The following is a 57,671-nucleotide window of genomic DNA, read 5'->3' as shown; positions in this document are numbered from 1 at the left end:
GTGCAGAGGTGAGCAGCGCCTGGGGCTCGGCGAATACCGCACCGTAGCGTTCGTTGAAACGCCGCGCGATCACCCGGGTCAGCTCGACGTGCGGCAGGTTGTCCTTTCCGACGGGGACGAGGTTGCCCTTGCAGAACAGAATGTCGGCAGCCTGGTGGACCGGGTAGGTCAGCATCAGTCCGCTCAGAGCGCGGCCCGATGCGACATGCTCTGCTTTGACCGTGGGATTGCGGTGGAGTTCGGCCTCGGTCACCAGGCTCAGGAACGGCACCAGGAGCTGGTTTAGGGCCGGGACCGACGAGTGCGTGAAAATGGTCGCCCGGTCGGGGTCAATGCCGGCAGCCAGATAGTCCAGCACGGCGCTGTAGACGTTCTCCCGGACCTGACCGATCGCGTCGCGGTCGGTGATGACTTGGTAGTCGGCGAGGATTATGAACGTGTCCACACCCAGACCGTGCAGCCGAGCCCGCTCGGAGATGGTCCCGAAGTAGTGACCCAAATGCAGAGGGCCGGTGGGGCGTTCGCCGGTGAGGATGCGGTACCGGTCCGGGTGCTCCGTGACTGCGGCACGCAACGTGTCGCTGCGCTCGACGGTGGCAGAGAAGGTATTCAACGTACAGCTCCTGGATGGTCAAGGGGCTGTACGAACCTCGTTCAGGTCAGATGACATGCGGGCTGCGTACAGCCCGCGGACATGGTTAGACGGGCTGCTGGAGCAGCCACCACCATGCCTGTCGAATATCGATCACCCGGCAACGATAGCAACCACGGCGCGACCCTGACACGTCACCAACCTCATGCCCCGCAACAACTAGGCCTCGCGGTGACTGGAACGCCGAGGCGAAGGAGTTGAGTCGCAGTTCGGGAGTTTTCCGGCCGCATCTTGCCCGCAAGGAAAGGAAGCAGAATGGCACCAGATCAGTTGTCGCAGCGATGGCTCGAGGCAAATCGCGCCAACTGGAACGAACGCGCGGCAGTTCACGCCGCGTGCGACGTTTCCGGATACCAGGCGCAGAAGTTCATCGACGACGTGTCCTTTCTGTGTGGCCGCTTGCACCGCCATTCTGAAACCACGTCCTCGACTCGGTCGCCGTTGTGATCTCCACACCGGCGGAGACGATGGCAGCGGGTTCATGAGGAATACGTGACGGCGGGCGCTGTCGCCTGTGTTGCATGGTCGGGCGGATCGGGCGATCGATCCGGTACCGTGTACCCTCGTGGTTGAGGTCAAGAGCCTTGTGCGGGCACTTGATGTTCTGCGTGCCGTGGTGGATTCACCGGTGCCGTTAACGGCCACAATGGTGGCGGACCAACTGCAGCGTGATCGCGTGCAGATTGCTCGGACCCTCCATAGCCTTGAAGCAGCAGAGTTTCTCGAGCGTGACGCCGACCGCCGATATACCCCCAGCGTCAGAATGTTCGGGATATCGGCCGGAATAGCGGCGGCCCGATTGCGAACCTTCGGGACCGAGGCAGTCGAGGAGACGGTTCGCGCTACCGGGGAGAGCGCGTTCATCGCCGAGGTACGCGGCGACAGTTCAGTTGCAGTGCTTGAAAGGTTGGTTTCGGGCGTGTCGTGGGTTGGCCGTTCCTTTCCCCTCTATTGCGACGATGCCGGGCAAGCGTTGCTCTGGGACTGCGCGCGCGATGAGATCGAGCTCATCTTCAGAGACACACAATTTGTGTCCTTCTCACCGACAACGCCGACCTCGACGGACGACTTCTACCGTCGGCTTCAGAATGCCCGCGAAGTCGGCTATTCGGTGGTTGATGGCGAGTCGCAGCTCGGGGTTTACGCGGTCGCTGCTCCAGTCAGAGATTTCACAGGCGCAGTCCGCTGTGCGTTGCACATTCAGGGACCATCCGACAGGCTCAGAGGCCACGAGGCAGCGCACGGACCGACAATTAAGTCGCTAGCCGATCGCCTGTCGGTCCGATTGGGTTGGAATCCAACAGAATCGACGTGATACGTTCCGCCGCTTTGCTCACTGACTCGGCCATGGAAGAGGTTCGGCCGGCAATCCGATAGCGCGGAATCGCAATGCTCACGGCGACTGTTGCGCCGAGCTGATCGCACACTGCCCGAGCGGAAAACTCGACCACATCGTGCTCAAACTCGCTGTCGGCGACGACTGCGTCTTGTAGGTTTGACTCCGCATTTCGTTCGTAAAGTTCCAGCGGATTGCGAACCGCGCCCGGGCCCCCGCCGACGAATAGCTCGTCCTTGAGCAAGAACGCGAGCTCGTCTCGTGAAAAACCTTGGGTAAGTGCACGACCGGGCCCGCTGCACCAGACCGGCGTGAGTGCGCCCGCCTGCACGGGGAAGTAGGCAAACCATTGGCTTGGTTCTGCCAGGACGGTGAGTACCTGGCTCCGCGAAAGAACGGACAACCACGCGGGTTCATGCCAGGTGCGAAGCAATCCGCGCAATATTGGTCGAACCTGTTTCAGCGCTTCGGCGTGGCCGGCGATGGCTCCCATGCCGAAAAGTGCAGGGCCCACGCGGTATCCACGAGAGTCCGGTTCGCGCTCCACTAGGCCGCCGGCGGCGAGAGCGTTGAGAATTCGTGAAACCTGGGCCTGATCAAGGTGCAGTCGTTCTGCAAGACGAATGTTCGTCACAGGTCCGCCGGAGTTGGTCTCGGCATCGGCGAGCGCCTGCAGCAGCAAGAGCCCCTTGTCGACCGTTGTCGCCATGCGAGAAGCATAGCGCGTTCGTAATACGCAACATATCTTGACAATGATGAACGCAGACAGCCACACTGTGTCCCACCAAGTGATCCACGGCACACGGAGGATTGATGACAACCGACCAACAGGCAGCCAGGGCGGACTCGACACACTTACCCGCCAGCCTTCGGCGGCTGGACGTCTTTGCAGTCCTGCTTTGCGCGCTAGTAGGTGTGGACACCCTTGGCGCCGTCAGTGCCTATGGGCCACAGGGTCTTTTGTGGATGGCACTAGTTGCATTGGTCTTCTTCGTGCCCTACGGACTGTTAACTGCGGAACTAGGCTCAGCGTTTCCACAGGAGGGCGGTCCATATGTCTGGACGAGGATGGCATTCGGAAGGTTCGCTGCCGGGATCAACCAGTTCTTCTACTGGATCTCAAACCCAGTCTGGATCGGCGGCACCCTGTGCATCGTCGCGGTCGTCACCTTCAATGAGTTCTTCTTTCCGCTGACGGGAATGTGGCGATGGCTGGCCGCCGCGGCTTTCGTCTGGGGATCGGCTTTCGTCATCAGTGCGAGTGTCCGTTTCGGACGGTGGATTTACCTGGTAGGCGCCGCGGCGCGCATCGTCTTGCTGACCCTGTTCATTGCATCTGTAGTCGTATACGCATGCAAGAACGGTATTCAGCCGATTCATGCCAGCGATTTCTCGTGGACTTATGCAGGTTTCGTCGCGGTCGTGCCGGTAATTGTCTTCAACTTCCTGGGGTTCGAGGTTCCCTCCAACGCCGCCGAGGAAATGGTCAATCCGCAGAAAGACGTACCGTTATCGGTGCTCCGTGGCGGCGTGACCGCCACCCTGCTGTACGGGATCCCGGTTGTGGGAATTCTCCTGGTGTTGCCCAAGAATCAGCTCGGCACGGTCACCGGTTTTGTCGACGCCTGCCGCGCTGTCTTCACCGTGTACGGGGGCAGGATCGCGCCCGACGGTACCGCGGAGCTGTGGGGATTTGGACGAGCGGCTGCACAGGTTGCCGCTGTCGGGCTGATCATCGGTCTGTTCACGAGCGGGACCGCGTGGGCAATGGGAGTCAGCCGCGCTCAGGCGGTGGCGTTCACCGACGGCGCAGGACCCGCGTGGCTTGGCACATTCTCGCGCAATGGCTCGCCCACACGAGTTAACCTCCTATCGGCCGCGATCTCGACCATCGTCATGGCCGCAGCCATGGTGTTCGCCAACGGCAATGCCGAGAAGTACTTTTCGGCGGCCATTGGCCTGGTCGTCTCGGCCACCGCGATCTCGTACATCCTCACGTTCTCGTCGTTCATGCGACTGCGCATCAAGTACCCCGACACCAGACGCCCATTCAGAGTGATAGGCGGCCGGACTGGCGGATGGGTCGTGACTATTCTGACCGTCGGGACGATGCTCTTCACCGTCGCGTCGCTCTTGTGGCCAGGCATCGGGGTGACCTGGTTTGACCCCAGCGTTGACTCAAATATGTTGCTCCCGAGCGGGTTTGATGGAGACAGAACGGGATACACGTTGAGTCAACTTATTCCAATGGGCGCTGTGTTGGCCGGGGCTATCTGCCTTTACATATTCGGTTCGGCCGGCCGACGATCGGCCGCGCCCAGTGCAAATACCCCCGAGTCGACGCGTCGTTGCTCGGAAGTTGTGGAAGAAGAGAAAAGCGTTGGTGCACAAGGTGCGTGATAGATTTGATGTCGTCGTTGTCGGCGGAGGAACAGCGGGCTGCGTCATGGCAGCGCGGCTGGCCGCTAGTGGCCGCACGGTGCTTGTGCTAGAGGCCGGTCCAGACTACGGGCACGCCACGTCGGAACACTGGCCACCCGACTTGCTCTCAGCAGCAACGATTCCCACCTCGCACGACTGGGGATACTCAGGAAAGGGCGCAGGCGGGCAGACACTGGAGTTCGAGCGATGCCGGGCGATCGGTGGATGCTCGACTCACAACGGCGCCACACAAAACGTGGGGTGGGGAGGCGACTATGACCGTTGGGCCGCAACTGGACTCGTAGGGTGGAGTTCGTCAGACTTGGCTCCGCTGTTTGAACGGGCGGGCAAGGCGATGAACCTGCGCGATTACCGTGACGAGCAGATTCAGCCGTTCCAGACCGCATTCGTCGCCGCAGCCGCAGACCATGGATTAGGAGTGCGCAACGATTTTGTCTCATTGCAGGGCGGTGCAGGAGTCGGATACGCACCGGTCAGCATCACAGATGATGGCACCAGGTACAACGCGGCATTCGCGTACCTCGATGGACTCCGTCACTCGGGAAAGCTGACGGTACGCGGAGACGTCGATGTTCTCAGCGTGTGCATTGACCACGGTCGTGCAGTTGGTGTCCTCATCCAGAACGATGGGTCGCGACCCACAGTCGTGGAGGCCGATCTGGTCGTGGTCAGCGCCGGAGCCTACGGTAGCCCAGAACTGCTCCTGAAATCCGGCATCGGGCCCGCCGACGACCTCGCCCGAATCGAGATCCCAGTGCAATGCGAGCTACCAGGGGTCGGCAATGGCCTGCAAGATCACCCATCGCTACAGCTCGAATTCGCCGGCACGGCCGAGTTGGGTCGCGCCCTAAGTCAATTCGAACAGAGCCAATGGTTGCCCGACGAACAGGCAATCGCCAAGCTGAAATCATCAGAAGCCGGTGACGCTCCATTTGACCTGCATATCTACCCATGGACCGAACGTGATCCTTCGGCCGCCCATGGCTGGCGCTGTGTGATACCGATCGGCGTGGTGAAGCCACACTCGCGCGGATATCTCAAGCTTCAGAAGGAAGGCAACACACTGCGCGCCAACGTCAACCACGGCTATTTCAGCGATCCCCGGGATATGAACGCTGTGCGCGACGGCCTGCACTGGGTTCACCAACTTCTCGAAGACCGGACATCGACTTTCGCGGCCTATCTGGGAGCGCGGCTCAACCCAATCTGCGGGTCCGAGACCGACTGGATCGCATCGAACCATCGGCACTACTGGCACCCGGTGGGCACCTGCATGATGGGCGACCCCGCAGCCGGTGGGGTCGTCGATCACCGAGGCGCGGTACATGGAATCGAAAACCTCTATGTCGCCGACGCATCCATCTTCCCGGACATTCCGCGAGGAACAACCGCCTTGCCGACGACCGTAGTCGGCGAACGTATCGCTAGCTTGCTGCTGGAGGAGAACTGATATGAGCACCGCTACGACAACGTCTGGAACCAAGATTGTCAATCCTTGCACCGGTGAGGTTTACGAATTCCAGCCAGACACAACTCGATCAGACATCGACGCTGCCTTTCGCGCGGCTGAGCAGGCTTGGCGCCGCTGGCGTCAAATCACCCCGGGAGAACGGCACGCAGTACTGCTCAAGTTCGCCGACGCCATCGAATCTCAGGCCGACCAACTGATCGATATCGAACAGCGCAATACCGGCAAGACGAGTGACCAAGTTCGAGACGAGCTTGCCGGTGCACTGGACGAAATGCGTTTCATGGCAGGCGCTCAACGTGCAATGCAGGGCCCGATCGCCGGCCGATACGTCGCCGGCACCAGCTCGCAGGCGACGCGGGAGCCGCTGGGCGTCTGCGCCCAGATTCTTCCGTGGAACTACCCGCTGGCGGCCGCGATCTCGAAGCTTGCACCGGCACTGGCCGTTGGCAATACCTCGGTTCTCAAGCCGGCGGCACCTACGCCGTGCAGTGTCCGTGAGTTGGTCGCGATCGCGAACGAAACTCTCCCTGAAGGCGTTGTCAACGCGGTGTTCGGTGGCCGTGAGACTGGCGAATACATGGTGGCGCATCGGGTGCCCGCGCTGATCTCGCTGACCGGCAGCGTGCGCGCTGGCTGGGAGATCACACGCGCCGCCGGCCTTAAGGTTCTGCACCTGGAGCTTGGTGGCAACTGTGCTGTCGTCGTCATGGACGACGTAGACATCGCCGCCGTCGCGCGGAACATCGCCGAAGCCTCGCTCTTTAACGCAGGCCAAGACTGCACCGCTGCAACGCGGTTGCTTGTCGCTGCCCCGGTACTCGACCAGTTTGTGTCACTGCTGGTGAAGGAGTTTGCGGCCGTGGAAGTGGGCCCGCTGGCGACCCCTGAGCACCTTGACAGAGTAATGGGGTTCTTTAGCCGTCTACCGGAACATGCACACATCGCGTGCGGTGGACACCGGGTGGCAAAGCCGGGTTTGTATGTCGAACCGACTGTGATCGCAGGAGTGACCCAGAGCGACGAGGTTGTCGAGGAGGAGATCTTCGGCCCGGTGGTCACCGTCCAAGGCTTTGAGGACGTCGATGAAGCTGTAACGCTGGCCAATGGCACGGAATACGGTTTGGCCGCCTCGATCTGGACGAATGACCACAACACTGCCGTAGCTCTCGCGAGCCGTATCGAGGCTGGCACCGTATGGATCAACACCCACGGCTCCTACGCCACCGAAATGCCCTTCGGCGGATTCAAGTCCTCAGGCTACGGAAAGGATCTATCGCCCGCGGCGCTCGAGAACTACTCGCGCCTTAAGCACATCATGTCCAGCGCGGGTTGAGCGCCGATCGCGCAGCAACAGCACAAGCAACACGTCGTTACACAAGGAATGTACTGAAATGACAAGCGTTCTTCCCGGTGCCGAAAACAGAACTGCGCCAGTGTCCGTCTTCGGGCCGGACTTTCCATTTGAGTTCGACAAATGGATCAGCCATCCTGACGGACTTGGAGTAGTACCTGAAGCAGCGCTCGGACAAGAAGTTGCGATCATCGGCGCGGGAATCGCGGGCATGGTGGCTGCCTATGAACTCATGAAACTCGGGCTACGTCCGGTCCTCTACGAGTCGTCGAGGATCGGAGGCCGACTGCGGTCGGAACGTTTCGACGGTGCACCCAGTGACGTCGTCGCCGAATTGGGAGGAATGCGCTTTCCTGCCTCGTCGTTCGCCTTCTTCCACTACAGCAGGATGTTGGGATTGAGTACCAGACCATTCCCCAACCCACTGACACCCTCGGCCGGTAGCACCGTGATCGACATCGAAGGCGCAACACATCACGCGCGCGAACTCGGCGAGCTACCACAGATTTTTCAAGAGGTTGCCCAAGCTTGGGCCGAGGCGCTCGAAGAAGTGAATTTCACCGCGGTGCAAGAAGCAATCCGGGCACGCGACGCGAAGGCAGTGAAGTCTCTCTGGGATGATCTCGTCGCTGAGTGGGACGATCGCACGTTCTACGACTTTGTCGCCAGCTCGAGGGCTTTCTCGAAGCTGTCGTTTCATCACCGCGAGCTGTTCGGTCAGGTGGGGTTCGGCACCGGAGGGTGGGACTCGGATTTTCCGAACTCGATGCTGGAGATTCTGCGGGTCGTGATGACGAACTGTGACGAGGACCAGCACCTGATTGTCGGTGGCGCTGAGCAGATTCCGCGCGGACTCTGGACCCATGCGCCAGATCGGCTGCGGCATTGGCCCGCCGGCACCACGCTCGCCAAACTGAACGGAGGAGTGCCACGCTCGAGAGTCAAACGTATTGCACGTGGTGCCGACGGAGACATCGAGGTCACCGACCAGTGGGGCGTAACACGGACTTATCCGGCGGCGCTGGCGACGTGCCAGTCTTGGTTGCTGACCACCGAAATCGATTGCGATGAAACGCTCTTCTCCCAGAAGGTGTGGACAGCGCTGGATCGCACGCGCTACATGCAGTCCTCCAAGACGTTTGTAATGGTCGATCGCCCGTTCTGGAAGGACATCGACCCGGTTACCGGTCGGCACGCGATGAGCATGACTTTGACCGACCGAATGACAAGAGGCACTTACTTTTTCGACAACGGCAACGACTCGCCAGGCGTTGTGTGCCTGACATACGCCTGGATGAGTGATGCCATGAAGATGCTTCCATACTCAGCGCAGGATCGGGCGCAGCTGGCGATCAACGCTCTGAAGAGCATCTACCCGAACGTCGATATCAACCAGCACATCGTTGGCGAGCCAATCTCAGTTTCTTGGGAGGCAGACCGCAACTTCCTCGGCGCGTTCAAAGGCGCCCTTCCTGGCCACTACCGATACAACCACCGGATGTACTCACACTTCTTGCAGGAAACCCACGAACCCGAGCACAAGGGCATCTTCTTGGCCGGCGACGACGTCTCGTGGACACCGGCGTGGGCGGAGGGCGCCGTGCAGACAGCGCTCAACGCTGTGTGGGGCATCATGACTCACTTCGGCGGCAGTTCCAGCATTGGTAACCCGGGACCCGGTGACGTGTTCGCCGAGCTCGGCCCGATGAGACTGCCCGAATGACGGGACGCCTGAGGCTGGCTGTGGTGCAGTGCCCGTCGATAGGCGCTGACGTCCAGGCCAACCTGGCTCGTCTCGTCGAGACTGTTCGAACGGCGGCCATTTGCGGCGCCGAACTTGTGGTGTTCCCGGAGATGTACGTCACCGGATACAACATCGGCGAACGGGACGTCAGGAGCCTCGCCGAGCCTGTCGACGGGCCGGCGATCGCGTTCATTCGGCAGGTGGCGCGCGACGCTTCGGTTCATGTTTGCGTTGGATACCCGGAATTAGGCGACGGAGGAAAGATCTACAACTCCGCCGTGATCTGCGATCCACGCGGGCAGGCGGTGTTGAACTATCGCAAGTCGCATCTTTTCGGTGCCGCCGAGAAGAAGGTGTTCAGCCCCGCAGACCGTCAGACTCCGTTGGTACGGGTGAACGGCATCACCGTCGGCGTGCTCATCTGCTACGACGTCGAGTTTCCGGAGAACACGCGAGCGGCGGCGCAGGCCGGGGCAGACATCGTCGTAGTACCGACCGCGAACATGGAACCGTTCAGATCAGTTTCGGAAATCATCGTTCCCGCAAGGTCTTATGAGAATCAGATGTATGTGGCTTACGCCAATTACTGCGGTGATCAGGACGGGCTGGCATACTGCGGGCGCAGTACCATTGCTGATCCGAACGGCGTCCGCTTGGCCAGCGCCGGCGACGGCCCAGATCTCCTGTTCGCGGAGATCGACCGGGAGGTCATCCGGGCGTCGCGGTCAAAGCACTGTTTTCTCGATGATTGTGCTGAGTCGACTGCGTCCGCTTTCTAGGACTTGTCCGGTCTTTGTGTCGTGGCTAGACGGAGAACGCAGTTCACGTCTCCAAGATGAGGGCTGAGGTAGGCCTCCGGCCAGTCCACCGCGGTGAGTCGCCGACACGTTGGTGACCAGGTTATTTGCATGAAAGGCCCGTGAACCAAGGCAATCGGGTCTCCCTCAGACGTTCTCAGCTCAGCGAGACAGCGGCGCTGTATTCGTCGCTGATGGTGGACCGCTCCTGATGGGCTGCGGCGTCGACCATTACTTGTCGAGGGCACCGATCCCACGCTCTTGACGACCCTTAGAGCGTTTCTCGCCTGCAACGGCCAACTGGAGATGGCGACAACAGAACTTGGGGTACACCGTCACACGATGCGCCACCGGAAGGGCCGCAGCACTGACGGATGCGACTGCGTTGGTCTGCCTAGGTTGAATCATCCTGATTTGGAATGCAATTCATCGACCGCAACAGCTACTCACCGCCATATCCCGGTCAACCGCCGGGTAAGATCAGGCCCGATGCCCACTGTCGAAGAGATCACCTCATTCATCGATGACGGTCCCCCACCCGGACAGTCACCGTGGGTCGTTGCCCCGGAGAGCAGTGCCATTGCCGTCGTCGATTCAGACGGTTCGTGGCCCGACGCATTCGCCGACATAGCCGACCGTATTTCTAGGGCGCTGGGTCCGCGCGCGCTCGACGTCCTCCACATTGGATCGACGTCGGTGCCTGGCCTTCCGGCGAAGCCGGTCATCGATATCGACCTGATCGTCGCGGATCCGGCGAGAGAGAACGACTGGCTGCCTGCATTGATACGCGTAGGGTTCATCCTCACGGTGCGGGAGCCATGGTGGTACGAACATCGCCTGGTCAAGTGCAGCGCCCCGGATGCCAACGTTCACGTCTTTGGGCCTGACGCACCGGAGCCGTGGAAGCACCGGATTTTTCGTGACCATCTTCGCCGGGACGAGCGGGACCGCGAGGTGTACGCCGCGATGAAGTTGACCGCGTCACAGAACGCGAATGAACGCGGCGAGACGGTCATGGAGTACAACCATCGCAAGCAGGCCGTGATACGCCAGATCTACGGGCGCGCTTTTCGTCAAGCTGGGCTCAGTGAGTAGCCGCTGTTGACAACGGGAACGTAGCTGTAATCGGCGTGCGCGACTTGGAGTCGGCATCGCAGCAATTGGCGTTCTGCAGAAGTGAGCTTGAGGGTGAACGGTTCTGCGGCATTAAAGCCTGGCGAATACTGCTGTCTACGGACTTTGCGGGATCCCGGTCGCAGAAACAGCACGCGGTTGAGTAGAGGCCCCTACAATTGGTGGTTCGATGCCGAATTATCGAGTGACCGAACATAACCGCTTTGATACTCTGCGCCGCCTACGGCCGGCGCGACGGCTTGTCTTTGCCCAAGGGCTGGCGGCTGTGGTGTTGGCCCTGGTGACGCTGCCGTGCTCCTATCCCAGTGCAGGTGATCCTCCGATCTGGGTACAGCTTGTGGGTCTGCTGTTCATGGTGGGATCGGCCGTCGCCAGTATTCACACGTGGCGCCTGGTCGTCGTGGGCGGGTTGCGCGAGCGTAGCCAGGCAGCGGGATGTCATCGGGAAACTCAACTGCGCCAGCATATTCGGGACGAGCGTCAACTCCGTCTGGCCGCGATCATCTGGCTGATGATGATCTTTATTCTTGTGCCGTTGCCATCATCATGGCGTTGGTTCTGGTTCCTTCTGACCGCACTCGGGGCGATTGCCGGCGCTGTGTCGCTTGCGCGCTTGATCCGATCGGAAATAGCCGACAGGTAGCCGGATCAGGAACGTGCTGACGCCGGCGAGGCTACCTCCGCCATCACATCGGCGTACCACTCGAACAGTCTAATTCGTTGTGGTAGCTCGACTTTGAGTAAACGCGCCCAGCAAGCAGCTACCGTCGAGCGCGCTGCCGCACCGATCCATGGCTGCGGAAGCAGCTCCGGCGGCAGTAGCGGATCGGGCTCGACCGCGCGAGTGAACTCCGCGGCGAGTTCGATCGCGATGGTTAAATAGTCGGTTGTCGACGCATTCCGCAACGCCCGCAGTGAATGTTCACCGAAGGTCAGCAGTCGTCGATGGCGTTCAGCGATCTCCTCCAGCGGCCAGAGGCGGTTGGCGAGCGCACGCGGCTCGTCTATGCCGCCAACGGACAGATCGATCGTCGTCAATGTGGTGATGTGATCGGCAATCGCCAATTCCGATGCTGCCGAGGCAATCCTGTCCTCCCATGGGTTCGGGGAGACGTACAACCCACCTTGTATCGGCGCGCCGCCAAGACGCACGATGGCGTCACGCATGGCATCGCGTGCCGCCCGGACCGGCTCTGGGACCGCGAACGCCACCAAGTGCCATCGTCCGTCCCATGGAGCGCCGCCACGGTCCTGCGCATACATGAATCGCACATAGTCGAGGTCGGGTGTGATGGCGCTGCGCACTTTGTTGGTTGCATGAAGAATGGCTTTGCGGCCACGGCCTTCCATGATGAACTGACCGTCGGCCACCAGCCGCTTGAGGCATAGACGTACCTGCTGGTCGGTCATCCCGAGTGCGTTGGCGACGTCGTATAGTGCGCCGGCGTCGATCGTCGCGTCGTCACGCAGCATGCTCTCCACGAGAGTGCGGGTGGGTACCGCGGTAGGTTCGTCGTCTCCGATGTCCAACGGTCAGCTCCTTGTGCCCACTGCACGACTGGCGGGGCTCACCAGTTTAGACACGGGCATCCTGCTCGACGATGACCAGCGGCGAGTTGGTGGCACGTCCGAGTTGACGGTCGAGGTCGGCGAAGAACCGCGGCGCGTCGATGACGGCGTCGGGTGGATGAACGCCGGGTCGACGGGCGGTGCCATCGATCATCTGTGACAAGCCAACAGACAGCGGAATAGCCGTCGCACGTGCCATGTCACCGAGCAGCCCGTCGGCGTCGCGGCCCGAACCCGACAGATCGAGCCGGGCCAGAACCATGTGTTCGCGCCCGCCGCGCGTGCCGGACACTGCGGCAAAAAACGGCGGCAAAGATCCCGGCCCCTTGGAGCGCAGGGACAGCGGAATAGATCGCAAGTAGCGCAAGAAGTTCGGCTTCGCGAATTGGGCTGCCGCCTCCTCGTGGGTTAGCGCGCCACTGTCGATGTCCCGACGCAGTACATCCAAATATGCCAGGGTCTGCGGCTTGAGCACCATCAGATTGACGGCGTCGCCACTGAGCCCGAGCGTGCGCCTCAAGGTGATCGGCTCGGGATGACCGATCGAATAGGCTGTGCCCTGTCGGTCGCCCGGCAGTCTCAATTCGATCGGGCGCAAAGGCCGCTGCGAGGTCATCTGTCCCGCGCGAATCGCGGAGATGTTGCCACTGCTCTGCAGCATCCAATGCACGGCGGCGGCAGACGGCCGCCCGTCGGGGCCTAACAGCACCTCGCCCCCTTGGTGTTCGCCGCCCGAGCCAGGGACGTCGACGGGCCACGCGGTGTAGGCATCTCGTACTGCATCAAGTTCGGCAGCCGCGGTCGCCGCGAGTAGGTTGCTGATGCCTGGACTCGCTCCCATGCCAATGATCGCGCAAACCCCTGCGGCACGCGCGGTTTCGTCGAGGTCAAGCATCTTGACCGTCGGTTCCCAGTCGTCGCAGATATCGATGTAGTCGGTTCCCGCAGCGATTGCCGCTTGCAATACGGGCACGCCGAATCGGTAGTACGGGCCGACGGTGTTCACGACAACATCCGCTGGCTCCAGCGCGTCGCGCAGCGCAGCGCTGTCTGTGACGTCCACCTCCATAGCGCTAACCATTACCGGCGTATGCGCGAGCTGCCGGCACAGCCGGTCAGCGGCGGCGCGGTCGCGGTCCGCGATGACGATCTCGTCTATGCCAGCCATGCGAGCGGCGATGCGAACGGCGACGGTGCCCATCGCTCCTGGCCCACCCAGTGCGAGGACCTTCATCGTGTCTCCTTTCCAGCCGGCAATTGTTCGACGTACTGCCGTAGGTTGTCGAGGTATCCAGGCGCATAGAGTTGCCGTGGCGCGAACAAGGCCACCGCATAGGACTTCAGACTGACGCTGTTGTTGTCCAGGTCGTCCTTGACGATGTTGTGCGACGCGTGCGGATAGGTCTGGACCGTGAGCAGATCCGGGCGTACCAACTGGCGATAGACGCGCTCCGTTTCCGCCACATCGACGTTCAGATCGCCCTCACCAAGTTCGAGCAACACGGGAACCTTGATATGCGGGAGCGTAGCACTGACGTCCGAAAGGTAGTTGCGCGCAACAAATCCCCACCGATCGGCAGACATCGGCGACGAGTCGATGTGGGCTGCCACGTACTGCTCGTAGCTAGCGTGGTCGCGCAGCAGCTGATTCGTCCGGTCCCGGCGCGCCAAAGCCTCGGTGAGGTCGGACTGAGACGCCTTTCTGACCCGCATATCCGCGCGCAGGTTGTACTCGCCCTGGCGCAGCCAGTTGATCGCAGCCCCAACCAGAATCACGAACTGCATATCCGGTCTCTGTACCGCGGCCTCGGGCAGCACCCAGCCACCCTGGCTGATGCCCCAACCGCCGATCCGATGCGGGTCGATGTCTGGACGGCTGCGCGCCCAGTCGATCGCAGCGGTGACCTCAGCGGTGCGATCCGCCATGCTCTGGGCCAACCAGTTGCCCGGAGCGCCGTCGATGCCGGGCTTGTTCCACGACAACGATGCGTAACCGGCTCGGGCTAGAGACTCCCATATGGGTCGATAGAACGAGTCGCGCGTGGCGTCGGCGGGGCCGTCGCCGTGTACGAATACCACCAACCCGAATGGGCCGCTTCCCGTCTTGGGTAGAGCCAGCAGGCCATCGAGGGGCTGTCCCGGTCCGGGAATCGTCACACGCTGTTCTCGGATCGCGAAGTTGTTGACGTAGAGCACCCATGAGCCCGCTGACACCAGTAGTGCGAGAACGCAGGCTAGTGCGATCAGTGTCAGGCGCACTCTGCCGCGGCGTTTCTCTGCGTGGCTAGAACTATCGAACATCAAACGATCGTATCGCGTGCGATAGAATCGCGCCAGCGGTCGTGATCGGAATGCTCGATCGTCAGGCGGGGCACAAATGGGAAGCCCTGACCGATCGGTGACATTCTGTAGCCGATTTCGTTTAGCAACCGTGGTCATTGCGAAACTGCTGGCCGAACGATGGCACGGAAATCTATGTAAAGTGGTGTGCAACAAATTATCTCGCGTTGTTGATCGTGTTTTGAGGCATCATTGCCGGGGCTAGGGCGAGGTGTTTGCGCAACGACGGGGCATCGCGCAGGCGTTAGCATCGTCGAATGCCCGCTGCCCGCTTCGCTACAGCACTTCGCCAAGCAGGTGTGCGCGACGTCCTTGACGATGACACGAGCCGCGCAGCCTATTCGTCGGATGCCTCCCTGTATCGGGTACGGCCGCTGGTTGTGATACGGCCGCGCGACGACGAGGAAGTCCGCATCGCGATGCAGGTATGCCGCGGCGAGGGGGTGCCCATCATCGCGCGTGGCGGTGGAACGTCGGTGGCGGGCAATGCGATCGGTACTGGGGCGATCATCGACTTCAGCCGCTACATGACGGGCATCCTCGCCGTCGACGCCGAACAGCGCACCGCCACAGTAGAACCCGGTGTGGTGCAGTCGAGTCTGCAGCAGGCCGCGGGGGCTGTCGGGCTTCGATTCGGTCCCGATCCGTCCACGATGACGCGCTGCACTATCGGGGGGATGATCGGGAACAATGCCTGCGGTTCCCGGACGCTGGGCTACGGTCGCACCTCGGACAACGTCGTCGGTCTGCGCGGATACTTCGGCAACGGCGAACCGATGGAGCTGACCGTCGAATCGGTGAGCGGGTCGGACTCCCCGACCGCATTCGCACTGAGGAAGGTTGCCTCGGCCTACCTGGCCACCATCCGGACCGAGTTCGGCTCTTTCGGCCGCCAGGTATCGGGCTATGCACTCGAGCACCTGGCCCCGGAGCGCGGCTTCGATGTTCGCCGCATGCTCGTCGGCTCGGAAGGCTCGCTGGCCGTCGTCACCGAGGCGACCGTGCAGCTGGTGCGCAATCCTGCCCACGCCATCCTGGTAGTTCTCGGGTTCCCGAACATGGCCTCGGCGGGTGACGCCACGCCGCATCTGTTGGGTTTTGGGCCGACCGCGTGTGAGGGCATTGATTCCCGCATCGTCGACGTCGTTCGGCAGCGCCGCGGCGAGAGTGCAGTGCCCGCTCTGCCGGGTGGTCGGGCGTGGCTGTTCGTGGAGATCGCCGGCGACGATCCCGACGAGGTGGCCGACCGTGCGCGACGCCTGGCCGGCGACAGCGGCGCGGAGGACACGTTGCTCGTCGTCGACGAGGCTGCAAAGTCGGCGTTGTGGCGTATCCGTGCCGACGGCGCGGGACTGTCAGGGCACAGCGCCAGGGGGCTGCCGGCGCACGCCGGCTGGGAGGACGCCGCCGTTCCTCCACAGCGGCTGGGCGCCTACTTGCGCGACTTCGAGTCCCTCATGGACGACTTCGGGGTGGACGGGTTGCCCTACGGGCACTTTGGTGACGGATGCATCCACATCCGGATCGACTGGCCACTCGATAAACCCGGCGGGCGACGCGTTTTTCGGGACTTCTTGACCGAGGCGGCCAGCCTGGTCGGGCGCTACGGCGGGTCGCTGTCGGGCGAGCACGGCGACGGCCGCGCGCGCAGCGAACTGCTGCCGCAAATGTACTCCGCGGAGGCGCTTGCCGCTTTCGCTGCCGTCAAGCACGCGTGCGACCCCGACGACATGCTCAATCCGGGCATTGTGGTGGACCCCCGTCCTGTCGACACTGACGTGCGGGTGGCCGAGGCGCCGACTCTGCGGCGCAATCTCGGCTTCGCTTACCGACACGATGGTGGTGACTTCAGCCAAGCCGTGCACCGGTGCACTGGCGTCGGCAAATGCCGCGCCGACAACAGCGCGGCCGGGGGCGTCATGTGCCCGTCGTATCTGGCTACCCGCGAGGAGCGCGACTCCACTCGTGGACGCGCGCGGGTGCTCCAAGAGATGATCAACGGTTCCGCGGTCACCGGTGGTTGGCGTTCACCGGAGGTGCACGAGGCGCTGGAGCTGTGCTTGTCGTGCAAGGGCTGCACTTCGGACTGCCCCACGGGCATCGACATGCCGGCATTCAAATCCGAAGTGCTGCACCAAACTTATCGCGGCAGGCTACGGCCGTTGAGCCACTACAGCCTCGGCTGGTTGCCGCGTTGGGCGCGGATAGCCAGTGCCGCACCGCGATTGGTCAATGCGGTGATGGGCCTGCCGGGTGTTCGTCGGGTCGCGCTCGCCGGTGCCGGCGTCGACCGCCGACGCACCATGCCGCGATTCGCGCATCAGACCTTTCGGGACTGGTTTGAACACGTGCACGCGCCCAACGCCGGTGACGGTGATCCGGTGGTGCTGTTCGTCGATTCGTTTACCAACTACTTCACGCCGGAAATCGGCCAGGCAACGGTGAAAGTCTTGGTAGCGGCTGGATTCCGGCCGGAATTGTCGGAGCCTTCCACGTGCTGCGCGCTGACCTGGATCACCACGGGGCAGCTCGACGCGGCCAAGAGGATCGTCGGACGCACCATCGAGTCCCTAACCGCGGCAGCTGAACTCGGCACACCCATCGTCGGCATAGAGCCATCGTGCACCGCGGTCCTGCGCTCGGATGCCGTTGAACTGATCGGCTCGCGGGCCGAGGCGGTCGCCGGCTCGACCAAGACGTTGGCCGAGATGCTCACCGAACGCAACTGGACGCCGCCGCCCCTGGACGGCACCGTCGTTGTGGCGCAACCACACTGCCATCACCACGCCGTCATGACATGGAATGCTGACGAGTCGTTACTGGCTGCCGCCAACGCCAACGTGCAGAGACTCAGCGGCTGCTGCGGCCTGGCCGGCAACTTCGGGGTTGAGAAGGGCCATTACGACGTCTCTGTCGCCGTCGCCGAACAGCAGCTGCTGCCGGCGCTACGCAGCGCAGGGCCGGATACCGTCGCACTCGCCGACGGCTACTCGTGCCGCACACAACTGGCAGACCTAGCCGACGTCGAGGGCCAACACCTGGCGCAATTGCTCGCCGCGCACCTGCCCAACGACTGATAAACACCCACAGGCGCAACGTCTTCGGCCGCTATAAGCCGTGCTCGGGCCCACTGGTGGCACCGTGGCCCGGTGCGGCCTCGCGCGCCGACCGCCGATCGGCCGCCCTCTCACGATATAGAGATACTGATTGATTCCGCTTGCATTATTTCGCTTGTCGTAATTGATTCGCGTTGCAACGATGGGCGGAGATCTGAAATCGCCCGTCGGCCCAGACATTAGGAGTCCTGCTCATATGGCCATCGTTCAGCCATGCCAGCTGCGCGCGGACTTCGCCAGGCGGCTGTCGGACATGTACGCAGAAGAAGTTCCTGCCTACCGCACCTTGCTGTCGGTGTCGCAGGAGGTCAACCACGACGTTCTGGTCGAATGCGGCGCCGATGCTGAACGGCTCGGCGCGATCGACCGGGTCAGCGCAGAGCGGCACGGCGCCATCCGGCTGGGCAGCCCACGCGAAATGGCCCATGCGGCACGGATCTTCGCGGCCATGGGCATGTACCCGGTGGGCTTCTACGATCTGCGCGACGCCGCCGAGACGGCGGTGCCCGTGGTGTCCACCGCGTTCCGTCCGATCCACTCGGCAGAACTGGACATCAACCCTTTTCGGGTGTTCACGTCGATGCTGGTTCCCGCCGATCGCCGGTTCTTCAACGCGGACCTACAGAACCGACTGACCAATTTCCTCGACGCGCGCCGGCTGTTCGACGATGAGCTGCTGCAGCTGGCCGACCGGGCAGTCGCGCAACACGGCCTGTCGGTCGACGACGCCGAACGATTCCTCACCCGTGCCGCCGCGGTGTTCAAGCTCACCCAGGAACCTGTCGACCGCAGCTGGTACGACGAACTGCATGCCGTGTCGTCGGTGGCTGCCGACATCGGTGGCGTGACGGGCACGCACATCAACCACCTCACACCGCGCGTGCTCGACATCGACGCCCTCTACCACCGGATGACCGCCCGTGGCATCACCATGATTGACACGATCCAGGGCCCGCCGCGCTGGCATGGTCCCAATCTGCTGTTGCGCCAGACGTCGTTTCGCGCGCTGGCCGAGACGCGCGCGTTTCGCGAGGCCGATGGCAGCGTCACAGAGGAGGACCTCCGTGTGCGCTTCGGTGAGGTCGAGGCGCGCGGAATCGCGGTCACCCCGGCGGGTCGCAAACTCTACGACGACCTGACGATGGAGACCGCGCGGTTGATACGGTCGCGTGACCCCAGGGCGACGATGAGTCTCCACGAGCGTAACGAAATCCAGGCGGAGATCTGGACCAAGGCGGTGCCGCTGACCGAAGTCGAGCTGGCCCGGGAAGATCTGGCCTACTTTACTTTCCGCGTCGACGAGACCCGACGACCCCGCGACAAGGTGCCGCCCAACACGTTGCGCGAGTTGATCGACGACCACTGGGTGGCCATCGATCCGATCGTCTACGAAGACTTCCTGCCCAAGTCGGCCGCCGGGATCTTCCAATCGAACCTGACCTCGGACACCGTCAAGGACGCCAGCCAGCACGCCACGCTCATCGACGCGGCCTGGATGGAGGGTGTGCTCGACACCGAGCTTCACGACCCGTATCACCTCTACGACCGTGCGCGGCGTCGCTCATTGGACGCTGTGGCAGATGCGCTGTGCATCGCCGGCGGTGTCGAACTACCCCAACCGACAACACGACCCGAAGGACCCATCACATGACCAGCCTCGCGCGACTCGAGCTGACCACCACCACCGACGACCTGCGCGCCCTGGCACGCACCAGCTTGATGCAGTGTGGGGTGGACATCGACGGACTCGCGAACGCAAGCTCCTCGACGATCATGGCCCGGACCCCCATCACCGGCGAGGACCTGTTCGACTTTCCCGCAGCCGGGGCCGCCGACGTCGAACGCGCCATCGATGCCGCCCACGAGGCCTACCTGCAGTGGCGCACCGTTCCGGCACCCGTACGCGGCCTGCTGATCAAGCGCCTGGGCGAGCTGCTGACCGAGCACAAGTCCGACGTCGCCAATTTGATCAGCATCGAGGTCGGCAAGATCGGCGCCGAAGCCCTCGGCGAAGTGCAGGAGATGATCGACATCTGCGACTTCGCAGTGGGCTTGTCACGCCAGCTCGACGGCCGCACGATGCCCTCCGAGCGGCCCGGGCACCGGCTGATGGAGACCTGGCACCCGTTGGGCGTGGTCGGTGTCATTTCGGCATTCAACTTCCCGGCGGCCGTGTGGTCGTGGAACCTCGCGATCGCGATCGTGTGCGGCGACACCGTGGTGTGGAAGCCGGCCCAGCTGACCACCTTGACCGCCGCGGCCTGTTCGGCGCTGTTCGATCGGGCGGCCCGCGACGTCGGTGCCCCCGAGAACCTCAACGTCACCGTGTCGGCGTCGAGTGCCGACAGCGCGGCGTTGATCGAGAGCCCCAAGGTGCCGTTGGTCAGCGCCACCGGATCCGAACGCATGGGTGCCGAGATTGCCCCTCGCGTCGCCGGACGGTTCGGCCGGGCGATCCTCGAACTGGGCGGCAACAACGCGGCCATCGTCACACCGTCGGCCGACCTGGACCTCGCCACCCGCGCCATCGTGTTCTCCGCCGCGGGCACCGCCGGACAGCGCTGCACGACGCTGCGACGGGTTATCGCGCACGAGGACGTCGCCGAGGAACTGATCGCCCGGATCGTCAAGGCCTACAGCGGCCTGCCGATCGGTGACCCCCTGTCCGACGCCACCCTGGTGGGCCCGCTGATCAACGAAGGCGCCTTCGCGAACATGTCGGCAGCCCTCGAGCAGGCGCGCGCAGAAGGCGGCACGGTCCTCGTTGGCGGCCGGCGCCGCGAAAGCGCATATCAGGCGTTCTACGTCGAGCCGGCTGTCGTGCGGATGCCGCAGCAAAGCGACATCGTCAGGGCCGAGACGTTCGCCCCGATCCTGTACGTGATGACCTACTCCACGTTCGAGGAGGCCATCGCCATGCACAACGGCGTCCCCCAGGGGCTGTCCTCGGCGATCTTCACGCTGGATCAGCGCGAGGCTGAACGGTTCATCGCCGCCGACGGCTCCGACTGCGGACTGGCCAACGTCAACATCGGCACCTCCGGGGCGGAGATCGGTGGTGCTTTCGGCGGCGAGAAGACCACAGGCGGCGGCCGCGAATCGGGATCCGACGCCTGGCGGGCCTACATGCGCCGCGCCACCAACACCATCAACTATTCCCTGGAACTTCCGCTGGCCCAAGGCGTCAGCTTCACCTGATCGACTGCAAGGAGAAGGAGCCGATAATGCTCGACAGCATCGACGAGTGGGGCCCTGAGAAGGTCGTCTGCGTCTCGGACCGCCGCACCGGTATGCGTGGTGTGCTGGTGATCGACAACACCGCCCTCGGAATGGGCAAGGGCGGCACCCGCATGTCGCCCACGGTGAGCATCACCGAGGTGGCGCGCCTGGCGCGCAACATGACGTGGAAGTGGGCGGGAGTGGACTTGTTCTACGGCGGCGCCAAGGCGGGCATCCAAGCCAACCCCGACGCCCCGGACAAGGAACAGGTGCTGCGCGCCTTCGCCCGCGCCCTGCACAACGAGGTCCCCGAGGAGTACGTCTTCGGCCTCGACGTCGGATTGACCGAAGCCGACGCTGCCATCCTGGCGGACGAGATCGGTGGCCGTGGCGGCGCGGTCGGCACCCCGTATGCACTCGGGGGGCTGCCCTACGACCAACTCGGCGTCACTGGGTACGGGGTGGCCGAAACCGTCGACGCCGCAGCGCAATACGCCGGGCAGGACACGACGTCGCTGACCGTCAGCATCCAGGGCTTTGGGGCAGTCGGGGCGGCTGCCGCGGGGCGACTGGCAGAACTCGGCGCCACCATCGTGGCCATCTCGACATCGCAGGGCGGGCTGCACAATCCAGACGGGCTGGATGTCGAGAAGCTGCTGAAACTGCGCGATGAGCACGGCGACGCACTGGTCGCCCACTACGGCGACGGCCAGCCGATCGCCTGCGGCGAGGAGATCACGATTCCCGCCGATGTCCTGGTGCCCGCGGCGCTACAGGACGTGATCGACGACGACCTGGCGCGGACACTTCCGGCCAAGATCATCGGCGAGGGCGCCAACCTGCCGAGTAGCCCGTCGGCGCAGGAAATCCTGCGTGAGCGTGGCGTGCTCGTCGTGCCCGACTTCATCGCCAACGCCGGCGGCGTCGTGGCCGCGGCGGTGGCGATGGACTCCCGGACCTCGGGCATCCGGCCTGACACCACCTCGGTGTTCACCAGCATCTCCAGCAAGCTGCGCGCCGGCGCCCACAACGCCCTGGAGGTGTCGGCCCGCGAAGGGATGACCACTCACCAGGCTGCCCGTCGTGCCGCTCAAATGCGGGTCGCCGAGGCGATGGACCTACGCGGGCGCTTGCCGCGCTGACCGAGACCCATCAGCTGAACCTGCCCACGGTCCTGGCCGTGCCCGCCTGCAAGGAGTGACCTGCCGATGATCGATGCCCCCGTCAGCCCTGATGCACTGTTCGTGATCGACGACCTTCTGTCCGAGGAAGAGAAGAGCATCCGGGACAGCGTGCGCGCACTGGTGACACGCAGCATCACCTCGCACATCGCACAGTGGTACCAGCACGGCAAACTGCCGGCCCGGGAGCTGGCCACCGAGCTGGGCTCCGTTGGCCTGCTCGGCATGCACCTGAAGGGATACGGATGCGCCGGAACCTCGGCGCTGGCTTACGGATTAGCCTGCCTGGAACTGGAGGCAGCGGACTCCGGGCTGCGGTCGCTGGTCAGCGTTCAGGGTTCGTTGGCGATGTTCGCCATCCACCGATTCGGCACCGAGGAGCTCAAACAACGATGGCTGCCGAGTATGGCCACCGGGAAGGCCATCGGCTGCTTCGGGCTGACCGAAGCCGATTTCGGGTCCAACCCGTCCGGCATGCGGACCACCGCCAGGCGTGACGGCAGCGACTGGATTCTCAACGGCACCAAGATGTGGATCACCAACGGATCCATCGCCGACGTCGCCGTCGTGTGGGCCCGCACCGATGACGGGATCCGTGGCTTCGCCGTTCCCACCGGCACCCCAGGCTTCAGCGCCCGCGACATCGAGTCGAAGATGTCGCTACGGGCGTCGGTCACCAGTGAACTCGTGCTCGAGGACGTGCGCGTGCCCGACGCATGCCTGCTACCCGAGGCGCGCGGCCTGTCCGGTCCGCTGTCGTGCCTCAACGAGGCCCGCTTCGGCATCCTATTCGGAGCCATGGGCGCCGCCCGTGACTGCTTGCACACCGCGATCGACTACGCGCAGAGCCGTTCTCAGTTCGGCAAGCCGATCGCAGCGTTCCAGCTGACCCAGGAAAAACTCGCCACGATGAGCCTTGAGTACGGCAAGGGCATGCTGCTGGCGATGCACCTGGGCCGCACCAGGGATAGCGCCGGTCTCAAGCCCTACCAGGTGAGCCTGGGCAAGCTGAACAACGTCCGCGAAGCGCTCGGCATCGCCCGGACCGCTCGAACCATCCTGGGAGCCAACGGGATTACGGCCGAGTATCCGGTGATGCGGCACGCCTGCAACCTCGAATCGGTGCTGACTTACGAAGGCACCAGCGAGATGCATCTGCTGATGATCGGGCAGGCGCTGACCGGCCACGCAGCGTTCTCGTGATGGGAAGGGAAGTCATCTGATGTCCGACGCCGTCGACGACCATTTCATCGCCGCGCTACAGGCCTGCAGCGCGACTGCGCCCGCACCGGGGCGCGACGACAACGCGCCGGTGCGGCCCGGATCGTCCCTGACGGTTGCCGACGCGATGCACATCTTTGACTCCCAGATCGGGAGCCGCCACCTGGATTTGGCCGCGCGTGCTCTGCGAGCCGACGGCCATGGCTTCTACACCATTGGGTCGGCCGGACACGAAGCCAACGCCACCGTGGCGGCGGCCCTGCGCCCGACGGATCCCGCACTGCTGCACTACCGTTCGGGTGGGTTCTTCCTACAGCGCGCCCGCCAGCACGGCGGCGAGCGTGATGCTTTACGCGATGTGCTGCTGGGCATCGTCTCGGCCACCGCAGAGCCGATGTCCGGCGGGCGGCACAAGGTGTTCGGTCGCCACGACCTCAACATCATTCCGCAGACCTCGACGATCGCTTCGCACCTGCCGCGGGCATTTGGCACGGCGTTCCTGCTTGGGCAGGCGTGCGCCGTGGCCACCAGCCCGTGGCCGAGCGATGCCGTCGTGGCTTGCAGTTTCGGCGATGCCTCGGCCAATCATTCGACCGCCGTCGGCGCCATCAACGCCGCGTTGAATGCGACCTACCGCGGCCTTGACGTGCCGCTATTGCTGGTGTGTGAGGACAACGGCATCGGCATCAGCACCAAGACTCCACAGGGGTGGATCGCGAACGTTTATGCTCATCAGCCCGGCCTCGCCTACTTCGCCGCCGACGGCGCCGAGGTCGCCGAAACCTTCGCGGCCGCGGCCGCGGCCGTCGCCTATGTCCGGCATTACCGCCGCCCGGCATTCCTGCACCTGAGCACCGTGCGATTGATGGGCCACGCCGGATCGGACTACGAGCCGGGATATCGCAGTCCTCGTGAGATTTCCGCCGACTACGGCCGCGACCCGGTCCTGGGCACCGCGCGCATGCTCGTCGAACAGGGGCATCGCAGCGCCGGCGACCTGCTAGACCTCTACGAGCAAAAGCGCGGCACCGTGATGGGACTGGCCACGCAGGTATGTGAGCTGCCGCAACTGGATTCACCGTCGGCAGTCATGGAACCGCTGAAGGCTACGCTGCGCACTTCCGTTCGGGCCTCGCGCCCGTTGCAATGCGAGCATCCGGCCAAAATGACACTGGCGCAGGCGATCAACACGTCGTTGCACGACGTTCTCCGTGAGTACCCTCAGGCGCTCGTGTTCGGCGAGGACGTGGCTCGCAAGGGCGGAGTTTACGGACTCACCCGCGGCCTGCAGAAGAGATTTGGCGCCGCCCGCGTCTTCGACACCATCCTCGACGAGCAGACCATCCTTGGTCTCGCACTTGGCGCCGGGATCAACGGTCTGCTGGCCATCCCAGAAATTCAGTACCTGGCCTATGTGCACAACGCGCTGGACCAGATCCGCGGGGAGGCTGCGACGCTGCAGTTCTTCTCCAACGGCCAGTACCGCAATCCTGCGGTGATCCGCATTGCGGGCTACGGCTTCCAGAAGGGTTTCGGCGGACACTTCCACAACGACGACTCGGTGGCCGCGCTGCTGGACATCCCGGGCATCATCGTGGCCTCGCCCTCGCACCCCGACGATGCGGCAATCATGTTGCGCGCCTGCGCCCGCGCGGCCGTGGAGGCCGGCGCGGTGTGTGTCTATCTGGAGCCCATTGCGCTGTACCACACCCGCGACCTCCATCGCGAGGGCGATGGCGGTTGGCTGACGGGCTCTCATGACCTGCTGGACGCCACCGTCGGTACCGCTCGCACCTACGGCGACGGCGAGCAGCTGAGCATCGTGACATTCGGCAACGGCGTCCCGATGAGTTTGCGCGTCGCCGATGTGCTGCGCCGCACCCACGGGATCCGCAGTCGTGTCATCGATCTGCGGTGGTTGTCCCCGCTGCCCATCAAGGATGTACTGCGCGAGGCGACCGCCACCGGCCACGTGCTCATCGTTGACGAAACTCGGCGCACCGGGGGAGTCGGCCAGCAGGTCCTCGCCGAACTCATCGACAACGGCTACAGCGGCGCCATGGCCCGCGTGTGCAGCTATGACAGCTTCATCCCGCTCGGGGACGCCGCCTTGCAGGTTTTGGTCAGCGAGGAAGCCATCGAGCATGCGGCCATATCCCTCGTTGGCAGCACCCGCGGGTAACTTGCACGCTATTCAGTAGATCTAATTATTACCAACGCTTTTCATTTAGGATTGGTCGATGGTAATGAGTCTGACGCACCTGGCCACGCTGCGTGCCTTGGATCGGTTGGGCACCATGGTGTCGGTCGCTCAAGTCCTGGGATACACCCCGGGCGCGGTCTCGCAGCAGATCGCGGCCCTGGAAACGGCGGTCGGTGAGCGGCTGGTCGCGCGGGCCGGGCGAAACGTCGTCCTCACTGACGCCGGCCGGGTCCTGGCGGTACACGCGGACCGCATCCTGACCGCCGAGCAGGATGCGTTAGAGGCGTTGCGATCGGTGAATGACGAGCTGTCGGCACCGTTTGCCCTTGGTGTATTCGGCAGCACTGCCGCAGCGTTGCTGCCGGCCGTGATGGCGGCCGCGCAGCGCCGCTATCCGCGGTTGGAACTGACCAGTCGCGAACTGAGCGTCGACGTCGTTGTCGACGCAGTCCGCCGAGGCTCCGTTGATGCCGCAATCGGATTGGACTATCCGATTGCCCCCATGCCACGTGGCGGCGACACCGAGATCATCACGTTGCGCCGGGAATCGTTCGGGTTAGCCATGTCTCGCGATTTCGGCGAGACCGTCGACGCCGACGCGGTGCATCTTCAGGAGCTGGCCGACTGGACCTTCATCATCCCGCCGGCACACACGCCATTCGGTGCGGCGGTACGCGCAGCGTGCCGCCAGAGCGGATTCGAACCCAATGTCCGCCACGAGATCATGGACTCCGCGGTGACGTTGGCATTGGTGGCCCGTGGATTGGGTGCCGCATTCGTCACCGACACGATGATTGCGCTCAATCCGGCGGCCCCCCTCACACGCGTGCGCATCGTCGACGATTTCAGCCGTGAGATCGTGCTCGTCCGCCCTGTCGCCTCTGTTGCGCGCCGCACGGTGCGCGCCGTCACCGCAATCGTGCAGGACGTGGTGGACGACGATCTGGAGGGCGCGATCGCATCCCCGTGAACGGCGCATCGCTGCCACCTCGGTGACACGGGGTGCAGGTTCCGCAGCTGCCTAGCTCCAAATCTGCCAGAGCTGCGCCATGAGGTCAGTACGCGCGGGGTTGTCTGAGTTGCAGCTCATGGCGACGGATGTCTGACGATCTTTACTAATGTAGAAGTCGGTGCGGAAGCCGCCCCAGGCGCCCCCGTGTTCCAGGGATCCGTTGTTCAACAAGATAATTCCCGCGGCGTAGGTGGCCCCCGGTTCGTCGGGGTAGGCGACGGGGTCGGCTAGCTGTGCGGTGAGAAGGTCATGGCCGCCGACACGGCCCGTTCGATAATTGTCGGCCCACCTAACGAGTTCCGAAGGGGTGGTTTGAATTCCGCCGTCGCCGACTTGCTCCCAAAGTGAGTCGGCGATCGAGAATTCCGAGGGTCCGGACGCGTAGGAAATAGCTTTTGCGGGGATCTTGGCAACCGGGTCCATCGCCATCGCCAGGCCCAGGGGCTGGAACACTTCCGTGTTGAGAAACTGTGGTAATGGCATTCCTGATGTCGCGGCGACGATCTCGGCGAGCAACAGGTAGTTCGAATTCGAATATTCGAATTCGCTGCCAGGTGCAAAGGTCAAGGCGGGCACCTTGTCGAGTCTGCGGACTGCCTGCTCCTGGGTGGTTCGGGCGTTGTCGCCGAAGCCATCGTCGGTCAGCAGGCCGATGTAGTCGGGAATGCCGCTTTGGTGGTGGATCAGCTGGCTGACAGTCACCGAATCGGCCCATGCCGGCAGGCCAGGTACGTACGCGGACACGGGATCTGCCAGGCGCAGCCTGTGCTGATTGGCTAATAACAAGATGGCCGAGGCGGTGAACTGCTTTGACGTTGAACCGATGTCCATCACGGTCTGCGGGGTGATCGGTGCACCGGTGTGAAGATTCGCTACGCCGCGGGCGCCAGTCCATACAACGGAGCCGTTTTGTCCTACCGCCGCGGTGCACCCGGGCTGGTTCTCGCTGAGGAATTGGGCCAGCAGATTGTCGCTACGGGCGCTGCGGTCATCGTTCGCGGGCGGCCGAGCACTCTTCGACTCCTGCGCGGCGCTCGATGGAGAACCGGTCTGCGGATGATCTGCGCAGCCGGGTGCCAGCATCGTGATCGCGGCCAGCGGGAGTGCTAGCAACGCAGTACGCGACGTTCGACGGCGCGTCGATGAGGAGGTGGTCGACGTCATCTTGTGTTCTCCCAAAACGTACACTGCCACAACAAATTATGAGCCATACTTCGTGCTGTGCACCGCCGTGGTGCTCGGCGCTATCGGCGCGCTGGGACGGCGATCTCAGTGGGCGGAGCTATTGCGCTCAGGCGGAGCCGCCGGGCCCGCCTGAGCGAAATAGGTTCAGCCGCAAGGGGTCAATCAGCCAATGTCGCCGTCGTGGGCGAACCGGCTGCCGGCTTTGGTGGCACACAGGTCTTCGAAGCTGATGTCTTCCTGGCGGATGAATCCGGTTTGTGGGATGCGGCCGTCGGCGACGAGTTCCACCACTGCGACTGCTGAGGCCGCGGTGGTCCATGAGATGGCGCGCCACCGCTGGCCACCGATATCCATGGGGCGGTATCCGCGCACGTAGTTTTCGCGGAACGGCTGGCCCTCTTTGACGCCCTCGACGGCGGCGTGCAGGTAGACGATGTCGTCGTTGACTGGTGGCTTGCTGCTCACGATCATCTTGCCGACCAGGTCACGCTGATCGCGTAGGTTGAGTTCGTCGAGCAGGAAGCGCATCTGGTCGAAGTGGCCGGGGTAGCGCATGGTCTTGTAGTCCAACCGCTGAACTCGCCCTTCGTAGGTTTGACACATGGTGCCCAACCCACCGGAGGTGAGGGCTGCCTCGAGTTCAATTCCGCCGAGTACGACACGTTCCGTTTCGGTCATCGCGGGGACCATCTGGCGCCGGCCGCCGCGGAGCACCTCGGCGTCGTTGATGTACTCGTTGACGACGCCCTCAGCTGACCAGGTGACGGCGTATCCGAGTAGGCCCGTGGGGTTCTGGGGCAGGGCCCCGACCTTCAGTTCGATTGATCGGACGCTGTCGAACTGTTTGGCCAGCGAGGCGCCGATGATGCCGATCAGTCCCGGGGCAAGACCGCATTGTGGGACGAACGCCGTATCGGTGCGACGCTCGGCCAAGCTCAGAACGTGGTTGGTGGTCGGCACGTCCTCGGTGAGGTCGAAGTAGTGCACACCCGTGTCACCGGCCGCCTCGGCGATGGCGATGTTGAGGTGGTAGGGCAGGCAGGAGATGACCGCGTCGACCGATTTGAGTGCCCATCGCACGGCGTCACCATCGGTGACATCGGTTTGATGAGTCTTGAACTCGGTCGACGAGCGGGTTGCCTGGTCGTGGCCGACAACGGTGAAACCGGAGTCGACGAGTATGCCGGCGACAAGTTCGCCGACTTTGCCGAGGCCGAAAACCGCAACTCGGCTGATGGTGCGTCCCATGGGCTAACTCCTTGTGTAGATGTGATGGTGTATCTGTTGGGTGCGCACTCGGCAGCTTCTGCTGCGCAAGTGCGCACTGCGGTAATCAGGACTTGCTGAAGTCCAGATAGTTTGTGCGCGTGGTGAACTGAGTAAGCACCTCGTGAATCGGAACCACGCCGATGCCCGGCCCCTCGGGGACCCGGATGGTGCCCTGCTCCAGTTCGAACGGCTCTGTGATGTCCTGATCGAAATACCGACGTGAAGCCGAAACATCGCCGGGAAGAACAAAATTCGGCAACGAGGCTAGTGCAAGGTTGGCGGCGCGTCCGATTCCGGTCTCCAACATGCCGCCGCACCAGACCGGTATTCCGTGTGCCGCGCAGACATCGTGTATGCGGCGCGCTTCGTAGTAGCCGCCGACGCGCGCGGGTTTGATGTTGATGACATCGCACGCCCGCAGGGCGATGGCCGTGGCAGCGTCGCGCGCGGAGCGTATCGATTCATCCAGGCAGATGGGCGTGCGAACGCGTCGCGCCAGGACGGCATGGCCGCGAACGTCGTCCTCGGGCAGGGGCTGTTCGATCAGCAGCAGATCGTACTCGTCGAGGGCCGCGAGCGCCGCGACGTCGCTGAGGCGGTAGGCCGCGTTGGCGTCTACCTGCAGCATCAGATCGTCACCGAACTTCTCGCGGACCGCACGTACTGCCTCGACGTCCCATCCCGGTTGGATCTTGAGCTTGATCCGGACATACCCTTCGGCCACGTACTCCTCGACGTTGTCGAGCAGCTCGGGGATGCTGTCTTTGATCCCCACCGATACGCCAGCCGGGATTTGGGTGCGCTGACCACCGAGGTGCCGGCGCAGGGAAACGTTGTGGGCGCGTAGTTCTGCATCGAGGAGGGCGGTTTCTACAACGTGTTTGGCCATCTGGTGTCCCGTGATGGGCTCGAGCGTCGTGTGCACATCTGACGCTCCGAGATCGGGGCCGAACTCCACGAGGCGGGGCAGCAGATGCTCGGTCAGCACGATCTCGGCGCTCGCAAGGAATTCACTGCTGTAGTAAGGCTCCGGGTCTGCCGCACATTCGGCCCAGCCCTCGGCTTCAGTGGTGATCAGGCGTAGAAGGAATGTGTCTTTGAAGTTCGCGGTGCCGAACGATGTTCTGAAGGCTCCCACCAGAGGGATCTGGAGGTGATGCAGTTCTGCGGCTTCAATTCTCATTGGTCGTCCTTCGTGATTCGGTCGAGTAGGTACCATCCGTCGCGCGAAAAACCCAGTGCGGCAAACCCTTCAGCGAAGGCTTCGGCAAAAATGGGGCGTAGTGCCAACCGCCATTGCCGAGCCAGTTCCGGCTGTTGGCGGCGGATGGCGACGATGTCTTCGGGCACCCGGCACCATCTGCGGACGCCGTCGGTTATCGACAGCGGTTGGCCGTCAGGACCGGGGGACAGGACCGTCGTATTGTCCGGGCGTGCCGCATCCGGTGTGGGCCGGCCGTTGGCGGCGACGATCGTGCGTGTGGTGTCGAGTTTCCACACGGCGACCAGCCGGTCCGAATGGTCGTTGGCGTTGATCTCGTCAACCATGAAGCCGTAGAAGTCCTGCTCCAAAGTGGTTGCCAGTGCGCCGAGCCTGCTCAAGTTGAACCGGGCGTTCCGGCTGACCAGTGGGTCGAAGGTCCATTCGATGCGTCGCCAGCCGCGCTCGAGGGCCCACGCGCGTTGGCGCAGCTTCAGTGCGCGGCCCAGCCCACGGCTGGTCTGGTGGGGTGAGGTTGCGGCGATCAGCGAATAACCCCCGTCGGTCGCGGGCGCCAGGACAGCGGCGCCGACCAACATGCGCTGTCGGTCGCGTGCTGTCGTGATGCAACCGCCCGCGTGGGCGAGGCTGCGCATCACGTCGGTGGGAATCGGCACTCCCTCGTCCGTGCGTCCCCACACCGACTCAAGCAAGGCCGCGACGTCCCGGAGTGTGTCGCTGTTGTCGGTTTCTTCGACGAGCACATCACATTCGCGCGCGGCCGTTTCGGCGGCGCGCATAGCTTCTGCCCGAAGCATCTTGTCGATGACGGCACGCTCGTTGACAGTGTTGACCGTGGTAGCGAAGCGAGTCACATCACTACTGTTACAGCCGCCGCACACACAGTCATTGGCCTGCGCCCCTTGCCAAGGCGCCAATTATTGTGCACCGATCACAACAGTCTCGTTAGGCTGCGCGCTGTGGAAGTCACTGAACGATCGTTGCGTTTAGGTGGGCGGTGCCGAGTCCGTGACTTGCTGATCGCGCTGCGCGGGGCAAGCCTCACGTTGGTCACCGACGACGCCGGGTTGGATCTGACAGTTAGTCGGACGCTGTTGTTTGATCCGGTGGAAGCGGTGCACACAGCGCCGGAAGGTGTTCTGCTAGGGGTCGGCGTCGACCGCAGGTTCCTCGATCCGCTTACCGTCGTCGCCCAAGCCTCGGAGGCGCAGATCGCCGCCATGGTGATCAAGGCCTCGGCGCTGCGCGTAAGTCCCGAGCTCGTCGCAACAGCAAACGATTGTGGGCTGGCACTGCTGACGGTCGACGACATGATCGATTGGCTGACGGTGGACACCCACATCCGCAGTGCTGTGTACGCCACCACGCACGCCGGTGGGCCACTGCAATCAGTGCCCTCGGGTGACCTGTTTTCCCTTGCCGAAGCGATCGCCGACACTGTGGGTGGGGCGGCCGCGATCGAGGATATGAACCTGCGGGTGTTGGCGTACTCCGTGGGACAACATCCGATAGACGAGGATCGGCGCAGCGGGATCTTGGGGCGCCGCGTCCCTACCGCCCCTGAGCATCCCGGTCAATACCGGGAGGTCTACCAGTCACGGTCGGTGTGCCGAATCCCTGGCGCACCAGGTGGATTGGAACGGTTGGCGGTTGCCGTGCGGGCCGGCACGGAGATCATCGGTTCTATTTGGGTCGTCATACCGTCAGACGGGCTGCGGGAAGGCGCTGAACGGCAACTGGCCGACGTCGCGCCGGTGGCGGCGCTTCACCTATTGCGGGCCCGTCATGCCGAGGACCTGGTGCGGCAGCAGCGCACGGAGGCGGCGGAAGCTCTCGTCGCGGGTAGCGGCGACCTACGGAATGCCGTCCTGGTGTTGGGTTTTCATCCTGACTCTGCGGTTGTGGTGATGACCATCGCACTGACATCTCCGGACGATCGCCGTACCGCCCGTCACGATCGCTTGGTGTCGCTGGTGACGATGAACTGCGAATCGCGCCGGTTGTCGGTCGGCGTCGCCGGTGCCGGTGACCTTCTCCATGTCGTATGTTCCGCACTTCACCTCGGGTCGGCGGATGACATTCTGCAGGTGGCCGAGGCCATCAGGCGTGCGGCGCGAAGTTCACTTGATCTTGATGCGGTGATTGGCATCGGTCCGGTGGTATCGGCGGCGCACCGCATCGGTCATTCAGCGGAATGTGCAGCGAAAGTGGCTACCTTGCTGCGGCGGGTAGCCGAACTTCCACGGATTGCCACCTACCGCCAAATGGCTGACCGCACAAGTTTTGTCGACCTCGCGGCCGCTGCGATCGATGACCCGCGGACTATCTCCGCGCGGGTCGTGGAAATACTCAAACACGATGCGGAGCGCAGCACCGCCTACGCCGAACTGCTGCGGACCTATCTACGCAGCTGGCGCGACGCCACCCGCACCGCAACGGCATTGGAGATCCACCCAAACACGGTGCGATATCGGCTTAACCGCCTGAGCGCTACGTTTGGGATCGATCTCGACGATCCTGACCAGTTACTGCCGATCTGGGTGGGGCTTGAAGTGCAGAGCCTGACGGGCGCCGTGGTATCGGGCTGACGTCAGGTTGTCAGCCACTCGCGCAACGTTTTTTCGCACGCGCGCAGCTGAGCCAGCGGCACGTGCTCGTCTTGGGTATGGGCTAACAGCGGGTCGCCGGGGCCGAAGTTCAGTGCCGGCACACCTAGTTGCGCGAAGCGGGCCACATCGGTCCAGCCGAGTTTCGGTTGCGGGGGTCTGCCCACCGCCTCGACGAAAGTCCTTGCGCTCCCTGTCAATCCCGGGGGAGCCGCGGGTGCGCTGTCCACGATGGCAATGTCGTAACCGTCGAAGTAGTCGTGTACGAAGTCAATTGCTCCTTGCTCACTGCGGTCGGGCGCGAAGCGAAAGTTGACGCTGATACGGCATTCATCCGGTATGACGTTGCGTGCGATGCCGCCGTCGACGGCTACGGCGTTGAGCCCCTCGCGGTAGGTCAATCCATCGACCACCGGGGTACGCGGACGGAAGCTGTCCAACTTGGCCAGGATCGGGCCGGCCGCCTCAACCGCGTTGATTCCCTGCCAAGACCGGGCGGAGTGTGCTCGTTTGCCGGTCAATGTGATGTCGAAATCGATGACGCCCTGACAGCCGGCCTCGATTTGGCCATTGCTGGGTTCCATCAGAATCGCGAGATCGGCCTGCAGGAGTTCGGGGTGCTGGCTGGCGAGTTTGGCCAATCCGTTGGCAGCGGACTCGACCTCCTCGCATTCATAGAAGATGAACGTGAGGTCACTGAGTGCGTCGGTGCAATTGCCTGCGAGCCGTAGGGCGACGGCAACGCCTCCCTTCATGTCGCAGCTGCCGAGCCCATACAGCAGCTCGCCGTCGTTCCGGGCCGGAAGGTTGGCATTGAGGGGCACGGTATCCAAATGTCCTGCTAAGACGACTCTTTGCTGTCGTCCACCCGAAGTGCGGGCTACCACCGTGTTTCCGAAGCGCGACACTGCCAGGTGATTGCACCGGTACAGCGCGTGCTCAACGGCATCGGCGAGAGCTTTCTCGTTGTGACTCACCGACTCGACATTGACGAGAGCTTCAGCGATCGACGCCACGTCGTCATTGAGGTCGGTCACGAGCCGGCCCTGTGCTGTCGAGCCGTAGGCGCCGTCCCGTGGCTGCGGTTGCGGACGTTCATGAAAACCGTGGATCGCCATGGAGACCATCTTGAAGTGGTGGCCACGTCGCGCACACTGTGATCGGATCACAATCTCGTGGCAACGATTGCAGCGTGTAGGCCAATGACTGTGAGGCGGATCGCTGTGAAAGTTGCCATGTGCTTCAGGTCGCCGATGGACTCGACGGCAGCCCCTCTTCGGGCGCGCCGATCCTGTTGCGGCGGAGCGCGCCGTGTGCGCCACCAACTTGGGTGTACGCCACAACCATCAGCTCGGATTTGGTGCAGCGTACTGCTGCACTGGCGCGGTATGAGGCGTCGAACTCGTTCGGCAGATGCGGTGCGGTCGTTGTCTGTAAATGCAGTGGTGAGCAAGGAGGCTCAGTATGTCGTTAGGGGCCAAGTCCGGAGCGGCGGTGGAAGATGGCGCGCAGCCCCCTCCGAATCGATGGCGCTGCGCAGCGCGCAGGTTGGCTGTGCTGATCGCCATGGTGTTCGGCATCGCCGGTCTACCCGGACTTCAGCCCCTGGCACATCCAGTGCCCGGCAATGGGCACGGAGGGCTGAGTACCGGCCGGGGCCACAGCGAGCCGGTGGTCTTCACGGTAGGCACGATCGATGAAATCGACTCCCTCAACCCCATGTTGGCGATCATGTCGGGCGGAATCCTTTTCAGCACCTTCCTCTACGACACCGTCACAACCGTTTCCACCGCCGATTTCTCGGCGGCACCCGGGCTTGCCGAGTCGTGGCAGCCCTCGAACGGAAAATTGATGTGGACGTACCGCATTCGTACCGGGCTTCATTGGTCGGACGGGCGTTCGTTGACTGCGGAGGATGTCTCCTACAGCCTGAACCGGATTCTGGCGGGTGGTCCGGGGCAGGGGACGTGGGGCAACTTCCTTACCTCGGTGCGCAGCATCGAGGCGCCGGACCCGGCGACACTCGTCCTGCATCTAAACGAGCCCAACTCGATGCTGCCTATGCTGCCCATCCCGATCATGCCTAAACACGTGCTTGAGCAGTATCCCGATGATCGACTCGCCGACCTTCCGATTACTCCGGGAAAGCTCGTCAGTTCGGGGCCGTTCCGTCTGGTCGAGGGGGCGCCCGGCGGGTCGTTGTATCGGTTCGAAAACAACCCCGACAATTGGCGGGGGCCGGCCGATTTCGACGCCCTGACGTTCCGCATCTTCAAGTCGCAGGACACCATCGTGCAGGCCCTGGTCAAGGGCGAGATCGACTACACAAGTAGCCTCAGCGCGCTGCAGACCGATGTGCTGATGAAACGCCGTGGCATCAGTGCTCGCCTCTTCAATAAGGTCGGCTCTTTTCGCGAGCTTGCGTTCAACACCGGTTCGGTCAACACCGACACCGACAAACCCATCGGCGACCCGAACCCGGCGGTCCTCGACCCGAAGTTCCGGTACGCGTTGACCACGGCCATCGACCGAAAGGCCATTGCGGCAAAGGCATTTCAGGGCGGCGCGATACCGCTTGCCACCGTAGTCGCGCCCCCCTTCGACAGGTTTCGTTGGGATCCGCCCGCCGAGGAAGCCGCCGTCTACGACCCCGACCGCGCGGCCCGGCTGCTCGACGCGGCCGGGTATCGGCGCGGACCCAACGGCACCCGGACCCTGCCGGATGGCAACACGATGCAGCCGCTGCGGTTGATCGGCCGTTCCACGGAGCAGACGTCGTTGGGCACGGTTCAGCTTGTTCGGGAGTGGTTCGAGAACCTCGGTATCCCGGTGAAGGTCAGTGCCATGGAGGAGAACAGGTTGCAGGACGTCATACACAACGGGAACTATGACCTCTTCGAGTGGGGCTGGAACTACGACGAGGATCCCGACTCCGTGCTCATGTACTTCGCGTGCAACCAACGGGGCCTGTGGTCGGATTCCTGGTACTGCTCTGACAAGTACGACGCGCTATATGCCTCCCAGAAAAGGCGTATCGACCCCGCCGATCGGGTGGCGGACATCCGCAAGTTGCAACAGCTGCTGTATCACGACACCCCCTACATCATCACCGTCTCGGAGAAGGGGGCAGAGGCGTACCGCAGTGACAGGTTCCATGGCCTACCCACTGGCAAAGAACCCGAGCTTCTGTACGACGTCGACACGATCTTCAGGGTGCAGCCCGGACCGGCCACCGCGGGCGGGGCCGGCGGGACCAGTGCCGCCGGCGGTGATCCGAAGCTGATCGTCGGCAGTGGCGCCGGTGCCATCGTGCTTGTTGCCATCACCTGGCTATTGGTGCGCCGCCGGCGGCGGGCCACCGCGGAGGAGCGAGCATGACATCAACACCAACCACGATGCCGACGCCGACGAGGGCGGCATCGTCTCGCCGCATCCCACACGCAGGGGGCTCCTGGCGGCGGTTCAGTTGGCCATTTGTGCGGCGCAACCTGCTGGGGGCGGCGGCCACCCTGCTGTTCATTCTGGTGGTGAACTTCTTCCTGTTCCGGGTGATCAACCCGCACCCGGAGCGCACCCTCGCCAGGGGACGCGCGACCACGGCCGAGCAACTCGCCGAGATCTCGCACCGGCTTGGCCTCGATCAGCCGTTGTACATCCAGTTCTTCACCTACTTGAAGAGCATTTTCACGGGCGACCTGGGCGTGTCATTCAAATACAACCAGCCGGTGAGTGACCTGATCCTCGACCGACTAGGCCCTACCCTGGCGCTCGTGGCGACGTCGACGTTGCTGTCCGTTTTGATCGGACTCTGGATCGGCAGCCGGGCGGCCTGGCATCGTGGTGGACGCTTCGACCGTGCCTCGTCGATCATCACCGTCGTCGTCTATTCGATGCCCGAGTGGTGGCTGGGCCTGCTGCTCTTCATGGTGTTCGCCGCGGGGGTAGGGCCGATAATCGGGATCTTCCCGATCGGCGGATTGCATACGCAGGGCGTGGACACTTGGTCGTTCAACGGGATCGTCGACAGCATCTGGCATCTGGTGTTGCCGGTGACCACGCTGACCCTGGCGTATGTGGCCGAATACTCCATCATCATGCGCTCCTCGATGCTCGATGTGATGGGGCAGGACTACCTGCAGACCGCACGGGCCAAGGGGCTCACGGAGGACGAGGTGCTCCGCCGTCATGCGATACCGAACGCGATGCTCCCGGTGACCACGCTGGTCTCGCTCGACCTAGCGTTCGCCGTCGGCGGGGCGATCACCGTGGAGACCGTGTTCTCCATTCCGGGCCTCGGGCTCCTCACCACCGAGGCGCTCAGGATCCCCGACATTCCACTGCTGCAAGGCGCGTTCCTCGTGTTCTCTGCGGCCGTGGTGCTCGCGAACCTCGTGGCCAACTTCCTCTACGCGCTCCAGGATCCAAGGGTGAAATCATGACGACCGCCTACACGTCCCCGATCGGCCCTCGCGCATTGCGCTGGCAGCTGCGCCGCAACGCCGCGGTCCGCACCTGGACCAGATTCCAGACGAACCGCCGCGGTCTCATCGGGCTCATCGTGCTGCTGCTGTTCGGTGCTCTCGCGCTCGCCGCACCACTGCTCGCGGATGCAAACGAGTTGCGTGCAAGCCAGGCGGTCGGCCCGATCTTGGGGCCGCCGAGTGCCGAATACCCTTTGGGTACCGATGATCTGGGCCGTTCCGTTCTCACGGTTCTCATCTACGGGTCCCAGGTGCCCCTGGTAGTCGGCGTCACCGCCACGATCATCTCCATGGTCATCGGCACCCTCATCGGTATCGCCTCCGGCCTGCTGTACGGGTGGTTCGGGACACTGCTTTTCCGTCTGACCGAGTGGTTTCTGGTCATTCCGTTCCTGCCTCTTGCCCTGGTGCTGGCAACGCTGCTCGGGGGGTCACTGCTCTCGCTGATCATCGTCATCGGGGTCACCGGCTGGTCGAGTACCGCGCTACTCATCAGAGCCCAAACCCTGTCGGTACGAGAGCGACCCTTCATCGAGCGCGCTCGTGTCCTCGGCGCGGGGCGCTGGCACCTGATGATCAGACATGTCTTCCCGAACGTGCTGCCGCTGGTGTTTGCCAACACCACCCTGACGGTGGCCGGCTCTGTCCTAGCCGAGACCACCTTGGCCTTCCTCGGATTCGGCGACCCCACAAAGGTCTCGTGGGGCACCATGCTCAACGCCGCCTTCGACAACGGCGCGGTGACCTTGGGCGCCTGGTGGTTCCTCATCCCGCCCGGAATCTGCGTAGTCGTGGTCGTGCTGGCTTTCACCCTCGTCGGGCAGGCGCTCGAGGACATCGTCAACCCGAGGCTCAAGGAGGCCGAATGACCCCGCTGCTCGAAATCGAGAATCTCTCGGTCACCTACCGCGCATCGCGCGGCAATGTCGTTGCGGTGCAAGATGTCTCGTTCGCCCTCGAAGCCGGCAAGACCATCGGCATCGCTGGCGAGTCCGGCAGCGGCAAGTCGACGGTTGCTTCGGCGCTGCTGCGTCTGCACCCGAAGAGCACCACAGTCACCGGGCGGGTGAGTGTCGCCGGCAACGACGTGAACGCGCTCAGTTGGGGTGCGCTGCGCCGCATGCGTTGGACGGATGCCGCCGTGGTCTTCCAGGGCGCGATGCATTCACTCAACCCCATCGACAGCATCGGCAAACAAGTCGCCGAACCCGTGTTTATCCATGCGCCGAGCACCACCAAGGCCGCCGCCAACGCGCGGGTCGCCGAACTACTGGAGATGGTGGGCCTCACCGCCGAGCATGCGCACAGCTACCCGCATCAGCTCTCGGGCGGGCAGAAGCAGCGCGTCATGATCGCAATGGCATTGGCTTGCAACCCGAAACTGCTCATCGCCGACGAACCCACCACGGCACTCGACGTCAAAGTGCAGGCACAGATTCTGGAGGTGCTTGCATCGCTGTCCGCAGAGCTGGGGCTGGGCCTCATGCTCATCAGCCATGACTTGTCGGTGCTGGCGAGCGTGTGCGATCAGGTGTTGGTCATGTACGGCGGACGAATAATCGAGCGAGGGCCCGGAGCCCACATATTCGAGCATCCCCGCCACCCCTACACACGGGCTCTGGCCTCGGCATTCCCCACCATCGGCGACCCGGCCTCCCGCTATCGGCCACAGGGGGTAGCGGACGGTGGCGTTTCGGGTATCGACGCCGCCGCCGAACTGGCGTTCGTAGAGCGCTGCCGACTCACGGATGGGAACTGTCTCGTGCATCGGCCGGAGTTCGCGCGGTTTGTTGGTAACAGCGACGCAGAGTGCCTGCGGGCTGATGACCTCGGCACCAGCCGGCCGGAAATGGAGGCAGCCCGATGACCCGCAATGTGCTGAGTGCGAACGATCTGCGTGTCACGTTCCCGGCGCTGAATGGGCGCGGTGAAGTGCAGGCGGTCGACGGCGTCACCCTGGACCTGTACGAGGGAGAAATCCTGGCTCTGGTCGGCGCCTCGGGGTCGGGCAAGACCACCCTCTCGCGGACCCTGTTGGGGCTCGAGCAGCCGACCAGCGGCGAGGTGACGGCATTCGGTGAGCCGCTGCCGACGCGCGGCAAGGCGCTGCGCGCCTATCGCCGGCACACCCAGTTGGTGATGCAGGACCCTTCCGGCGCACTCAACCCGAAGCACTCGGTGTACGAATCGGTGGCCGAGGGAATTCGCTTGCACCGCATCGTCAAAAAGGCCGCCGACCGTGGTGAGACGGTCACCGAGACTGAACTCGTGGCCCGGGCTCTTTTACGCGCCGGCATGAGACGGCCTGAGCAGTACTTCCTCAGCTACCCGCACGAGCTTTCGGGTGGCCAACGCCAGCGGGTACTCATTGCCGGCGCGCTCGCCGTCGAACCAAAGGTGCTCATCGCCGACGAGCCGGTATCGAGCCTCGACGCTTCGATCCGCGGCGAGATTTTGGCGCTGTTCCTCTCGTTGCGTGACGAACTCGGCCTCAGCTTGCTCGTCGTCACCCACGACCTCGGGCTCGCCTGGAACATCGCCGACCGCGTCGCGGTCATGAGCAAGGGGCAGATCGTCGAGTGCGGCACCACTGAGGATGTGCTGCTGCGCCCGACCCACGAGTACACGCGCGAATTGCTTGCCGCGCTGCCGGGAGAACAGCGCCCCGACGCCGTCGGCATGACCGCCGCCCGATGAGCTGACCGACGCGAAAAACAACGAACACAAAGACAGGAGTACCCCATGCCGCTCGTGACGGACGACCTGAGCGCGCTGCTGCACCGCGAACTGCTCGCAGACCGTGTCGGCGCGCAGGAACCGGGCGCCGTGATCGCTGCCTACCGCGACGGGAAGCTCATCGCCACAGCCTGCGCCGGTCTCGCCGAACTCGAAACCGGCGAACCGCTTACCGAGCACACGCTGATGAACATTGCGTCCGTCAGTAAACAAATGGTGGCCGCGACCATCTTGCTCGCCGCCGAACGCGGCCAGCTGGACATCGACCAAGACATCCGTGTGCTGGTCCCCGAACTATCCCTGCCCGGCATCACCGTGCGGCACTGCCTGCAGCACACCGCCGGTCTGCCCGACTACATGAATGTCGCGGAGATCATCGGTATCGAAACCCTGGAGATCGCGGGCCTCGATGCGTTTCTGACATGGCTCAGTTCTGTGGAGCGCGCCGACTTCGCGCCGGGCCACGGCGCCTCGTACTCCAACACAGGGTATGTGATCGCCGCGCTCGCGGCCGAGCGGGCGACCGGGACGCTGTTCCCGGAGCTCATTGCCGAGCTGGTGTTCCGCCCACTTGGCATGGACCGCAGCCTGATCACCACCTGGATCGGGCAGGCCGTCCCGGGAATGTCGATCAGTTACACCCCGAACGCGGGTGCCGCCCCCACTCGGCACGGCATGGGCATCGGCGAGATCGAAGAAAAGACGGTGCGCGGCGTTAACGGCGACGGCGAGGTAAACACGTCGCTGGTCGAGTTCGCCGCGTGGCACGGGTTCCTGCTCGACGGACGGATCCTGGGAGCCCGGATTCGTCAGCAGATGCTCAGCCGAGCCGTGCTCGCCGACGGCTCCGTTTCGACCTACGGGCTGGGCATCGAGCATGAGCAGCGCGGCGGGACCAAGGTGCACGCCCATAGCGGGTCCATGTGGGCATACGCCTCCTATTCGCTCAGCGACCCGATTACGGGAATCGGCGTCGCGGTGTTCGCGAACCGTGACGACCTCAACGCCACTGAAACCGCCTGGCGCGCCTACCGACTCATCGCCGGTCAGGGTGACGTCGCGGGTCGCTGGTTCTCGGAGCAGGGATTCTGCGGGCTGCGTCTGCGGGTGCTCGGCGACGGCGGGTTGGAGGTGCATGACGGCGAGGAGGTGACGCGTCTGACCGCGGCCGGAGCTGGCCGCTGGACCGCGGACGACGACCTGAGCCTGGTGCAGGTTGCTGGCGAAAAAGTACGCATTGCAATCGAATTCGGTCTAACGCAGGATTTTGAGCGGTTGTCTCCGGCTGAGCCGTATCCGACGTGCGTGCTCGGCGAATACCGGGAGCCGTATCGGGGCGCCACTTACCGCCTCGATGAGCGCGACGGCGACCTCTGGGTGCTCCCGCCGAACGGCGAGGCGACGCGCGTGGTGCCTTACGGGGTACGGGAGGGCCAGTGGATCGGCAGCTGCGGATTGGGCTGGCTGGTCATCGGGACAGGATCGGTCGACTTCGTTCGGTTCGGTTCCGGCCCTACCGCAATCGACCTGCAGCGCAGCTGACCGTCGCTCGCAAGGCGTGCGGCAAGTAATACGGAAACAACGAGGAGCCATCCATGCCGGGAACCCGACGACCTTTGCCGCTTGGTGTCCGAACACCTCTCCGACACCGAACGGGCGCTAGCGGCACAAGCGTGCGAACGCAGGCGCACGACCTCGCAGGTGACAGCACATGCATGACCTGATCATCCTTGGCGGCACGGTCTATGACGGCTTCGGCGGGCCGGGCATCACTGCCGACGTCGCCATCACCGATGGCCGAGTCACGGCGATTGGCGCGGATCTGGGTTCCGCCCGCCAGTGCATTGACGCTGACGGCCTCGCGGTGACGCCCGGATTCGTCGACCCGCATACCCACTCCGACACCGTCCCGTTCATGTCGGATCCGCAGCCGTTCAAATTGCTGCAGGGGGTAACGACCGAGATCATTGGCAACTGCGGATATACCTGCGCGCCAACGCATTCGGATCACGCTTCGGCCGTGGAAGACGAGATGGGGCATGCCTTCCCCCGGTTCGTCGACTACCTCGACGCGGTCGAGGCCGCACGCACGACCAACCATCTGGCACCGCTGGTGGGCCACAACACGTTGCGCATCGCGGTGGCCGGGTTCGAACAGCAGCTGCCGCCCGGTGGGCTAGAGCGGATGTGCGAGCTCGCCGACGAGGCGTTCGCCGCCGGCGCCGTCGGCTGGTCGTCGGGGCTCGAGTACGTGCCGGGCGCTTATGCCGGACGCGACGAACTGATCGCGCTGGGTCGGGTGGCGCGCCGCTGGGGCGCAAGCTACGCCACACATATGCGCAACGAGGGCGAGGGGTTACTCGATGCCGTAGATGAGGCGATTGCTGTCGCCCGCGCAACCGGGATTCGGCTTCAGGTGTCGCACTGCAAAGCGTCCGGACATGCCGCGCACGGGATGGCGCCGGACCTGCTCGGGCGCATCGCGGACGCCCGCTTGTCCGGGGTGGAAGTGCTCGGCGATCTGTACCCGTACGAGGCCTGCAGTACCGGTCTCGTCGCCGTGCTTCCGACGATCGCCTCCGAAGGGGGCGAGGGCAGGCTCCGGGAACGACTGGCTGATCCCCAGGAACGGCTGCGGCTACGGCGGATCGCGGAGGACCCCATCGAGTTTGTGGGCGCGGGAATCTGGCGTGAGATCCGGCCCGACGACCTGACCGTCACCCGGCACGCCGATCCTGCCGTTGCCGGTCGCACCCTCGCTGACATCGCGGGCGGCCGGGACCCATGGGAGGCTCTGTGCGATCTACTTCTCGCAGACCCTACGGCCGACACCGTGCTGCACGTCATGCGAGCCGACGACGTCGAAACCTTCATGCGGAGCCCGCTCATCTCGATCGGTTCGGACAACGATGTTCCTACGGGCCTTGTTCATCCACGCACATACGGGACCTTTCCTCGCTTCCTCGGCACCTACGTTCGTGACAGTAAGATCGTGTCTTTGGGTGAGGCTGTGCGAAAGATGACATCCGCATCTGCGTCACAGTTCGGACTTTCGGATCGGGGCTGGCTTGGACGTGGCGCCGCTGCCGATGTGTGCGTTTTCGACCCTGACACCATCGACCACGCAGGCAACTACACCCATCCCGAAACGCTGCCCGTCGGTATGCAGTGGGTGCTCCTTGACGGGACTCCGGTGATTCGGGACGGGCAGTTCTCCGGGGACCGTCGTGGGCGGCTGCTCCGGGCCGGTACGGAGCTTTCCGCCTCGCTGCGCTGACCCGGACAGTATGAAAGGCGGTGCTGCTTCGATCTTTTCGATGACAGAACGCGCAATGAACATGGCCATCCCCCTGATGCGGGGCCTGGGCGACGGTTCGGATGCGGGCGATGGCTGTATCGCCACCCCGGCCGACGCCGCGATGATAATTCAGCTGGGTGCCGAGGGTGTGTTCGTCGGTTCGGGCATCGTCAAGTCCGGTGACCCGGTGGCCACCATAGTGGTCATTGCCCGCTCGGCACGTTTGCGCCGTTCCAGCAGCCAGTCCGGGAAGTACGATCCCTGTCGCAGCTTAGGGATCGCCAAGTCCAGTGTGCCTGTGCGCGTGTCGAATTGGCGGCGCCGGTAACCGTTGCGGGAGTTGGTGCGTTCTGTGCTGCGTTGGCCGTAACCCGCGCCGCACAAGGCGCCGGCTTGCGCGCCCATTCATCCGGCTACGACACGGACCTCACCGGCTCGTACGCCACTCTGCTGGACGCAAACTCGTCCCGTATTTGCTCTCCGCGCAGTGCAGCCGCATCGCCGCGATGCCGAAAGATGACGCGAATACGATTGATTGCTGCCAACCGGCGGTCAATTTCTGCCAGTGGAATTAAGCCGCTGACCACTTGCGTTGATGCAGTCAGACCGGCGAGGAACCCCCAAACCGGTGCACCGACATCCGAACCGCGACATCACCGCCACGGCTCGAACTCTGAACAGAAGGGCTTCGACATGAAGAAGTTTGGATTTGCCAGCGCCATCGTGGCCGGTTTTGCGACCGCGGTCTTCGGACTGGCTGCGCCGGCCGCGGCTGACGTCTCCCACAACCAGTGGGTCCACGACATTCAGCACCAGGCCACCGTCGGCAGCGTAACTTCTGTGTTCGGCAACGGACGCTGACCCGCGACACCAAGGAGGGGCACCCGGTGCGGGTGCCCCTCCTTTCGTGTGCCGACTATCCGCCCCGGGTCCACTCTTGATAGAACGGCGGCATCTCGGATGCCTTGCCGGAGAACTGCGGTGCGCGTTTGTCGAGGAACGCCCGCACGCCGTCGTGGCCGTCGCCGATGCTTGTGTAGAACATCGCCAGCGAGTCCACCCGGTGTGCATCGACCGGATGTGGTTGCGCCGCGTTCCGGTAGAGCATCTGCCGCATGAGCGCCACCGATACCGGTGAGCGGTCGCGCGTCCACGCATCAGCCAGTGCCCGTGCCTCGGTGAGCAGGGCGTCTGGTTCGTGGACCGCCTGGGTCAGGCCGATGTCGCGGGCCGCGTCGGCGGTGAGGATGTCGGAGCGATACGCCAGGTCCAACGCCGTTGGCATACCGACGATCCGGGGCAGGAACCAGGTTGAACACGCTTCCGGGGTGATGCCGAGTTTGCCGAAGACCAGGCCGAAGCGGGCCTTGGTCGACATCAGCCGCGCGTCCATGGCCAGCGTCATCGTTGCGCCGATGCCCACCGCGGCCCCGTTGATCGCGGCGATCACCGGCTTGCGGCACGCGTAGATCGCCAGGGTCACCCGGCCGCCGGTGTCGCGGACCCGCCGCAGGGCGGGGTTGTCGAGATCATCCATGTCGGCCAGGCTCGGCGACTTCGACTCGTCGAGGCCGAACACGTTGCCTTCACTCGACAGGTCCATTCCGGCGCAGAACGCCCGGCCCGCGCCGGTCACGATGACCGCCCGCACCGCGTCGTCGTCGTTGACCGCGACGAAGGTGTGCTCGAGTTCTTCGGCCATTTCGACGGTGAAGGCGTTGAGGTTGTCCGGGCGGTCGAGGACGACGGTGAGGATGCCGTCGTCGAGCTCATGCCGGATTGTCGTGAAGTCCACGGATGCTCCTCCTCGGGTTCGGTTGGTACCCAGCTTGCCCAAGGAGCGACTCGTGGCGGCAGTGGCCCCCCGCGGATGCGTCAGGACACCAGCATCCACACGCCCAGTGCCGCCATCGTCACGGCGATCACACCGTCGAGGACCCGCCACGTCAACGGTGTCGCGAAAAGCCCGGCCAACCGGCGCGCACCCAACCCGAGGCTGACGAACCACACCACGCTGGCGGTGACCGCGCCTGCGCCGAAAAGCCAACGCTGCTCGTGTTGTTCATTGGCCAGCGAGCCGAGCAGGACCACGGTGTCGAGGTAGACGTGCGGGTTGAGCCACGTCAGTGCGGCACACGTGACGAGCACCTCGACCAGACGGGCCGGCGCCTTTTCTGACGGGTTGAGCGCCGACGGCCGATACGCGCGCTTGGCCGCCAACACCGCGTATCCGAGCAGGAATGCTCCTCCGCCGAACTTGGCGACCATCACCGCGTCGGGGTGCGCGGTGATCAACGCGCCGACGCCGGCGACGCCTGCGGCGATGAGGATCAGATCCGAGATGGCACACACCGCGATGACCGGGACGACGTGCTCACCAAGGATTCCCTGACGCAGCACGAAGGCATTCTGCGCGCCGATCGCCGCGATGAGTGTCATTGCGGTCAGGAAACCGATGAGGACAGGTGAGGTCATGGGTATGACGGTATGGGCGCGCTCGACTTCAGTACAGCTAATGATTCTTAGTTTGGATTAGGAAGACTTATGGAATCGGCTACCCGGTGCGCGAGCTGTGCATCCGGAGGGCTGTTGTAAGTTCTCAATCTCCGTGTCGGAATTCTCATCTTCATGTCGCGGAGATGTCGGATTTGACACTGAGATGAGAACAGCTGAGGCAGCCATGGTGATGGCTGTCAATACGGTGATTAGCGGCGCCGACCAGACCTTTTGCGCGACCTCGCCGGTATCGATCTGGGCCATCAGATCATCGACTGCACCCGAGGCCCGCAACGCCTCAGCCATCTCCACCGTGGAGCCAGCCTCAACCAGAGCTGAATCCACATCCTTGCCATTGGTCACGTCCTGAGATCCTTCCGCTAGGACCTACACAGACCATCTGACACCCCCCAAAGGGTGGCAACCAGCGTGGCCCATCAGCGGTCCACCGCGCTCAAAATGCTGCTGGTCAGCTCAGTGCTGGCATCGCATCGCATCCCGGCGGTCCTAATCTCTGCGATGGCGACCGAAAACCTAGATGGCACAGGTTATCCAGTGTTCAATCTGACCGGCGTTCTGCGCATCGTCGAAGACAATCAGTCACCGGCCGATGAAACGGCGTACTGCGTTCGTGAATTCAATGGCCAGCGCCGTCTGGTCGCCGTTGTGTATGTCCGAAATCCCGATGATTCGGGCCTGATTGACGATCGAGGCGATGATTGAGGCGTCGGACTCAGCGTCGATCCAGCACACCCGATCATAAGAACAGTGCTCGCGATGGGCATACATCGCGGCCAGCGGGGTCTTTCCAATTCCGGACGGCCCGACCAAGGCAGACAGCTGAGTACGGCCTTTGCGGATGTTGTTGAAGCGGTCCACGATCGCCCTGAGTAGCTCGGGGCGATCCAGGCCATGACCGCTGAGGGCATGGTGGATACCATCGCCAGCCTCAACCAGGGCAGCAGCCTGCGCCAACGTGGTCGCTGGTTCGGCGAGCAACTGCGCGAACTTCGCCAGCAAGAACTGGCGCGCTCCCTGCTCGAAATCCGCAGCGTTGTCAACATCGGTACCCGAAGCACAAGAGAACTTCCCGGCAATTAGAGAGTTCTCCAGAATCCGCGCAGCTCGCATGCCAGAGCCAGCCTGCGGTCACTGCGCCCTCGGGCGACCTTGTCGCCAATCCGGGAGCGGATCAGTGTCGCTGACTCGCCGAAGCGATGATCTCGGCGCGCCGCAATCGCGCGACTTCTTCTGCATCGTCGAGTGTCCCGAGAACTTGGGCCGACTTCGACCTGTCGCCAGCCAGGACAAGCAACTCAGCGACGAGCTCAGCATCCGAAAATTCCCCGTGGAGAAGGGAGTTGCTCCGGTCAATGTGACGACCGGGTTTTGCGTTGCTGATCAGGGTGTACTTCGCACTGTCAACCGAGCGGATCAGGCGAACAACGGCGGAAGCGCTTCGGACAGTCTAAGAGTCGAATCCAACGGATCTGCAACTGACTTCGCTTGGTAAACAGCAACAATCCCTCCGCGGGGGATGGCGGACAGAGAAATCCACCACGTCGGGATCGCTGGATCCGTTATGGTCCGGTCCTTCGATGGTGACGATGGTGGATTCCGACCAGGCCTGCTGGATCAAGTCGAGCAGTGTCTCGATGGTGAACAGGTATTGGTAAAACAAGCCTGAGGCCGCGCGTACTCCCCCGCCAAGACCTGCCACGCAGCTTCCGCCCCCCTGGATCCCTAGCGTCCTGCCGACAGCCGTCTGAGTATTGTCGCTTCGCATAAGCGGTGGGTCGCTTGCCGCCACCACCATTCCAACACGACGGGTCTCGTCAGCTTCACCGCGTGCAACCGAAATTCAAATTAACGCCATGGGGTCTGCCGCCACCGCCGAGAGCGCGCCCAATCTTCCAACTTCAACAAGCTAGAGCTGTTGGCGCGCAACTCGTCTACGTTCCGCACCGCCCTCCCGACCGCCTCACCGCCGAAAAGAGGCCGCAATCCGCTCGGCCCCGAACGGACCCACCGCTTTGGCCTTGCGCGTCCCACCACCGGCGCCGCCAGAAGGCACGGCTGAACACTTTCACCTCCAGACCCGGCCACCGAACCCTTCTCACAGCTATCAATCCAGATCAAAAACTTCCCAAACCCACTTCGACGCAAGGGACCCACGTCTGGCTATGTCAACCCGAGTTGACCCCATTGGGGCGGTTTGAAGTGCCCCCGTGTCGGGGCGGTGGGTGAATGTTGGCGGGTTTGGAGCCGTTGATGACCGTTCTCAATCAATCTGGGGCACGTGACGAAGGCCGATAGGCATGTTCCCGATTAGATTCGCGAGTTCGGTTTCGCTTAACCGGGGAACAGTTCGATCCGTCTGCGTACCCGATCACGGGTTGACCCGGGCGCGCGCGGCGGGTGCCCAGCACGACCGCATTAGATGCCTGCGCAACGAGGCCGGCCGCCGTGCCCTTCTCAGCGGTGGTGCCGGCGAGGCAACAATGCGAACGCGGTCTCCGCGATCGAGGTCAGGCGCGCGGGACTGTGGCCCGCCGCCCCTACGACATCGATCCCGCGGACGACGGTCAGCAGAAGGTACGCAAGGTCGTCGGGATCCGCGTCGGGATCGAGGTCGCCGCTGCGCTGCGCTGCGCGCACACACTCGGCCACCGCCGCAGCGACCGCGGAGAAGCAGTCGATGGCCAAGCGTTCCACCTCGGGGTCGGAGGCGCCGAGCTCCAGGGCTATTTTGGCGGCGAAGCAGGCCCCCGCCGACCGGTCAGGGGCGGGGGGTACGTCGTCGGCGAGTGGCACCCCGTCGACGGCGCGGAGCAAGAACCCGCGCAGTCGTTGCAGCGCGCTCTCGTCGGGTCCGGCGAGCGCCTGCGGCACAGCCTGCCCCAGCCGGGCGGAGTACCCGGCCATCGCCTGCACCAGCACGCCGTGCTTGCCGTCGAACGCGGCATAGAGGCTGCCGCGGCCCAGGCCGGTGGCAGCACTGATGTCGTCAACGCTCGTGCCGTTGTAGCCCGAGGTGCGGAACTGTCGCTCGGCCGCGTGGAGGACGTGGTCGCGGTCGAAGCTTCGTGGTCTCGCCATATGCCAAGGATAGGGCCGACCTCCTATTATTGACAATTTAGTACAAAACTGTCTAGATTTCTGACTGTTCAGTACACAACCTTCGTGAGCTCACCGGACAGGCTGAGTGCAGCATGGCGCGATTGAGAGGAACCCATGCCGTTGAACTGCTCCGCGCCGCCCAGGCCCCCACGTAACGCACACCACCGCCACACAGCTAGGAAACGATTCACGTGACAACATCACGACCGGTTGCACTCGTCACCGGCGCACATTCAGGTCTCGGCAGGTTCGCCGCCCGTGGATTGATCGACGCGGGATTCCAGGTGGTCGGTACCAGCCGCAATGCCGCGGGACTGGACGGCGGCCAAGACCTGACGTTGGTCGATCTCGACGTCACAAGTGACGAGTCCGTCGCCGCGGCGGTTGAGGCGGTGATCTCCAAGTTCGGCCGGATCGACGTGCTGGTCAACAACGCAGGTATGGGGCTGGCCGGAGCCAGCGAGGAGAATTCGATCGCCCAGACGCAGAAACTCTTCGACATCAACGTCTTCGGCGTCATCCGGATGACCAATGCCGTCCTGCCGCACATGCGTAAGCAGGGCAGTGGACGCATCATCAACATCTCGTCGATCTTCGGCTTGATGCCCGCGCCGTACATGGCTGCCTACAGCGCGACCAAATACGCCGTCGAGGGCTATTCGGAGTCCGTGGACCACGAGGTGCGCGAACACAACATCCGGGTACTTCTCGTCGAGCCCGGTGGCACCAGAACCGGTTTCGACGACAACACCGCAAGACCGGACAACGCGCTGGCGGCATACGAGCGCCAGCGGGAGCGCTCCAACCAGGCAGTGGCAGAACAGGTCAACAACGGCGACGATCCCGTCGTCGTGGCGAAGGTCATCGTCGCAGCCGCGACGGGCTCCGCCCCGAAAGTGCGCTATCCCGCAGGCTCAGCCCGCCAACTCAGCGCGATGCGTCGCTTTGCTCCCCGCCGAATCTTCGACAAACAGTTGCGCAAGTCCCTCGGCGTCCAAGGATGACGGACCGAGTGGTGGAGCCGACATTATCGATACGAAGGGCGGCCGCCCGCCATTGGGCGGTGCTCGTGGCGATCATCGTGGTGGCCTTGGTCGTCACCGGCGTCTACCGGTTGCACGGCATCTTTGGCTCGCAGTACCAAACATCAAAGCCCTCAGCCGATTCGCCCGAGAACACCGGATACGACCCCAAACGGGTCCACCTGGAGGTCCTCGGACATCCCGGTGCGCGGGCAACCATCAACTTCCTCGATGAGCACGCGCAACCCCAGCGCGTCGACGACGCGCCCCTGCCGTGGTCGCACGACTTGGTCACCGAGGACACGACGCTGTTCGCCGACCTACGCGCCCAGGGCGATTCGAGCAGCATCACCTGCCGCATAACCGTCAATGGCATCGTCAAGGATGAAAGGTCTTCCAACGACGTGAACGGATACATCGCCTGTCTGGACAAAACGGCGTGAGCCAGCACGGGACAGAGGGATCCGACCGTTCTCGGGTCGCGCGTGTCATCCGCACACTCGCCCTCCCGATCATTTTGATCTGGGTCGCGGTCGCCGGCGTGACGAACATACTGGTGCCCCAACTCGAGATCGTCGGCACTGAGCGTTCGGTCGCCTTGAACGCGCCTGATTCTCCGTCGGTCACGGCCATGAAACACATCGGGGAGAAGTTCGGCGAGTTCAACTCCGATAGTGAAGCCGTCATTGTTCTCGAAGGCGATCAACCGCTGGGCGAGGACGCGCACACCTACTACGACGGCCTCGTTGAGAAGTTGCGGGCAGATAATGAACACGTCCAGCACGTACAGGACTTCTGGGGCGATTCGATCACCGCGGGCGGCGCCCAGAGCAAGGACGGCAAGGCAGCGCTCGTTCAGGTGTACCTCGAGGGCAACCAGGGCGAGGCACGATCCAATCATTCCGTCGACAGCATCCGCCAGATCGTGGCCGACACACCGCCACCGCCAGGGGTCAAGACCTACGTCACCGGCGCCGCCCCGGCGATTACCGATAACTTCGAGATCGGCAACGAAGGCACCCACGTCATCACTGCCGTCACGTTTCTCGTCATCGCGGTGATGCTGCTCATCGTCTACCGCTCCGTGGTCACCATGCTGATCGTTGTGCTCGTGGTCGCGATCGAACTCGCAGCAACGCGAGGGGTGGTCGCGCTGCTGGGCAACGCGGGCCTGTTCGACCTCTCGACCTACGCGGTGAACCTTCTGACAGGCATGGCCATCGCCGCGGGCACCGACTACGCCATCTTCCTCGTCGGGCGCTACCAAGAAGCCCGTGGCAAGGGCCTGGATCGCGAGGCGGCCTACCACGACATGTTCGGTGGCACCGTCCATGTCATCGTCGGCTCTGGACTCACCATCGTCGGAGCAGTGGCGTGCCTGCACTTCACCCGACTCCCGTACTTCAGCAGCATCGGCATCCCCACGGCGATGGGCCTCCTCGTGACGTTGGCCGCGGCTCTGACCCTCGGGCCGGCGGTGGTGACGACCGCTGCGCGGTTCGGGTTGCTCGACCCCAAGCGTGCGCTTCGCACCACGGGCTGGCGCCGCGTCGGCACGACGATCGTGCGGTGGCCGGGACCCGTGCTCGTCGCGTCACTCGCGGTGGCCGCGGTGGGCCTCCTCGCGCTGCCGGGAGCAAAGATCAGCTTCGACGGACGGCCCTACATGCCAGACGACGCCCCGGCCAACATCGGATACACCGCCGCCGAACGCCACTTCTCGGAGGCACGGCTCAATCCCGAGTTGCTGATGATCGAATCCGATCGCGACATGCGCAATCCCGCGGACATGCTGATTCTGGAACGCGTCGCCAAGGCGGTGCTGCACACCCCCGGGGTCGCACTGGTGCAATCGATCACCCGACCCCTCGGTACGCCGATCAAGCACAGTTCCATTCCCTTTCAGATCAGCGCCCAAAGTGCAGGCCAGGTCATGAACCTGAGCTACCAGGAGGACCGGGCCCGCGACCTGCTGACCCAGATCGATCAGACCAATAAGGGGATCGACATCTTGCAACAGCAGCTCTCCTTGCAGCAGCAAGCCACAAATGCCACCGACGAACAGGTGCGGGCATTCCACGACACCGTCGACACCATCAACGAGGTCCGAGACAACCTCGCCAACTTCGACGACTTCTTCCGGCCACTGCGCAATTACTTCTACTGGGAGCCACACTGCTACAACATTCCGTCGTGTGCGGCCCTGCGATCGGTGTTCGACTCCCTGGACGGCATCTCCAAACTCAGTGACCAATTCGCAAAGATCACCGCAAGCCTCGACAAACTCAACGCACTGCAACCGCAGCTGCTGGAGTTGATCCCACCGCAGGTCGACATCCAGGAAACCAATCGAGAGTTGCTGCAGTCCAATTACGCCACCGTCAACGGAACGTTGACACAGGGCCGAGAAGCGCTGGAGAACGCCACCGCGCTCGGCAAGGCCTTCGACGATGCCAAGAACGACGATTCGTTCTACCTGCCGCCGGAGGCATTCGACAACGCCGAATTCAAGCGCGGCCTCGAACTGTTCATGTCGCCCGACGGCAAAGCCGCCCGGATGACGATCACGCACGAGGGCAAACCCGCCAGCCCCGAGGGCATCTCGCACATCGACGCCATCCGGAACTCTGCCTTCGATGCGATCAAGGCGACCCCCCTGGCCGACGCCAGCATCTACATCGCTGGGACGGCATCGACGTACAAGGACATCCAGGAGGCATCGCTGTACGACCTGATGATCGTCACGTTGGCGGCGGTCGCGTTGATCCTGCTGGTGATGATGTTCATCACCCGCAGCTTCGTGGCCGCGATCGTGATCGTCGGCACTGTCGTCCTTTCCCTGGGAGCTGCGCTCGGGCTATCGATCCTGGTATGGCAGTACATCTTCGGAGTCCAGCTGTTCTGGCTCGTGCCCGCCCTGGCCATCATCATCCTGCTCGCGGTCGGGGCGGACTACAACCTCCTGCTGATCTCCCGGTTCAAGGAGGAAGTAGGTGCCGGACTCAACACCGGCATCATCCGCGCGATGGGCGGCACCGGCGGAGTGGTCACCGCCGCCGGACTGGTGTTCGCCTTCACCCTCGGCTCGTTCATCGTCAGCGACCTGGTCATGATCCAGCAGATCGGCACCACGATCTGCCTCGGCCTCGTCTTCGACACACTGATCGTGCGATCACTCATGACACCGTCGATCGCGGCACTGCTGGGCCGCTGGTTCTGGTGGCCGCTGAACGTGCGCACCAGGCCGGCCAGCCAGATGCTGCAGCCGTTCGGTTCGCGGATCTCCGTCCGAAAACTGTTAGCGACAGATTCCACGGACACGCACAAAGCCGATCCCGTCAACGCTCCAAACAATGAGGAGAATTAGGTCATGAGCACAACATGGGACTGCATCGTCGTCGGTGGCGGAGCCGCAGGCTTGAGCGCGGGTCTGGTACTCGGCCGGGCGCGGCGGCGAACGCTGCTGGTCGACGCAGGCCAGCCGAGCAACCAGGCCGCCCACGGCATCGGCGGGTTGCTGGGTCACGACGGCCGACCGCCGGGTGAGCTGTACGAGGCCGGGCGGCGGGAGATTGCCGCCTATCCGTCCGTCGAAGTGTGGACCGGTGAGGTGGTGGCGGGTGAGCGTGCCGGCGATGTCTTCGAACTGGACCTGTCCGACGGTCGGCGCGAACGCGCGCGTCGGGTACTGCTGGCCGCTGGCATGGACTACCGGCCACCTGCGCTGCCCGGGCTCGCGCAGTTGTGGGGGCGGTCGGTGTTCCACTGCCCGTTCTGCCACGGCTGGGAGGTTCGCGATCAACCGTTGGCGGTATTGGCGAACGGCAAGCGGGCAGTGCAATCGTCGGTATTGCTCAGAGCATGGAGCGACGACGTTGTGCTCTTGACTGGAGGACCTGCGGAGCTCGATGGTGATGCCCGATCGCAGTTGGCCGCCGCACGCGTCGCGGTCGACGAGCGACCCGTTGCCGAACTCGCCTCCACCAATGGCGAATTGGAAGCCATCGTGTTCGCCGACGGAACCCGGCTGGCACGCAGCGGGCTGCTCGTCGCGACGACACTGCACCAGCGGTCGCAGTTGGTTGAACAGCTCGGGGTCGAATTCGGCGAGCCGACGCCGGCGGTGGCGAGTCCTATCGCAATCGATGCGCTCTGCCGGACAACGGTTCCCGGAGTCTTCGCCGCCGGCGACAACGCCAGTGCGCAAATGCCGCAGGTAGCCTCGGCGATCGCGACAGGTTCGCTCGCGGCCACCTCGATTGTGCAGAGTTTATTGGCCGAGGACGCCGGCCTACCGATACCGGGATGACGGAACCACCGTCAACGGTGAGCTGAATCATGAACTGGAGTCCGGTGCATGCGGTGACAACGCCGCTATGGAGTCTTTCTTCGCACTTCTGCAACGCAACGTGCTCGACCGGAAACGCTGGTCCACCCTAGCCGAACTACGCCTCGCGATCCTCACCTGGAACGAGCGGACCTGCCACCGACGCCGCCGGCAACGCGCCCTCGGCAAGTTCACCCCGATAGAGTTCGAACTGCTCCACACACCAGTCGCAACCGCGGCCTGAAATTCACACCCCCGCGAGTCAACTAAACCCGGGGCTGTTCCCCCGTCATTTCGGCGTTGTTGTGCTGTCGTGTAAGCCACGATTCCCGGCGGCCTGCTGTTGTTGGCGGTGGTGGCGGCGCGGTGATGTGGATACAAGAAGTCCTCACCCTGCCCCGGAAAAACTGGCAACATCGTTTAATCTATATTCAATTCTTGGGTGATTGCGTCGCTGTTGAAGGGTCGTGACGCTCGCCATCCTGGTACGTCAGAAAGGACTGCGATGGGCAACGAGGCCGAGGCTGATGTTTCGGGCGGTCCGTACTTCGATGACATGTGGGTGGGTCGGATCTTCGACAGCGCACCGCCGATGACGCTCACTGACGGAGCCGCTGCGCTGCACCAGGCAATCCTGGGTGATCGGATGCGGCTTGCCCTGGATGTGCCGCTCGCCGCCGCAGTGACAGGAAGCTCACATGCTCTCGCGCACCCGTCGTTGGTAACCGACGTGGCGATCGGGCAGAGCACGTTGGCGACCCAGCGTGTCAAAGCAAATCTGTTCTACCGCGGCCTTGCGTTTCATCGATTTCCGGCGATCGGCGATTCACTTTTCACGCGTACTGAAGTGGTTGGTTTGAAGCAGAACTCAGTCCGGGAGGGACGTGCTCCGACAGGTCTTGTCGCGTTACGAATGACGACTGCCGATCAGAATGACCGGCTGGTGCTCGACTTTCATCGCTGCGCGATGCTGCCGCTATCACCCGGGGTGCGCGAGACTGGCCGGCACGACGATCTGTCAACGATCGGCGCAGGAGAGGTGGCCACCGATCCGTCCCGTGACTGGGACGGCGAAGTCTTCCGAGCTCGAGTTCCCGGGCCGCATTTCACCACAGACCTAGAGGGTCGCGCGTTGCGCAGCACGGGCGATGTTGTGACTAGCGCCCCGGAGCTGGCGCGGTTGAGTCTCAATATCGCTGCTACTCACCATGATTGGCGGAGCGGCGGGCGTCGACTGGTCTACGGCGGTCATACCATGGGAATCGCGCTGGCACAGGCGACCCGACTGCTGCCCAATCTTGCCAGTGTCCTGCGGTGGGCATCGTGTGATCACACCGGACCTGTACACGAAGGCGACACGCTGTATAGCGACTTGCACATCGAAGCGGCGACACCACTGCCTGAGGGTCGCGGAGGTACCTTGTCTCTTCGTTCCGTTGTGTTCGCCGCGAGTGATGCGGCGGGGGAAAAAGACCGGCAAGTACTGGATTGGCGCTTCACCGCGTTGATGTTCTGATTCCGCAGGTGTGACGTCAGACGTTGCGGACCTGCGATGCGGCATCATCTGCAAGACGTCGGGTGAGGCCGCGGATGAACGTACTCGCGATTTCATCGGCGATTCGGTCGGCTGAGTCGATGTCAATCGGTGTGAGCCATCGGTGCGAACCAATAGTCATTCCCAGGTATCCCAGTGCCAAGATGTGCGAGTCGCAAGGACGGAAGGATCCATCGGCGACACCGCGGTCCATGATGTCGGCGATGCGTCGATACACGGTGGTTTCCGCAAATCGGATGCTTTCCACTTGCTTGGCAGAGAGCCATTCGGCGATGAACGGACTTTCCTTTGTATACACGGCCATACCGTGCGGATCTCGCGCCACCATCCGCAGGAGGTTCACGGTGCATTCGTGAATGGCCTGTACCGGTCTCACGGTCGGATCGAGCTCAACCGCTGCCATCGTCGCCGACGCTGCTAGTCGGAAGATGTCGTACAGCAGGCTGGCCTTGCTGAGGTAGTAGTGATAGAGCGTCGCTTTGTTGACGTCGGAGGCGGCCGCAATGTCGCTCACCCGCGTGCCTTGGTACCCGCGATGTGCGAAGAGACGGGTCGCGGCACACAGAATGTCCTCGCGGCGCTTAAGACCGGCTGGTGTGACTGACGGATGAGCACAGTCGGCCCAGTCGTCGATGCACATCCGCTCACCTTCCATGAAGTGGTGAGATTGTGAGGTCACCGCTCACACACGCTGATTGAGCCGCTTCCCGAGAACCTGGGCGGCGATGGTGTTCTTGAGCACTTGAGTGGTTCCGCCCGCGATGGAGGACACGATGACATCGCGGAAGCATCGCTCCGGCGGGAATCCGGTGACCAGACCGTTTCCGCCGAGGACCTGCATGGCCTTCCAGCAGATGTCGCGGCCCATATCGGCTGCGTGGAGTTTGGCCGTCGAGACATCGAGAGCCTTCGGAAACTTGCCGCGTTCAGCAGTCAGCGCCGCCTTGTACGTCAGGTAGCGCACGGATTCGATCTGCGTCCACATCTCGGCAATCATGTGGTAGACGGCCTGAAACTCATTTATCGGTCGCCCGAATTGTTCGCGTTCGTCGGAGTAGGTCACAGCCTCGTCGAATGCCCCTTGCGCCAGCCCGAGGCACATCGCCGAGATGTACAGGCGCTCCATGTTGAAGGCCTGCATGAGATGGGCGAACGAACCCTCACCCATCAGCAGATTCTCGCGAGGAACGCGGCAATCGTCGAAGAACAGCTCGCCGTGCGGCGAGCCGCGCGAACCCATGTATTCGGGTCCATTTCCGAGCGACAAACCAGGGGTGCCCTTGTCCACCACGACGGCACCGACGCCCCGCATGCCAGGAGTGTTGTTCAAGCGCACGAAGGTGACGTAAACATCGTAATCCGGTGCACCGGTGATGAATCGCTTCGATCCGTTGATGCAGATCACGTCCCCGTCGAGGCTCGCGGAGGTCTCGATGTCGGTGACAGCCGAACCGTACTTGGGCTCGGAGAGAGCGATGGCGGCGGTGCGCTGCCCTGAGGCAATCTTGGGTAGATATCTGGCGTGTGCCGTGCTGTTGTCACTCATCATGATGACCGACGGGCCGG

Annotated in this window: 46 protein-coding genes and 4 pseudogenes (2 of these 50 only partly in view); 32 read left to right on the top strand and 18 right to left on the bottom strand. The window is 63.5% G+C overall.

Annotated features, from left to right (window positions below):
- On the bottom strand, positions 1-613 hold the 5' portion of the coding sequence (trpS, locus tag A5784_RS11925; protein ID WP_064945092.1) for a tryptophan--tRNA ligase. The gene continues 428 nt to the left of window position 1, outside the view; 613 of the gene's 1,041 nt are visible here — the first part of the coding sequence; it begins with the start codon at positions 611-613; the stop codon falls past the left edge of the window.
- Positions 614-1,217: 604 nt separating this feature from the next.
- Here trpS and A5784_RS37530 point away from each other — a divergent pair.
- Positions 1,218-1,967, top strand: coding sequence for an IclR family transcriptional regulator (locus A5784_RS37530; protein ID WP_232006018.1), 750 nt, complete (start codon positions 1,218-1,220; stop codon positions 1,965-1,967).
- Here A5784_RS37530 and A5784_RS11915 read toward each other — a convergent pair.
- Positions 1,906-2,697: an IclR family transcriptional regulator gene (locus A5784_RS11915; protein WP_064945090.1), complete on the bottom strand. Its 792-nt coding sequence runs from the start codon at positions 2,695-2,697 to the stop codon at positions 1,906-1,908. The genes A5784_RS37530 and A5784_RS11915 overlap by 62 nt on opposite strands.
- A gap of 104 nt (positions 2,698-2,801) precedes the next feature.
- On the opposite strand from A5784_RS11915, the gene A5784_RS11910 reads away from it, so the two are divergent.
- From A5784_RS11910 to A5784_RS11880, 8 genes and pseudogenes are all read left to right on the top strand, one after another.
- Positions 2,802-4,388 (top strand): APC family permease, encoded by a 1,587-nt coding sequence (locus A5784_RS11910; RefSeq protein WP_064945089.1) that lies wholly within the window; start codon positions 2,802-2,804, stop codon positions 4,386-4,388.
- Positions 4,372-5,880 carry a GMC family oxidoreductase gene (locus A5784_RS11905; RefSeq protein WP_082944789.1) on the top strand — a complete coding sequence of 503 codons (1,509 nt, stop codon included), beginning with the start codon at positions 4,372-4,374 and terminating at the stop codon, positions 5,878-5,880. Before A5784_RS11910 ends, A5784_RS11905 begins: the two co-directional genes overlap by 17 nt.
- Before the next feature lies 1 nt (position 5,881).
- Positions 5,882-7,234, top strand: a complete 1,353-nt coding sequence (locus A5784_RS11900; RefSeq protein ID WP_064945088.1) for an aldehyde dehydrogenase family protein — start codon at positions 5,882-5,884, stop codon at positions 7,232-7,234.
- Between the two features lie 58 nt (positions 7,235-7,292).
- Positions 7,293-8,975, top strand: coding sequence for a flavin monoamine oxidase family protein (locus A5784_RS11895; RefSeq protein WP_064945087.1), 1,683 nt, complete (start codon positions 7,293-7,295; stop codon positions 8,973-8,975).
- Positions 8,972-9,775, top strand: coding sequence for a carbon-nitrogen hydrolase family protein (locus A5784_RS11890; protein WP_082944788.1), 804 nt, complete (start codon positions 8,972-8,974; stop codon positions 9,773-9,775). Before A5784_RS11895 ends, A5784_RS11890 begins: the two co-directional genes overlap by 4 nt.
- A gap of 246 nt (positions 9,776-10,021) precedes the next feature.
- Positions 10,022-10,177: pseudogene (locus A5784_RS38240) on the top strand (helix-turn-helix domain-containing protein); the annotation flags it as partial.
- A 105-nt stretch (positions 10,178-10,282) separates the two neighbouring features.
- The gene (locus A5784_RS11885; RefSeq protein WP_064945086.1) at positions 10,283-10,888 is read left to right on the top strand and encodes a GrpB family protein; all 606 of its coding nucleotides are present in this window, start codon (positions 10,283-10,285) and stop codon (positions 10,886-10,888) included.
- Positions 10,889-11,096: 208 nt separating this feature from the next.
- Entirely contained in the window at positions 11,097-11,570 is a 474-nt protein-coding gene (locus tag A5784_RS11880; RefSeq protein WP_156750510.1) for a hypothetical protein, read from the top strand.
- Positions 11,571-11,575: 5 nt separating this feature from the next.
- Here the strand turns inward: A5784_RS11880 and A5784_RS11875 are convergent, their stop codons facing one another.
- Genes A5784_RS11875 through A5784_RS11865 form a run of 3 tightly spaced genes read right to left on the bottom strand, consistent with a single transcriptional unit; the run spans position 11,576 to position 14,797 of the window.
- Entirely contained in the window at positions 11,576-12,457 is an 882-nt protein-coding gene (locus tag A5784_RS11875; RefSeq protein ID WP_502687509.1) for a PaaX family transcriptional regulator C-terminal domain-containing protein, read from the bottom strand.
- A 46-nt stretch (positions 12,458-12,503) separates the two neighbouring features.
- Positions 12,504-13,730, bottom strand: coding sequence for a saccharopine dehydrogenase family protein (locus A5784_RS11870; RefSeq protein WP_064945084.1), 1,227 nt, complete (start codon positions 13,728-13,730; stop codon positions 12,504-12,506).
- Positions 13,727-14,797, bottom strand: a complete 1,071-nt coding sequence (locus tag A5784_RS11865; protein ID WP_064945083.1) for an alpha/beta hydrolase family protein — start codon at positions 14,795-14,797, stop codon at positions 13,727-13,729. The genes A5784_RS11870 and A5784_RS11865 overlap by 4 nt, the downstream gene beginning before the upstream one ends.
- Before the next feature lie 296 nt (positions 14,798-15,093).
- Here A5784_RS11865 and A5784_RS11860 point away from each other — a divergent pair, with 296 nt between their 5' ends.
- From A5784_RS11860 to A5784_RS11830, 7 genes are all read left to right on the top strand, one after another.
- Positions 15,094-17,913 (top strand): FAD-binding and (Fe-S)-binding domain-containing protein, encoded by a 2,820-nt coding sequence (locus A5784_RS11860; RefSeq protein WP_064945082.1) that lies wholly within the window; start codon positions 15,094-15,096, stop codon positions 17,911-17,913.
- A gap of 235 nt (positions 17,914-18,148) precedes the next feature.
- Positions 18,149-19,603: a 2-oxoadipate dioxygenase/decarboxylase gene (gene hglS / locus A5784_RS11855; protein ID WP_064945081.1), complete on the top strand. Its 1,455-nt coding sequence runs from the start codon at positions 18,149-18,151 to the stop codon at positions 19,601-19,603.
- Positions 19,600-21,150, top strand: coding sequence for an L-piperidine-6-carboxylate dehydrogenase (gene amaB / locus A5784_RS11850; RefSeq protein ID WP_064945080.1), 1,551 nt, complete (start codon positions 19,600-19,602; stop codon positions 21,148-21,150). Before hglS ends, amaB begins: the two co-directional genes overlap by 4 nt.
- A 26-nt stretch (positions 21,151-21,176) precedes the next feature.
- Positions 21,177-22,313 (top strand): Glu/Leu/Phe/Val family dehydrogenase, encoded by a 1,137-nt coding sequence (locus A5784_RS11845; RefSeq protein WP_064945079.1) that lies wholly within the window; start codon positions 21,177-21,179, stop codon positions 22,311-22,313.
- 66 nt (positions 22,314-22,379) lie between these two features.
- Complete coding sequence (locus A5784_RS11840; RefSeq protein ID WP_064945078.1) at positions 22,380-23,555, top strand: acyl-CoA dehydrogenase family protein; 1,176 nt, start codon at positions 22,380-22,382, stop codon at positions 23,553-23,555.
- A gap of 19 nt (positions 23,556-23,574) precedes the next feature.
- The gene (locus tag A5784_RS11835; RefSeq protein ID WP_064945077.1) at positions 23,575-25,755 is read left to right on the top strand and encodes a thiamine pyrophosphate-dependent enzyme; all 2,181 of its coding nucleotides are present in this window, start codon (positions 23,575-23,577) and stop codon (positions 25,753-25,755) included.
- 58 nt (positions 25,756-25,813) lie between these two features.
- Entirely contained in the window at positions 25,814-26,746 is a 933-nt protein-coding gene (locus A5784_RS11830; RefSeq protein WP_064945076.1) for a LysR family transcriptional regulator, read from the top strand.
- A 51-nt stretch (positions 26,747-26,797) separates the two neighbouring features.
- Here A5784_RS11830 and A5784_RS11825 read toward each other — a convergent pair whose 3' ends face one another.
- The 4 genes from A5784_RS11825 to A5784_RS11810 all read right to left on the bottom strand — a co-directional run bounded on the left by A5784_RS11825 (position 26,798) and on the right by A5784_RS11810 (position 31,120).
- A complete protein-coding gene (locus tag A5784_RS11825) occupies positions 26,798-27,952 on the bottom strand; it encodes a serine hydrolase domain-containing protein (protein ID WP_064945075.1) in 1,155 nt (384 codons plus the stop codon).
- 183 nt (positions 27,953-28,135) lie between these two features.
- Positions 28,136-29,221: a saccharopine dehydrogenase family protein gene (locus A5784_RS11820; RefSeq protein WP_064945074.1), complete on the bottom strand. Its 1,086-nt coding sequence runs from the start codon at positions 29,219-29,221 to the stop codon at positions 28,136-28,138.
- A gap of 85 nt (positions 29,222-29,306) precedes the next feature.
- A complete protein-coding gene (gene menC / locus A5784_RS11815) occupies positions 29,307-30,425 on the bottom strand; it encodes an o-succinylbenzoate synthase (RefSeq protein ID WP_064945073.1) in 1,119 nt (372 codons plus the stop codon).
- Complete coding sequence (locus A5784_RS11810; RefSeq protein WP_156750509.1) at positions 30,422-31,120, bottom strand: chorismate synthase; 699 nt, start codon at positions 31,118-31,120, stop codon at positions 30,422-30,424. Before A5784_RS11810 ends, menC begins: the two co-directional genes overlap by 4 nt.
- Here A5784_RS11810 and A5784_RS11805 point away from each other — a divergent pair.
- On the top strand, positions 31,082-33,052 hold the full coding sequence (locus A5784_RS11805) for a helix-turn-helix domain-containing protein (protein WP_156750508.1): 1,971 nt from the start codon (positions 31,082-31,084) through the stop codon (positions 33,050-33,052). The genes A5784_RS11810 and A5784_RS11805 overlap by 39 nt on opposite strands.
- A gap of 2 nt (positions 33,053-33,054) precedes the next feature.
- Here the strand turns inward: A5784_RS11805 and dapE are convergent, their stop codons facing one another.
- Entirely contained in the window at positions 33,055-34,107 is a 1,053-nt protein-coding gene (gene dapE / locus A5784_RS11800) for a succinyl-diaminopimelate desuccinylase (protein WP_064945132.1), read from the bottom strand.
- A gap of 517 nt (positions 34,108-34,624) precedes the next feature.
- Between dapE and A5784_RS11795 the strand changes: the two genes are divergently transcribed.
- The 8 genes and pseudogenes from A5784_RS11795 to A5784_RS38235 form a co-directional block, all read left to right on the top strand.
- A complete protein-coding gene (locus A5784_RS11795; RefSeq protein ID WP_064945070.1) occupies positions 34,625-36,448 on the top strand; it encodes an ABC transporter substrate-binding protein in 1,824 nt (607 codons plus the stop codon).
- Positions 36,445-37,509, top strand: a complete 1,065-nt coding sequence (locus tag A5784_RS11790; RefSeq protein WP_197514705.1) for an ABC transporter permease — start codon at positions 36,445-36,447, stop codon at positions 37,507-37,509. Before A5784_RS11795 ends, A5784_RS11790 begins: the two co-directional genes overlap by 4 nt.
- Entirely contained in the window at positions 37,506-38,420 is a 915-nt protein-coding gene (locus A5784_RS11785) for an ABC transporter permease (protein WP_064945068.1), read from the top strand. The genes A5784_RS11790 and A5784_RS11785 overlap by 4 nt, the downstream gene beginning before the upstream one ends.
- Entirely contained in the window at positions 38,417-39,418 is a 1,002-nt protein-coding gene (locus tag A5784_RS11780; RefSeq protein WP_064945067.1) for an ABC transporter ATP-binding protein, read from the top strand. Before A5784_RS11785 ends, A5784_RS11780 begins: the two co-directional genes overlap by 4 nt.
- Positions 39,415-40,248: an ABC transporter ATP-binding protein gene (locus A5784_RS11775; RefSeq protein WP_064945066.1), complete on the top strand. Its 834-nt coding sequence runs from the start codon at positions 39,415-39,417 to the stop codon at positions 40,246-40,248. The genes A5784_RS11780 and A5784_RS11775 overlap by 4 nt, the downstream gene beginning before the upstream one ends.
- Positions 40,249-40,293: 45 nt before the next feature.
- Positions 40,294-41,829 (top strand): serine hydrolase domain-containing protein, encoded by a 1,536-nt coding sequence (locus tag A5784_RS11770; protein ID WP_064945065.1) that lies wholly within the window; start codon positions 40,294-40,296, stop codon positions 41,827-41,829.
- Positions 41,830-41,998: 169 nt separating this feature from the next.
- Positions 41,999-43,564 (top strand): N-acyl-D-amino-acid deacylase family protein, encoded by a 1,566-nt coding sequence (locus A5784_RS11765; protein ID WP_064945064.1) that lies wholly within the window; start codon positions 41,999-42,001, stop codon positions 43,562-43,564.
- A 112-nt stretch (positions 43,565-43,676) separates the two neighbouring features.
- A pseudogene (locus tag A5784_RS38235) lies at positions 43,677-43,773 on the top strand (pyridoxal 5'-phosphate synthase lyase subunit PdxS); the annotation flags it as partial.
- On the opposite strand, the pseudogene A5784_RS37525 reads toward A5784_RS38235, so the two are convergent.
- Positions 43,772-43,990, bottom strand: a pseudogene (locus tag A5784_RS37525) (transposase); the annotation flags it as partial. The pseudogenes A5784_RS38235 and A5784_RS37525 sit on opposite strands and share 2 nt — an antisense overlap.
- Positions 43,991-44,278: 288 nt before the next feature.
- Between A5784_RS37525 and A5784_RS38230 the strand changes: the two are divergent.
- Complete coding sequence (locus A5784_RS38230) at positions 44,279-44,446, top strand: hypothetical protein (RefSeq protein WP_156750507.1); 168 nt, start codon at positions 44,279-44,281, stop codon at positions 44,444-44,446.
- A gap of 55 nt (positions 44,447-44,501) precedes the next feature.
- Here A5784_RS38230 and A5784_RS11755 read toward each other — a convergent pair whose 3' ends face one another.
- The 5 genes from A5784_RS11755 to A5784_RS11740 form a co-directional block, all read right to left on the bottom strand.
- Positions 44,502-45,380, bottom strand: a complete 879-nt coding sequence (locus A5784_RS11755) for a crotonase/enoyl-CoA hydratase family protein (RefSeq protein ID WP_064945062.1) — start codon at positions 45,378-45,380, stop codon at positions 44,502-44,504.
- A gap of 80 nt (positions 45,381-45,460) precedes the next feature.
- Complete coding sequence (lysE, locus tag A5784_RS11750) at positions 45,461-46,060, bottom strand: L-lysine exporter (protein ID WP_064945061.1); 600 nt, start codon at positions 46,058-46,060, stop codon at positions 45,461-45,463.
- 57 nt (positions 46,061-46,117) lie between these two features.
- A complete protein-coding gene (locus tag A5784_RS37520) occupies positions 46,118-46,444 on the bottom strand; it encodes a hypothetical protein (RefSeq protein ID WP_082944785.1) in 327 nt (108 codons plus the stop codon).
- Between the two features lie 237 nt (positions 46,445-46,681).
- Complete coding sequence (locus A5784_RS11745; RefSeq protein WP_064945060.1) at positions 46,682-47,212, bottom strand: hypothetical protein; 531 nt, start codon at positions 47,210-47,212, stop codon at positions 46,682-46,684.
- Positions 47,213-48,556: 1,344 nt separating this feature from the next.
- Positions 48,557-49,180, bottom strand: a complete 624-nt coding sequence (locus tag A5784_RS11740; protein WP_064945059.1) for a TetR/AcrR family transcriptional regulator — start codon at positions 49,178-49,180, stop codon at positions 48,557-48,559.
- 212 nt (positions 49,181-49,392) lie between these two features.
- Here A5784_RS11740 and A5784_RS11735 point away from each other — a divergent pair, with 212 nt between their 5' ends.
- The 6 genes and pseudogenes from A5784_RS11735 to A5784_RS11710 all read left to right on the top strand — a co-directional run bounded on the left by A5784_RS11735 (position 49,393) and on the right by A5784_RS11710 (position 56,066).
- The gene (locus tag A5784_RS11735) at positions 49,393-50,205 is read left to right on the top strand and encodes an oxidoreductase (protein ID WP_064945058.1); all 813 of its coding nucleotides are present in this window, start codon (positions 49,393-49,395) and stop codon (positions 50,203-50,205) included.
- Between the two features lie 11 nt (positions 50,206-50,216).
- On the top strand, positions 50,217-50,666 hold the full coding sequence (locus A5784_RS11730) for an MmpS family transport accessory protein (RefSeq protein WP_232006016.1): 450 nt from the start codon (positions 50,217-50,219) through the stop codon (positions 50,664-50,666).
- Positions 50,663-53,590: an MMPL/RND family transporter gene (locus A5784_RS11725; protein ID WP_064945056.1), complete on the top strand. Its 2,928-nt coding sequence runs from the start codon at positions 50,663-50,665 to the stop codon at positions 53,588-53,590. Before A5784_RS11730 ends, A5784_RS11725 begins: the two co-directional genes overlap by 4 nt.
- Before the next feature lie 3 nt (positions 53,591-53,593).
- Complete coding sequence (locus A5784_RS11720; protein WP_064945055.1) at positions 53,594-54,532, top strand: NAD(P)/FAD-dependent oxidoreductase; 939 nt, start codon at positions 53,594-53,596, stop codon at positions 54,530-54,532.
- 43 nt (positions 54,533-54,575) lie between these two features.
- Positions 54,576-54,794, top strand: a pseudogene (locus tag A5784_RS11715) (integrase core domain-containing protein); the annotation flags it as partial.
- Positions 54,795-55,055: 261 nt separating this feature from the next.
- Positions 55,056-56,066 carry a MaoC family dehydratase gene (locus tag A5784_RS11710; RefSeq protein WP_064945054.1) on the top strand — a complete coding sequence of 337 codons (1,011 nt, stop codon included), beginning with the start codon at positions 55,056-55,058 and terminating at the stop codon, positions 56,064-56,066.
- A 16-nt stretch (positions 56,067-56,082) separates the two neighbouring features.
- Here A5784_RS11710 and A5784_RS11705 read toward each other — a convergent pair whose 3' ends face one another.
- Both A5784_RS11705 and A5784_RS11700 read right to left on the bottom strand, forming a co-directional pair.
- Positions 56,083-56,745 carry a TetR/AcrR family transcriptional regulator gene (locus A5784_RS11705; RefSeq protein ID WP_064945131.1) on the bottom strand — a complete coding sequence of 221 codons (663 nt, stop codon included), beginning with the start codon at positions 56,743-56,745 and terminating at the stop codon, positions 56,083-56,085.
- Positions 56,746-56,787: 42 nt separating this feature from the next.
- Positions 56,788-57,671 carry the 3' portion of an acyl-CoA dehydrogenase family protein gene (locus tag A5784_RS11700; RefSeq protein ID WP_064945053.1) on the bottom strand. Its footprint extends 292 nt past the window's final position, so 884 of the gene's 1,176 nt are visible here — the last part of the coding sequence; its start codon lies beyond the right edge, outside the window; it ends in the stop codon at positions 56,788-56,790.

This window comes from Mycobacterium sp. 852013-50091_SCH5140682 (assembly GCF_001665685.1).
GTDB lineage: Bacteria > Actinomycetota > Actinomycetes > Mycobacteriales > Mycobacteriaceae > Mycobacterium.
The sequence above is the reverse complement of the archived record's forward strand: the minus strand, read 5'-3'. Positions and strand labels throughout refer to the sequence as shown.

What these genes read in the sequence shown, in the direction of transcription:
- A5784_RS11770 (WP_064945065.1), top strand. Translation starts at nt 40,294, where the DNA reads ATGCCGCTCGTGACGGACGACCTGAGCGCGCTGCTGCACCGCGAACTG.
- A5784_RS11910 (WP_064945089.1), top strand. Translation starts at nt 2,802, where the DNA reads ATGACAACCGACCAACAGGCAGCCAGGGCGGACTCGACACACTTACCC.
- A5784_RS11765 (WP_064945064.1), top strand. Translation starts at nt 41,999, where the DNA reads ATGCATGACCTGATCATCCTTGGCGGCACGGTCTATGACGGCTTCGGC.
- A5784_RS11900 (WP_064945088.1), top strand. Translation starts at nt 5,882, where the DNA reads ATGAGCACCGCTACGACAACGTCTGGAACCAAGATTGTCAATCCTTGC.
- A5784_RS11830 (WP_064945076.1), top strand. Translation starts at nt 25,814, where the DNA reads ATGGTAATGAGTCTGACGCACCTGGCCACGCTGCGTGCCTTGGATCGG.
- A5784_RS11835 (WP_064945077.1), top strand. Translation starts at nt 23,575, where the DNA reads ATGTCCGACGCCGTCGACGACCATTTCATCGCCGCGCTACAGGCCTGC.
- menC (WP_064945073.1), bottom strand. Translation starts at nt 30,425, where the DNA reads ATGAGAATTGAAGCCGCAGAACTGCATCACCTCCAGATCCCTCTGGTG.
- A5784_RS11870 (WP_064945084.1), bottom strand. Translation starts at nt 13,730, where the DNA reads ATGAAGGTCCTCGCACTGGGTGGGCCAGGAGCGATGGGCACCGTCGCC.
- A5784_RS38230 (WP_156750507.1), top strand. Translation starts at nt 44,279, where the DNA reads ATGAAGAAGTTTGGATTTGCCAGCGCCATCGTGGCCGGTTTTGCGACC.
- A5784_RS11860 (WP_064945082.1), top strand. Translation starts at nt 15,094, where the DNA reads ATGCCCGCTGCCCGCTTCGCTACAGCACTTCGCCAAGCAGGTGTGCGC.
- A5784_RS11820 (WP_064945074.1), bottom strand. Translation starts at nt 29,221, where the DNA reads ATGGGACGCACCATCAGCCGAGTTGCGGTTTTCGGCCTCGGCAAAGTC.
- A5784_RS11895 (WP_064945087.1), top strand. Translation starts at nt 7,293, where the DNA reads ATGACAAGCGTTCTTCCCGGTGCCGAAAACAGAACTGCGCCAGTGTCC.
- A5784_RS11885 (WP_064945086.1), top strand. Translation starts at nt 10,283, where the DNA reads ATGCCCACTGTCGAAGAGATCACCTCATTCATCGATGACGGTCCCCCA.
- A5784_RS11845 (WP_064945079.1), top strand. Translation starts at nt 21,177, where the DNA reads ATGCTCGACAGCATCGACGAGTGGGGCCCTGAGAAGGTCGTCTGCGTC.
- hglS (WP_064945081.1), top strand. Translation starts at nt 18,149, where the DNA reads ATGGCCATCGTTCAGCCATGCCAGCTGCGCGCGGACTTCGCCAGGCGG.
- A5784_RS11775 (WP_064945066.1), top strand. Translation starts at nt 39,415, where the DNA reads ATGACCCGCAATGTGCTGAGTGCGAACGATCTGCGTGTCACGTTCCCG.
- A5784_RS11705 (WP_064945131.1), bottom strand. Translation starts at nt 56,745, where the DNA reads ATGTGCATCGACGACTGGGCCGACTGTGCTCATCCGTCAGTCACACCA.
- A5784_RS11785 (WP_064945068.1), top strand. Translation starts at nt 37,506, where the DNA reads ATGACGACCGCCTACACGTCCCCGATCGGCCCTCGCGCATTGCGCTGG.
- A5784_RS11915 (WP_064945090.1), bottom strand. Translation starts at nt 2,697, where the DNA reads ATGGCGACAACGGTCGACAAGGGGCTCTTGCTGCTGCAGGCGCTCGCC.
- A5784_RS11825 (WP_064945075.1), bottom strand. Translation starts at nt 27,952, where the DNA reads ATGACGTCGACCACCTCCTCATCGACGCGCCGTCGAACGTCGCGTACT.
- amaB (WP_064945080.1), top strand. Translation starts at nt 19,600, where the DNA reads ATGACCAGCCTCGCGCGACTCGAGCTGACCACCACCACCGACGACCTG.
- A5784_RS11720 (WP_064945055.1), top strand. Translation starts at nt 53,594, where the DNA reads ATGAGCACAACATGGGACTGCATCGTCGTCGGTGGCGGAGCCGCAGGC.
- A5784_RS11790 (WP_197514705.1), top strand. Translation starts at nt 36,445, where the DNA reads ATGACATCAACACCAACCACGATGCCGACGCCGACGAGGGCGGCATCG.
- lysE (WP_064945061.1), bottom strand. Translation starts at nt 46,060, where the DNA reads ATGACCTCACCTGTCCTCATCGGTTTCCTGACCGCAATGACACTCATC.
- A5784_RS11880 (WP_156750510.1), top strand. Translation starts at nt 11,097, where the DNA reads ATGCCGAATTATCGAGTGACCGAACATAACCGCTTTGATACTCTGCGC.
- A5784_RS11780 (WP_064945067.1), top strand. Translation starts at nt 38,417, where the DNA reads ATGACCCCGCTGCTCGAAATCGAGAATCTCTCGGTCACCTACCGCGCA.
- A5784_RS11740 (WP_064945059.1), bottom strand. Translation starts at nt 49,180, where the DNA reads ATGGCGAGACCACGAAGCTTCGACCGCGACCACGTCCTCCACGCGGCC.
- A5784_RS11745 (WP_064945060.1), bottom strand. Translation starts at nt 47,212, where the DNA reads ATGCGAGCTGCGCGGATTCTGGAGAACTCTCTAATTGCCGGGAAGTTC.
- A5784_RS11710 (WP_064945054.1), top strand. Translation starts at nt 55,056, where the DNA reads ATGGGCAACGAGGCCGAGGCTGATGTTTCGGGCGGTCCGTACTTCGAT.
- A5784_RS11840 (WP_064945078.1), top strand. Translation starts at nt 22,380, where the DNA reads ATGATCGATGCCCCCGTCAGCCCTGATGCACTGTTCGTGATCGACGAC.
- A5784_RS11865 (WP_064945083.1), bottom strand. Translation starts at nt 14,797, where the DNA reads ATGTTCGATAGTTCTAGCCACGCAGAGAAACGCCGCGGCAGAGTGCGC.
- A5784_RS11890 (WP_082944788.1), top strand. Translation starts at nt 8,972, where the DNA reads ATGACGGGACGCCTGAGGCTGGCTGTGGTGCAGTGCCCGTCGATAGGC.